We start from the raw sequence: 56090 nt of genomic DNA, 5'->3' as shown, positions 1-56090 counted from the left end.
ACTTGAAGGGCCACTGGCAGGCCTCGCACCGCTCGGCGGGATGTGGCTGGTGTCCTTCACTCTGGCACTGACGGCTGCGCTGTTGTGCAATATTTCAAGGCTGCGGGCGCGCAAGTCGTTCCTGGCTGCGGCGCTGGTTCTTCTGGTCGGGCCATGGATTGTGTCGTTGGCGCTGAAAGGTTACGCCTGGACGTCGCCCGCTGGTGCGCCGCTGAAAGTGGTCGCGATGCAGGGCAACATCGAACAACAGATGAAATGGGACCCCGAACAGCTCAACGCGCAACTGGCGCTGTATCGCGACATGACTTTCCGCTCGCAACAGGCCGACCTGATCATCTGGCCGGAAACCGCCGTACCGGTGCTCAAAAGCTCCGCTGAAGGCTATCTGAAAATGATGGGGCAGTTCGCGACGGAGCGAGGCTCAGCACTTATTACCGGCGTCCCGCTGCGTGAATCCAATGATCGCGGCAGCTACAACTACTACAACGCCATCACCGTAGTGGGTCAGGGCGAAGGCACTTACCTGAAGCAAAAGCTGGTGCCGTTTGGCGAGTACGTCCCTTTGCAGGACCTTCTGCGCGGCCTGATCGCATTTTTTGACCTGCCTATGTCCGACTTCGCTCGCGGTCCGAGCGATCAGGCAATGCTGCAAGCCAAAGGCTACCGGATCGCGCCATTCATTTGCTATGAAGTGGTTTACCCCGAGTTTGCTGCCGGGCTTTCAGCGCAAAGCGAATTGCTGCTGACGGTGAGTAATGACACGTGGTTCGGCACCTCCATCGGCCCGCTTCAACACTTGCAAATGGCGCAGATGCGCGCGCTGGAGGCTGGCCGCTGGATGATCCGCGCGACCAACAACGGCGTTACCGCGCTGATTGACCCGTTTGGAAAAATCACCACCAGCATCCCTCAATTCGAACGCGGCGTGATGTACGGCGAAGTTGTGCCGATGCAGCAACTGACGCCGTACCTGCGCTGGCGCTCCTGGCCATTGGCGATTGTTTGCGTACTACTGATTGGCTGGGCACTGGTAGCGAGCCGGATTTCCAAGACGGTGTAACTAGCCTCTGTAGGAGCTGCCGAAGGCTGCGATAGCGTTCTCCCTGATGCACCGCTATCGCAGCCTTCGGCAGCTCCTACAGGGCTCGTCTTATGGATAAACCCACGGATAAACCAGCAACCCCGCCGCCTCATTGAGCAACTGCCCGCTCTGCCAGATTGCCCGGCTTTCCGGCAGCCAGCCACCAAACACGCGGGCGTTGTCGGCACTCAAAAAACCGACGGGGGCGGCAACCACCGTAAATCCAGCCTTTTCGAAGCTCCATTTCGAGCGCGGCATGTGCCAGCCCTGGGTTACAAGCACCACCCGCTTGATACCCAACGGCTGCAAGATGGCCGCCGTCATCGTTGCGTTTTCCCAGGTCGTGCGGCTCAACCCTTCCTGCCAGCGCACTGGCACACCAAAGTCGTTTTCCAAAGACTCAGCCATGATGGCCGCCTCACTCGGCGGCTCGCCGTAATGCAAGCCACCGGTCGTCAGAATCGGCAGGCCTGAAGCCTTGGCCAGCCTTGCTGCGTAGCGCATACGCTCAAGGGCCACGCCTGTCGGGATGTCAGCCCCCCAACTCGGGTCATTACGCTCGCGGCCCGAGCCGAGAATCACAATCGCGTCCGCCTGCTGCGCAAGGGCTGCCCACTCGCTGCGTGGCATCGGCGGTACTTGTTCGATACTGCGCGCAGCGGTCTCTACGACCACAGGCAAGCTCATCAACCACAGCCCTCCAAGGCCCGTCGCAAAACATATTGCAGCCAGACGCGGCCGGGCACGACGCACATAAAAAGCCAGCAGCAACAGGACGAAGAAAATACCGGGAGGGAGAAAAAGCGCTTTGAAAAAATAGCGGACAGGCATCGGGCATCTCCAGAAGATGCCCGAAGCCTAGAAGGATTGACGCTAAGCAACAATGCTTATGATGCAGGCCCGCAGCCTGCGAAGGTTAACGCCTGAAAAAATTGCTTGAGTTGTGACGGCTCAACTTCGCCAGGGTCATGGCGCGCTTTTTATCCTTCAGCCAGATGACCTTGGCTGAATACGACGGCATCGATACCGTCCCCACGGGCTCTCGTGAAACGATGAAACTGCTTTTTACATCAGGATTCACCTCACCACCTGCCGCAACGGCACCGTTGTTTAAGTAGGCTTCAATCAAATCGAACTCGGCACGACTCAAGCCACGGAGTTCCAGCTCCTCAGGCCACTCGTCACGCAGTCGCACTGCAATGTCTGCCGTTTCCAGAGCAAGGCCCAGCCGATTAATCAAACGTTCGTACAGCTCGGGGGTTGTTGCTGTGTGCTGCAGCTCTGTCATCCGCTCACCTCATCGAAGATAAAACATACCCTCGTCATTGAGCTTAGCGCCGCTGTCAAAACCGGTGCATTGCTGCGACAAACGGCGGCTGGGTGCTGCGCAACAGGTCCCTGGGAGCAATGAGCCACGCAATCAGGGTTTCCCTCGATAGTCGGCGCTCATGTATGCTACGGCGCTTCCTGTAATTCCACTTCCGCTCGCGTGAGCACGAAAGCACCGCACAGGCAGTTTCCATTGTCCGGCAAGCGGTGCCGACCTGACTCGGCGATGCAACGAAGAGGTCAAGGGTCACCAATCTTTAGTAAAAAGTAGCCATGCACGAACTCTATCAGCCCCGTGAAATCGAAGCCGCCGCCCAAACCTTCTGGGACGAGCAAAAGTCTTTTGAAGTCAGTGAACAGCCAGGCAAGGAGACGTTCTATTGCCTGTCGATGTTTCCTTACCCTAGCGGCAAGCTGCATATGGGTCACGTGCGCAACTACACCATCGGTGACGTGATCGCCCGCTACCAGCGCATGCAAGGCAAAAATGTCCTGCAGCCAATGGGCTGGGACGCATTTGGCATGCCGGCGGAAAACGCCGCGATGAAAAACAATGTCGCGCCCGCCAAGTGGACCTACGAAAACATCGCCTATATGAAGACCCAGTTGAAAAGCCTGGGCCTGGCGATCGATTGGTCCCGGGAAGTCACCACCTGCAAGCCTGATTACTATCGCTGGGAACAGTGGCTGTTCACGCGCCTCTTCGAAAAAGGCGTGATCTACCGCAAAAACGGTACCGTGAACTGGGACCCGGTTGACCAGACCGTACTGGCCAACGAACAGGTCATCGACGGTCGCGGCTGGCGTTCGGGCGCGATCATCGAGAAGCGCGAAATCCCGATGTACTACTTCAAGATCACCGCTTACGCGGATGAACTGTTGCAGAGCCTTGACGAACTGCCGGGCTGGCCCGAGCAGGTCAAAACCATGCAACGCAACTGGATTGGCAAATCCCGTGGCATGGAAGTGCAGTTCCCGTACGACCAGGCGTCCATTGGTGAAGCCGGTGCACTGAAAGTCTTCACTACCCGTCCGGACACCCTGATGGGCGCGACGTATGTCGCCGTCGCTGCCGAACACCCGCTGGCTACCCTGGCCGCGCAGAACGATCCGCAGCTGCAGGCGTTCATCAACGAATGCAAAAGCGGCAGCGTCGCCGAAGCCGACGTTGCCACCCAGGAAAAGAAAGGCCTGCCGACCTCGCTGTTCGTCGAGCACCCACTGACCGGTGAAAAGCTGCCAGTGTGGGTCGCCAACTACGTGCTGATGCATTATGGCGACGGCGCTGTAATGGCAGTCCCTGCACACGACGAGCGTGACTTCGAGTTCGCCTCGAAATACGACCTGCCAATCAAGGCCGTAGTCCGCACCAGCGCAGGCGATGAAACACCCGCGCCATGGCAGGCGGCTTACGGCGAGCACGGCACGCTGATCAACTCTGGCGAGTTCGATGGCCTGGATTTCGCTGGCGCATTCGACGCCATGGAAGCTGCACTGACCAAGAAGAGCCTCGGTCAATCACGCACTCAATTCCGCCTGCGCGACTGGGGCATCAGCCGTCAGCGTTACTGGGGCTGCCCGATCCCGATCGTGCATTGCGACACCTGCGGCGATGTACCGGTTCCTGAAGATCAACTGCCAGTCGTACTGCCTGAAGACGTTGTACCCGACGGCGCTGGCTCGCCCTTGGCGCGCATGCCTGAGTTCTACGAGTGCAGTTGCCCGAAATGCGGCGCACCAGCCAAGCGCGAAACCGACACCATGGACACCTTCGTGGAGTCGTCCTGGTACTTTGCCCGTTACGCCTCGCCACACTATGAAGGCGGAATGGTTGATCCTGTTGCAGCCAACCACTGGCTGCCGGTTGATCAATATATTGGCGGTATCGAACACGCAATCCTTCACCTTCTGTATGCGCGCTTCTTCCACAAGCTGATGCGCGACGAAGGCCTGGTGACCTCGAACGAGCCGTTCAAGAACCTGCTGACTCAAGGCATGGTTATCGCCGAAACCTACTATCGTCTCGAAGCCAACGGCAGCAAGACGTGGTTCAACCCGGCCGATGTCGAACTTGAGCGCGACAGCAAAGCCAAGATCATTGGCGCCAAACTGATCAGCGACGGCTTGCCGGTCGAGATTGGTGGCACCGAGAAGATGGCCAAGTCGAAGAACAATGGCGTTGACCCTCAGTCGATGATCGATCAGTACGGCGCAGACACCTGCCGCCTGTTCATGATGTTCGCATCGCCGCCTGACATGAGCCTGGAGTGGTCTGACTCCGGCGTTGAAGGCTCGCATCGCTTCCTGCGTCGCGTCTGGCGTCTGGCGCAAAGCCATGTGACGCAAGGGCTACCAGCCGCGCTGGATATCGCTTCGCTGAACGACGATCAGAAAGCCATTCGCCGTGCCATCCATCAGGCAATCAAGCAAGCCAGCCAGGATGTGGGTCAGCACCACAAATTCAACACGGCCATCGCGCAGGTAATGACGCTGATGAACGTGCTGGAAAAAGCACCACATGCCTCAGTTCAGGATCGCGCGCTGCTGCAGGAAGGTCTGGAAACAGTTGCATTGTTGCTGGCTCCGATCACGCCGCACATCAGCCACGAACTCTGGAGTGAATTGGGTCATAACACGCCGATCATCGACGCTGGCTGGCCGGTTCTGGACCAGACCGCGTTGGTTCAAGACAGCTTGCAGTTGGTCATCCAGGTTAACGGTAAACTGCGCGGCCAGATCGAAATGCCTGCCAGTGCTACCCGCGAAGAAGTAGAAGCCGCTGCCCGGACCAACGAAAACGTACTGCGTTTCATCGATGGCCTGACGATCCGTAAAGTGATCGTGGTGCCCGGCAAACTGGTCAATATCGTCGCAAGCTGATGGGATCAGGCGCCCGACCATGCGCGGGCGCTGAACATATTTCCTGGGTTCGCAGAGTCGACCCAAACGGTTTCAAGGGGAGCATCAAGATGATCAAACGCAATTTGCTGGTTATGGGCCTCGCCGTATTGTTGAGCGCCTGTGGTTTCCAGCTGCGTGGTACCGGTGAAAACCAGCTGTCCATCAAGGAACTGGACCTCAGCGCGCGTGATGCCTACGGTAAAACCGTTGTGCAACTGCGCCAGGTTCTGGAAGGCAATGGCGTAAAGATCTACACCGGTGCTCCGTACAAGCTGGCTATTCTCGATGAACAGGAGACTCAGCGTAAAGCGAGCTCAGGAGGCGCTGGGCGTGCAGCCGAGTACACGCTGAACACCACGCTCAACTACGAAATAAAGGGCAGTCAGAATCGTCAGCTGTTGCAACGCAAAATCCAGATCGAAAAGATCTACGTGCATGATGGCAATAACCTGACTGGCTCTGACCTGCAGGCTGTGCAGGTTCGCAACGAAATGCGCAGCGACCTGATACAGAACCTGATGGCCCAACTGCAGCAATTGACGCCAGCACAACTGGATGAACTGCAGGCCAAGGCCGACGCAGTCGCCAAGGCTGAAGCCGATGCACTGGAAGCCGCACAACGTATTCGCGACGAAACTCCACAACAGTCGCCGATCGAAATCCCTTCTCGTTAAAAATGCCCGGGGCCAGCTCCTTGCTGGCCTCCCTTTTTTATTTTCTTGAAGTGCATTCTCCTGCAGGAGCCAACGTGTTGGCGAAGGGAATGCCAGACACGCCGCCTCGCCAACACGTTGGCTCCTACAGGTCTTTGGTTTGCTGCCAGCCAACGCGGCGTCAGGGACACCGAGGAATCTCATATGAAACTCGCACCGGCCCAACTCGGCAAACACCTGCAAGGCAACCTGTCGCCTGTTTACGTGATCAGCGGCGACGACCCGTTGCTGTGCCAAGAGGCCGCCGACGCTATTCGAGCCGCCGCAAGACAGCAAGGGTTTGATGAACGTCAGGTCTTTAGTGCCGACTCCAGTTTCGACTGGGGCACGCTGCTGCAAGCCGGTGCGAGCATGTCGCTTTTCGCCGAACGTCGCCTGCTGGAGTTGCGCCTGCCTTCCGGCAAGCCTGGCGACAAAGGGGCTGCAGCGCTGATGGAGTACTGTTCACGCCCGGCGGAAGACACATTGCTGCTGATCAGCTTGCCAAAGCTCGATGGCAGCGCGCAGAAAACCAAATGGGGCAAAGCGTTGGTCGAGGGCGCCCAGACTCAGTTCGTGCAAATCTGGCCAGTGGATGCTGGGCAGTTGCCACAGTGGATTCGCCAGCGCCTGTCTCAGTCCGGTCTGAGCGCAACTCAGGATGCCGTTGAGCTTATAGCCGCTCGAGTGGAAGGCAATCTGCTGGCAGCAGCGCAGGAAATCGAAAAGCTCAAGCTGATGGCCGAAGAAGGTCAGATCACTGTCGAGACCGTGCAAGCGGCAGTCGCTGATAGCGCGCGATTTGATGTTTTCGGCCTTACCGACGCGATCCTGAACGGCGAAGCCTCTCACGCCTTGCGGATGCTTGAGGGACTGCGCGGCGAAGGTGTCGAGCCGCCGGTCATTCTGTGGGCGCTGTCTCGTGAACTGCGGGTTCTGGCCAACCTGGCGCTGCAATTCAGCCAGGGCGTGCCACTGGACAAAGCTTTCAGCTCAGCACGACCGCCCATTTGGGATAAACGAAAACCACTGATGAGCAAGGCATTGCAGCGCTACTCCGCCAAGCGCTGGGGTGAATTGCTGATGGACGCGCAACGCATCGATGCGCAGATCAAAGGCCAGGCGGTCGGCTCGCCATGGAGCAGCTTGAGTCGGTTATCGTTGCTGATGGCCGGACAGCGGCTGGCGTTACCAGCGGAGTAACGCCTGCTCGGACTATTCCTGCTGAGATATCTGTGCCTGTGGAAGGTACATCCGCAGCCTATGTATCGCCTGAGATGTCTTCATCGCGAATGAATTCGCTCCCACAAGGACCGGACTTTCAGGCCAATGAATAATCTTCACACCTAAATTTGCCAACGATAGCGCAGATCAATTAGACACAGCTCTGTCTTGAGCCGATCATCTGCGCCGCTTACCTATCCGCCGAGAGAGCACCTTCCATGAAAAAGCCAAAGCGGCCCAACAAGGCCAAATCCATCATCGCCCAGCCATTGTTCCGCAGCCGCCAGGAACAACCCGGCAAAGGCAAAGGCAGCTACCGCCGCGAAGCCTTCCAGTCTAAAAGCTGGGAGGCTTCTTGCTTTCTGGCGGCTTGAAACATCACGACTGTTCCCTGAGGTCCTTTCCGGCCTGCAGGCATGTTAAGGTCTGCACCTAACGGTAATACCTTGGACCCAAGCATGCCCTCTTGTTTTTTCCGACGTTGGCAAATGCGCCAAATGATCGCTGCCTCCAGCCTTGTCCTGTTAGTTGCCTGCGCGGAAAAGCCGACAGCAGCCGACGCCACACCGCTTCCCCGCGTCAACACAACCCCGGTGGCCTCCCCTGCCCCGGCGATTGCCGTAGATGCCAATCTCGATATCCTCCCGACCATGAGCTTTGCCGACTGGCAGGCTGGCTTCCGCACGCAAGCCCTCAAGGCAGGTATCAGACCGGACATTTTTGATCGCGCTTTTACTGGCGTCACGCCAGACATGAAAGTGGTCAAGGCTGATCGCAGCCAGCCAGAATTTACCCGCCCGGTGTGGGAATATCTGGACGGCGCAATTTCGGATGCGCGGGTTCGCAAGGGGCAGGCATTACTCAACCAGTACGCTGGGGTCCTGCAAACCATCGAACAACGTTACGGCGTTGATCGCAATGCGTTGGTTGCGGTGTGGGGTATGGAAAGCAACTTCGGACAATTCCAGGGTTCGCAATCCGTCATTCGCTCGCTGGCGACACTGGCCTACGAAGGTCGACGTCGCAGTTTCGCTCAAGACCAACTGCTGGCTGCGCTGCAAATTCTGCAACAGGGCGATATATCGCCAGAACAAATGATCGGCTCTTGGGGCGGCGCCATGGGCCAGACGCAGTTCATCCCGACGACCTACAACACTCATGCCGTTGACTTTGACGGTGACGGTCGCCGTGATATCTGGAACAGCGCGCCTGATGCGCTCGCATCGACGGCTCATTACCTGCAAAGCTCTGGCTGGCAGACCGGTCAGCCCTGGGGCTACGAAGTCAAACTGGCGCCTGGTTTTGACTATGCGCTGGCTGATGCGTCGACCCGCAAGACTCTGGCTGAATGGCAACAACTGGGGCTGACGCTGCCCAACGGCAGCGCCTTGCCACCCACGGCGGCCCAGCAACAGGCCGCCCTGCTGTTACCGGCAGGCTATAAAGGCCCGGCCTTTCTGGTGATGGATAACTTCCGCGCCATCCTGCGCTACAACAACTCCTCCTCGTATGCGCTGGCTATCGGGCTGTTGTCGGGACGATTCCAGGGTGGTGGCTACGTCGAAGGCAGTTGGCCCCGTGGAGACGTCCCTCTAGGACGCTCTGAGCGCATGGAACTGCAAACCCTGCTCTCGGCCAAAGGCTACGACGCAGGCAACCCAGACGGCATTATCGGCGCCAATACGCGCAAAGCCATTCGCAGTGCGCAGCAGGCGCTCGGCTGGCCAGCAGATGGGTATCCGACACAGGAGTTGCTGCAGAATCTGCGCAAGCCATAGAATCAGGCAAATTTGCGCGGACACTTGTGGGAGCGAATTCATTCGCGAAGAGGGCAGTCCATTCAACACATTTTCATTGGCTGGAATACCGCTTTCGCGAATGAATTCGCTCCCACGGGAGTTGGGTTTGCAGGCCAGGATAGAGTCTTTAACACTCTGAACATTCGCAAACAAAAAAAGGGCCGGATAGTGATATCCGGCCCTTTTTTGCTTTCAGCTGCAATTTGAACGTCAGACCATCGCTTTGACGGCGATCTTGGCCTGCTCGTCAGCGTGGTACGAAGAGCGCACCAGCGGGCCAGACGCCACGTTTTTGAAGCCCATCTTGTAACCTTCCTCGGCGAACCAGGCGAAAGTGTCCGGGTGCACGAAGCGCTGAACAGGCAAGTGGCTGCGCGAAGGCTGCAGGTACTGACCAAGGGTCAGCATGTCGATGTCGTGCTCGCGCATGCGCTGCATCACTTCGATGACTTCTTCATCGGTTTCGCCCAGACCCAGCATCAAGCCGGACTTGGTCGGTACGTGCGGGACCATTTGCTTGAAACGCTGCAGCAGGGTCAGCGACCACTGGTAATCAGAGCCCGGACGCGCAGCCTTGTACAGACGCGGCACCGTTTCCAGGTTGTGGTTGAACACATCCGGTGGCTCGGCTGCGGTGATTTCCAACGCGACATCCATACGGCCACGGTAGTCCGGGACCAGCGTTTCGAGTTGCACGTTCGGCGACAGCTTGCGGATCTCGCGGATGCAGTCGGCGAAGTGCTGGGCACCGCCGTCACGCAGGTCGTCGCGGTCAACCGAGGTGATTACCACGTACTTGAGACGCAGGTCGGCGATGGCAACAGCCAGGTTGGTCGGCTCGTTGACGTCCAGCGCCTTCGGACGACCATGGCCCACGTCGCAGAACGGGCAGCGACGGGTGCAGATATCACCCATGATCATGAAGGTTGCGGTGCCACCGGAGAAGCATTCACCCAGGTTCGGGCAGGAAGCCTCTTCGCAAACGCTGTGCAGTTTGTGCTTGCGCAGCAGTTGTTTAACGCGATCAACCTCAGGGGAAACCGGAATACGAACGCGGATCCAGTCAGGCTTTTTCGGCAGATCGACAGTCGGAATGATCTTCACCGGGATACGCGCAACTTTCTCCGCGCCACGCAACTTTACGCCTGCCTCGACTTTCGGACGGGGCGCACGCTCGGAAACATCAACGGTAGGGATCAAGGTTTGTACGGCGTTATCCGCAATATCAGTCGCAGTAGTCATAATCAGTCGATTCCGCCCGTTAGGGTCGTCTGCTCAGCATAGTCGAGGTGTTTGACGAGCTGCGCGCGCAGCCGGGCACTTACCTCGGCAAATTCAATCGGGCCTGCATGATCGCACAGCTGGGTCATTGCCAGCCCTGCGTATCCACAGGGGTTAATCCGTCGAAAGGGCTCAAGATCCATGTCGACGTTAAGCGCCAGACCGTGGAATGAACAACCTTGGCGAATTCGCAATCCCAGGGATGCGATCTTCGCTCCTTCGACATAAACACCCGGTGCGTCAGCCTTTGCCGCAGCTGTTACACCGTAACTGGCCAACAGGTCGATCAGGCTATTTTCGATCCGGGTCACCAGATCACGCACACCGAAACCAAGGCGTCTGACATCGAGCATCAGATAGACCACCAGTTGGCCGGGCCCATGATAGGTCACTTGGCCGCCACGATCGACCTGTACCACCGGAATATTACCCGGCAGCAGCAAATGTTCGGGCTTTCCGGACTGTCCCTGGGTGAAAACCGGCGCGTGCTGCACCAACCAGATCTCGTCCTGAGTCTCTTTGCCGCGTTGATCGGTAAAGCGCTGCATCGCATGCCAGGCCTGCTCGTAATCGACCTGACCCAGCTCGCGAACGCCCAGCATTGCGGCCATCAAAGCACCATGTGCACGCGACCCGTAGCACGCAGGGCGCTATTGATGTCACGCAATTGGTCTTCGCCTGTCGCAACGATGTGCAACTGGATAGTCGTGTACTTGCCGTTGCTGCTTTGGCGCTCGGCGAGCGTGGATATCTCGATCTTGGCGTATTTGGCCAGAATCTCGATCACGCTGTCTTTGAACCCCACACCTGTGTCACCGATCACTTTGATCGGATAGTCATCGCAGGGGAATTCGATTTTGTGCGACTTGACGTCGGAATCTGTCATGGCAGTAAAGGTCTCACAAGCCGTGAAGACGGAAACGCGCCCACTCAGGGTATGAGCGGGCGCGTCATGGTCAGCGTTGTACTGTTATCAGTTGAACAAGCCGTAGAAGAACAGACGAATGCTATCCCACACGCGGCGGAAGATGCCACCTTCCTCAACAGCGTCGAGGGCAATCAGGTTGGCAGTGTGGACGACTTTGTCTTCCATTTTCACTTCTACCTTGCCGATCACATCGCCCTTGGCGATTGGCGCAACCAGTTGCGGGTTCATGGTCATGCTGGCGGTCAGCTTCTTCATCTCGCCTTTTGGCATGGTCATGCTCAGGTCTTCAGCCAGGCCGGCTTTGACCTGGCGCTCGGTACCTTTCCAGACAGTGGCCTGAGCCAGTTCGGTGCCCTTCTGGTAGAAGTTCTGGGTTTCGAAGAAACGGAAACCGTAAGTCAGCAACTTCTGGGTTTCAGCAGCACGGGCCTGCTCGCTCGCGGTACCGAATACCACTGCGATCAGACGCATGCCGTCGCGCACGGCAGACGAAACCATGCAGTAACCCGCTTCGTCGGTGTGACCGGTTTTCAGGCCATCGACCGTCTTGTCGCGCCACAGCAGCAGGTTACGGTTTGGCTGCTTGATGTTGTTCCAGAAGAACTCTTTCTGCGAGTAGATAGCATAGTGAGCCGGATCTTCATGAATGATCGCGCGGGCCAGAATCGCCATGTCGTGAGCAGAAGAGTAATGCTCAGGATTTGGCAGGCCTGTCGGGTTCATGAAGTGACTGTTAGTCATGCCCAGATCAGCAGCAGTCTTGTTCATCATGTCGGCGAACGCATCTTCGCTGCCTGCGATGTGCTCGGAGAGCGCTACGCTGGCGTCGTTACCCGACTGGATGATGATCCCGTGCAGCAGGTCACTGACGGTCACCTGGCTGCCGACTTTGATGAACATCCGCGAGCCACCGGTGCGCCAGGCGTTTTCGCTGACGGTCACAGGGTCATTCTCACCGATCTGACCACGACGGATTTCCAGAGTCGCGATGTAGGCGGTCATCAGTTTGGTCAGGCTTGCAGGCGCCAGGCGCTGGTCGCCATTGTTCTCGACCAGAACGTTACCGCTGCTGGCGTCCATCAGCACGTAGGCCTTGGCAGCCAGTTGCGGTGCGGAAGGCGTCATCTGCTCGGCAGCCCAGGCAGCCGGAGTGATGATCAGCGGTACAAGCAGGCACAAGCGTTTTGCAAAGGTGGTGATGTTCATCCGTCTCTCGAAATTGCTAATGGGCAAACATGCCCTCGCGGGCAAAGCTTAACGGGCCGATGGAAGCGGTGCCGCTGCCAACGACCGGCGGTGCCAGGCTCTAATCCTGGCCCATGAGCCGCCTGTTCGACAAACAGGCTCATGGACAGTTGCCTGCGCGACTTGCTCTGATGGCAATGAGTCTGGCAGGCAACTGCAAACCGACCCGTCCCGACATCGCTGCCGGACGTGAACGGCTATTAATCCAGTGTCACGACGCTAGGCTGGCCCAGATTGGCTGACCTTACGCTGTTTTGCATTTGCTGGGCTTCACCCTGCGTCTCGATCGGCCCCATTCGAACTCGATAGAGTGTCTGCTGGTTGCGGGCTATCGAACTCACGAATACCGGCGCCCGAACCATCCCGCTCAATTTCGACCTCAGGAGTTCTGCAGCGTCCGGGTTGGCGAACGCGCCCACCTGGAGATACAGCCCAGAGACTGGTACGGAAGCGTTTTTTTTTGCGTCAAACGGCACCGCTGGCGCAGCATGCTGTTGCGGCGGTGGCGTGTACTGCTCGATGGTCCCGGCAGATGCGACCAAAGCCGGTGCTGCAGGTTGCGGAATCGCCTGTGGCTGATTCGGCAGCAGCGGCGCAGGACGCCCATTCTGGGCTAGCCATACCTGCGGGTCGATCCCTTCAACCTTGACCCGTGCGGTGCCGCTTTCGGCATAGCCGAGCTTCTTGGCGGCGGCATAAGACAAGTCAATGATCCGGTCCGAATAGAACGGTCCGCGGTCATTGACTCGCAAAATCACCGTACGGTTGTTGTCCAGGTTGGTCACTTTGACATAGCTGGGCAGCGGCAATGTCTTGTGCGCCGCGCTCATCCCATACAGGTCATAAACCTCGCCATTGGCGGTGTTCTGGCCATGGAACTTGGTCCCGTACCAGGACGCAGTGCCCGACGCGACATAGTTTCTGGAGTCCTGAATAGGGAAATAAGTCTTGCCCAGCACGGTGTACGGGTTGGCCTTGTACGGACCGGTGTGCAGGCTTGGCGTCGCATCAGGGATACGCGAAATATCCACGTCCCACCAAGGTGCGCCGTCTTTATGGGCACGGTTGATGTCCAGGCCCGGTGGCGAAGAGATACCCGCCGTGCCCTTCTGCACAGGACGACTTGGGGACGAACAGCTGACCACCAGCAATGACAGCGAAGCCAACGCCATCAACTTCAAAGATGTAACCATCGGCAATGCCCGCATTACTTGACGCCCCGAGCTTGAACCAATAATTCAGACAGCTGATGCACACTCATGGCGTACATCACACTGCGGTTATAGCGAGTGATTGCATAAAAATTCTTCAAACCCATCCAGTATTCAGGCCCATTTTCGCCTTCCAGCTTGAATGCGGTCACTGGCAGGTCATCGCGCAGCGCATCATGACTCGACCACCCCAAGGCTCGCAACTCCCCGACGGTCTTTACCGGATCAATGCCCGGTGTCAGGCCTTCATCAACGCGATCACCGCGCACGCTTGCAAGGCTGACCACCTGCTCGCCAGCGACCCAGCCATGCTGCTTGAAGTAACTGGCCACACTGCCGATGGCGTCATCCGGATCGGTCCAGATATTGATGTGCCCATCACCGTCGAAATCCACTGCATAGGCGCGGAAGCTGCTCGGCATAAACTGCGGCAAGCCCATCGCACCGGCATAAGAGCCCTTGAGCGTCAGCGGATCAACCTGTTCTTCACGGGCCAGTAACAGAAACTCACGCAGCTCCTTGCGGAAGAATTCAGCGCGAGGCGGATAGTCAAAGCCAAGCGTCGACAGGGCGTCAATCACACGGTAATTACCGGTGTTGCGCCCAAAGAAAGTCTCGACGCCGATAATCGATACGATCACCTGAGCCGGTACGCCATATTCCTGCTCGGCACGCGCCAATGCCGCTTCGTGCTGACGCCAGAAGTCCACGCCCCGCGCAATCCGCGCATCGGTGATGAACATCGGGCGATAGTCTTTCCACTGTTTGACCCGCTCGGCCGGACGGGAAATCGCATCCAGAATGGCTTGCTTGCGCTCGACGTCACGGAACACGTCGATCAGTTGCTCACCAGCAAAGCCATAATCGCGGGTCATCTGGCCGACGAACTCAGCCACTTGCGGCGAACCTTCGTAGTCGCCAGCGAATGCTTCTTGAACAGATCCAAGAATGCCAACCAGGCCGACCACCGGAGCATATCGAGCCCAGCTACGCACTACTTGCATTGAATTCTTCACCTTAATCAAACCTGTGCGATCCATTTACGGTGTGTATGGATCGACATCAAAACCCCAAAGGCTGACAGCAGCGTCACGAGCGAAGTTCCTCCATAGCTAATGAAGGGCAACGGCACACCCACTACCGGCAACAGGCCACTGACCATACCGATGTTGACGAAAACGTAAACAAAAAATGTCATCGTCAACGCGCCAGCCAGCAACTTGCCGAACAATGTCTGGGCTTGAGCCGTGATCACCAGACCGCGTCCGATGAGCAGCATATAGATAAGCAACAGCGCGCAGATCCCCACCAGACCGAACTCTTCGCCCAGTACAGCGATGATGAAGTCGGTGTGGCTTTCCGGCAGGAAGTCCAGGTGTGACTGGGTACCCAGCAGCCACCCCTTACCGAATACACCACCGGAACCAATCGCGGCTTTGGACTGAATGATGTTCCAGCCTGTGCCGAGCGGATCACTCTCCGGATCGAGAAAGGTCAGCACGCGCTGCTTCTGGTAGTCGTGCATGATGAAAAACCACATTGCCACCGACACCGGCACCGCAGCGGCAATCACGCTGATAATCCAGCGCCAGCGCAGACCCGCCATAAACATCACAAACGCGCCCGACGCGAGGATCAGCAGCGATGTCCCCAGGTCAGGCTGACGAACGATCAAGGCAAACGGCACACCGATCAACGCCAGACTGACCGCCACATGCTTGAGATGCGGCGGCAGGGATCGCTTGGACAGGTACCAGGCAATCGTTGCGGGCATGATGATCTTGAGAAACTCGGAAGGCTGAAAGCGGATCACGCCGGGGATATTGATCCAGCGGGTCGCGCCCATGGCGTTGTGACCCATGACATCCACGACGACCAGCAACAGCACACCCACCACATACAGCACGGGCACCCAGCGAGCCATGAAGCGCGGCTCGAACTGGGCAATGATCACCATGGCGACCAGACCGATACCGAACGAACTCGCCTGCTTGATCAGCAGGTCCCAGTTCTTGCCGCTCGCCGAGTAGAGAACGAACAGGCTGCCTGCCGCCAGGGTCAGCAGCAAGACCAGCAAAGGACCGTCGATGTGAATGCGCTGCAAGAACGTCGCCCGACGACGCATCACGTCTTCGCTGGACAAAATGCGGTCGAAATTACTCTTCACTGGCACCGGCTGCGGCCTCCACGGCTTGAGCGCCGCCATATTCAGGTTTGAGTGTTCCGTTGGGGTTGAGCAGCCAGGCATCCATTACCTGACGGACCACAGGAGCCGCGACCCCCGAGCCCGACTCGCCGTTTTCCACCATGACCGAAACAACAATTTTCGGATCGTTGGCCGGCGCAAAGCCTACGAACAGTGCGTGGTCAAGGTGACGTTCCTGAACCTTGGAGCGATCGTATTTCTCACCCTGCTTGATCGCCACGACCTGCGCGGTGCCGCTTTTGCCCGCGATCAGGTATTGAGCGCCAATGGCAGCCTTGCGCGCAGTTCCCCGAGCGCCATGCATAACCTGCTGCATGCCGTGGTTGACCTTGTCCCAGTCGGAGGGGTTGCGCAGCACGATGTTAGGCATCGGATTGTCATCGACCGGCTTCTCGCCCTCAATGGTCTTGGCCAGATGCGGCCGGTTCCACACGCCTCTGTTGGCAACCAGAGCAGTCGCCTGGGCCAACTGCAGAGGTGTTGCCTGCATGTAGCCCTGGCCAATGCCGAGAATCAAGGTTTCACCCGGGAACCAGGCCTGACGTCGGGTCGCACGTTTCCAGTCGCGGGACGGCATCAAGCCAGGGGATTCTTCGAACATATCCAGAGACACTTTTTGTCCGATGCCGAATTTGTTCATGTAGGCAGAAAGCCGATCAATACCCAGCTTATGGGCCAGATCGTAGAAGTACGTGTCATTGGAGCGCATGATCGCGGTATCCAGATCCACATAGCCATCGCCAGTGCGATTCCAGTTACGGTATTTATGATCGTAATTGGGCAATTGGTAGTAACCCGGATCGAATACGCGACTTGAAGCAGTCACGACCCCGGCATCCAGCCCGGCAATTGCCACGGCCGGTTTAATCGTCGAACCCGGCGGGTACAAGCCCCGCAGGATCCTGTTGAAGAGCGGTCGATCGATGGAATCGCGCAACTCGGCGTAAGCCTTGAAACTGATACCGGTTACAAACGGATTAGGGTCGAAGCTCGGCGCACTGACCATCGCCAGCACCTCGCCGTTTCTCGGGTCCATGGCCACAACCGCGCCACGCCGTCCTGCGAGCGCGGCCTCAGCCGCCTCCTGAAGTTTGATATCCAGGCTGAGCACGATGTCCTTGCCTGGCACCGGATCAGTTCGCTTGAGCACGCGCAATACGCGACCACGGGCGTTGGTTTCGACTTCTTCGTAGCCCACCTGGCCATGCAACTGGTCTTCGTAGAAACGCTCGATCCCGGTCTTGCCGATGTGGTGGGTACCGCTGTAGTTAACCGGATCAAGGTTCTTCAGCTCTTTCTCGTTGATCCGCCCCATGTAGCCTACCGAGTGCGCAAAGTGCGCACCCTGAGGATAATGCCGAACCAACTGCGCCACGACTTCCACACCCGGCAGGCGGAACTGGTTCACCGCAACGCGAGCTATTTGCTCTTCGGTCAGTTCGAACAGGATCGGCACCGGCTCAAAAGGCCGTCGCCCCTGCTTCATACGCTTTTCGAAGATAAGCCGGTCATCCGGCGTCAGCTCCAGCACCTCGACGATGGTGTCCAGCACCTGCGCCCAGTCACCGGAACGCTCGCGAGTCATGCTCAGGCTGAAGCTCGGCCGGTTGTCAGCGATCACCACGCCATTGCGGTCGAAGATCAAGCCACGGCTGGGCGGAATCGGCTGTACATGGACGCGGTTGTTTTCCGACAGTGTCGAGTGATAGTCGTACTGGATGACCTGCAGGAAATACAGTCGGGCAATCAACACACACACCAGCACCACAACGGCCACAGCGCCGACCACGACGCGACCACGCACAAGGCGTGCGTCTTTCTCGTGGTCTTTTAGGCGGATGGGCTGAGACATGAGGGCGCGATGCTATTTGTGATAAGGATGCCCGGACAAAACTGTCCAGGCACGATAGATCTGTTCGCCAATGAGGATGCGCACCAAGGGGTGCGGCAACGTCAGAGGTGACAACGACCAGCGTTGCTCGCTACGCGCACAGACTTCCGGTGCCAGCCCTTCCGGGCCGCCAACCATCAGATTCACCGTGCGCGAATCAAGGCGCCAGCGGTCCAGTTCCACCGCGAGTTGCTCGGTGCTCCATGGCTTGCCGTGCACTTCCAGGGTCACGATTCGCTCGCCCGGTTGCACCTTTGCCAGCATGGCCTCGCCTTCCTGACGGATCAGACGGGCCACATCGGCGTTTTTGCCACGGGTATTGAGCGGAATCTCCACGAGCTCGAGTGCCAGTTCGGATGGCAGACGTTTGGCATATTCATGCCAGCCCTCTTCCACCCACTTCGGCATGCGCGAACCAACGGCAATCAGACGCAGACGCACAATGAGACCTTATTCGATTTCGTTACCCGGAGTGTGGTGTGCAGCGCTTGCAGCACGGCTTTGCTCGGCACCCTGCCAGAGACGTTCCAGGTCATAGAACTGACGAGCAGCAGCGGTCATCATGTGCACGATGACATCACCCAGGTCGAGCAGAACCCAATCGCTTTCGCCTTTACCTTCTTCGCCCAGAGGCTGTGCGCCCTTGGCTTTGACGTTCTCGCGAACCTTGTCGAGCATCGCGTTGATCTGACGGTTGGAAGTACCGGTAGCGATAACCATGTAGTCAGTCAGGCTGTGCTTGTCTTTCACGTCGATGACCAGGATGTCCTGGGCTTTAACGTCTTCCAGAGCAGCTTTGGTCAGTTCAACCAGCTCTTCGCCGGAAATATTGTGTTTTTGCTTGGTCATATAAAACTCATTCAGTTCAATTGGGAGCACGGTACAGCCCGTGCTCCTCGATGTAGGCCAGTACGGCGTCTGGCACCAGAAAACGTACCGACTTACCGCTGGCCAGCAGTTGGCGGATCTGGGTGGCAGACACCGATAAAGGCGTCTGCCAGACGAATGTAATGTGTCCGCCCGGCCCCTTCAGGGCCTTCGGATCGCTGACCGCACGGGCCGCCAGCAGGTTGCGCATGGCATCCGGCGACTCGCTGTCTGCGTCCGGGCGCTGTAGCACCACTATATGGCAGTGCTCCAGCAACTCCTCCCAACGATGCCAGGTGGGTAGCCCGCAAAAAGCATCCCAACCCAGCAACAGGAACAACTGATCCTCTGCGGCCAGTTCGGCGCGCATCGATACCAGGGTGTCGATGGTGTACGACGGTTTGTCCCGCTTCAGTTCACGGTCATCCACCGTCAAGGGCGTCACGCCGGCCACTGCACACTCGACCATCGCTAGACGGTCTTTTGCGCTGACACTCGGCATGTCGCGATGAGGAGGCCTGGCGCTGGGCGTCAGGCGCAACTCATCGAGTTCAAGCAGCGCAGCAACCTCAAGGGCGCCGCGCAAGTGACCAATGTGTACCGGGTCGAACGTGCCGCCCAGAATACCGATACGTTTTGGCAAGGCCGTCTCGGCCTTGACTACAGCATCCGCAGGCGTTGCCGCGTGCTGCACAGGTTCGCTCAAGTCAGGCTGGCTCCTGTCCGCGCAACTGGCCATCGCCGATCACGATGTACTTCTCGCACGTCAGACCTTCCAGCCCTACCGGGCCACGGGCGTGCAGCTTATCAGTAGAAATACCGATCTCCGCACCCAATCCGTATTCAAAGCCATCGGCAAAGCTGGTTGGCGCATTGACCATTACCGAACTGGAGTCAACTTCAGCCATGAATCGGCGAACCTGCCCCTGATGGTCGGAAACGATCGCGTCACTGTGATGCGAACCATAATGGTTGATGTGTTCGATGGCCTGATCCAGGCCGCTCACGATACGGATCGACAGAATCGCGGCCAGATACTCGGTGTGCCAGTCTTCCTCGGTCGCAGGAATAGCATCGATCAAATCACGGGTACGCTCACAACCGCGCAACTCGACGCCCTTCTCACGGAACTGGGCCGCCATCAATGGCAGGAAATCCGCAGCGACGGTCTGATCGACCAGCAGCGTTTCCATGGCACCGCAAATCCCGTAACGGTAAGTCTTGGCATTGAACGCGATGCGCTGGGCCTTGGGCAGGTCGGCATGGGCGCTGACATACACATGACAGATACCGTCCAGATGCTTGATCACCGGAACCCGCGCATCACGGCTGACGCGCTCGATCAGGCCCTTGCCTCCACGAGGCACAATGACGTCCACGTATTCAGGCATGGTGATCAACGCGCCAACCGCCGCACGGTCAGTCGTTTCCACCACTTGCACCACGGCAGCAGGCAGCTCGGCCTCGGCCAGACCACGTTGCACGCAGGCAGCGATCGCCCGGTTAGAGTTAATCGCCTCGGAGCCGCCACGCAAAATAGTGGCGTTACCTGACTTCAGACACAGACTGGCGGCATCGATAGTCACGTTCGGACGCGACTCATAGATGATGCCCACAACGCCAAGCGGCACACGCATTTTGCCGACTTGAATACCTGACGGCCGAAAGCTCATGTCGCGGATCGCGCCAACCGGGTCGGGCAGGTTCGCCACCTGACGCAACCCGACGATCATGCTGTCGATACGTGCGGGGGTCAGGGCCAGACGCTCAAGCATGGCCGGTTCCAGACCATTGGCGCGACCTGCGGCCAGGTCCAGATCATTGGCGGCGGACAACTCGGCGCGGGCCTCATCAAGAGCGGCAGCGGTGGCAAGCAGGGCGCGGTTTTTCTGCGCGGTGCTGGCACGACCGATCACTCGCGAAGCTTCGCGGGCGGCGCGACCCAGGCGGGTCATGTAGTCAAGAACGGACTCAGTCATGGTCTCAGAGGTCTTGGCAGTGAAGAAAGCGGCCGATTATAGCTGTCGGGCGACGCTAACGACAGCGGTGACAGGCGGATGGTCGATAACAGGGCGAAATAGGACGAAGGTTTTATCTGCGGGAGATCGCCTTGTGTCCCTGACTCAGCGCTGCTGCTCAACAATCAGAGTACCTTCAGGATCTGTCGAAGGCTGCGATGGTGGTGTGTCAGGCTACATGCTTCGCAGCCTTCGGCAGCTCCTACAGATGCAAGCACAAGTTTTGAACCATCACATTCAGCTGCAATTAAGGCGGGCATTGATATCATCAATGCCCGCCTCTTTTGTGTAACCAGACATGCCAACCGCCCTGCCCGACAGCTTTTTCAACCGTGACGCACAGGTTCTGGCGCAGGCGCTGCTGGGCAAAGTTATTCGGCACAAGGTCGGCGACTTGTGGCTGGCGGCCCGGATTATCGAGACCGAAGCCTATTACTTTGCCGAAAAGGGCAGCCACGCGTCGCTTGGCTATACCGAAAAGCGCAGGGCCCTGTTTCTCGATGGTGGGCATATCTATATGTACTACGCGCGCGGCGGAGATTCGCTTAACTTCAGCGCCGAAGGGCCGGGCAACGCGGTGCTGATTAAATCAGCGCACCCTTGGGTCGATGCCGTATCGGATGCCAACAGCCTTGCCCGAATGCAATTGAACAACCCTGACGCCAGCGGCGCGCTAAGGGCGCCCGAGCGCTTGTGCGCAGGTCAGACACTGCTGTGCAAGGCGCTGGGCTTGAAAGTGCCGATGTGGGACGCGAAACGTTTCGATGCAAATTTGTTACTCGTGGAAGATGTCGGTCAAACGCCATCTCGTATCATCCAGACCACTCGCCTGGGTATACCTGCGGGCCGTGATGAACACCTGATGTACCGCTTCGTTGACGCTGACTACGCCCGCTTCTGCACGCGGAACCCGCTGCGTCGCGGTCAGGTCGAAGGGCGCGACTACTTTTATCTCGATCAAGGAAACTGAACCATGGGCCAATGGCTCGACAGCATCACCGGCTGGTTGGCGGTCAATCCGTCGTGGCTGAGCGTGGCTATTTTTTTGATCGCGTTCGTCGAATGCGTGGCGATTGTCGGGATTATCGTACCGGGTACGGTTGTGTTGTTTGCCGTGGCGGCGCTGGCGGGCAGCGGGATTCTGCCGCTGGGCGAGGTTCTCCTGCTGGGTTTCGTCGGAGGCCTGCTCGGCGATGCGGTTTCTTATTTCATCGGGCGCCACTTTCACCAGAACATACGGCGCCTTCCGGGTCTTCGTACCCACCCGGAATGGATCGGCGGCGCAGAAACCTATTTCCAGCGCTACGGCATCGCAAGCCTTCTGGTCGGGCGCTTTATTGGTCCGCTGCGTCCAATGCTCCCTATGGTCGCGGGCATGTTCGACATGCCCTTCCCACGGTTCGCCGCAGTCAGCGTGGTTGCGGCCGCAGGCTGGTCGATTGCTTACCTGTTGCCGGGCTGGGCTGCGGGTGCAGCTGTGCGCCTGCCATTGCCTGACGGTTTCTGGCCTCAGGCGGGCATCGTCGGGGGCGGCTTGGCCGTGCTGATCGGGGTGGCTATCCAGACCAGCCTGCGCAGCAAAAAACACGCGACCGAGGTCATCGCTGCAACCAGCGCGGTTCTACTCGCTGCCATCTTTTTCGGCTGGCCGCACCTGATCCAGCTTGATAACGGCATCATGACCCTGATCCAGGAGCACCGCAGCACGGTGGTTGATCAGTTCGTCATCGTGGTCACTGGCCTTGGTGATTTCCGTACCCAGTTCTATGCCGCCGCCTTGCTGCTGATCCTGCTGATTGCTACGCGGCAATGGCGTCACGCCTTGTTTGCGGGCATCACAACACTGGGCACCGCCTGCGCCAACGGGGGAATGAAATGGGTGTTCGCCCGCCAGCGGCCGGAAGTCTTGCTGGAGCCGCTGACGACTTACAGCATGCCGAGTGGGCACAGCTCTGCAGCGTTTGCGTTTTTCATGACCCTGGCCGTATTGGCCGGCCGCGGTCAACCGGTGCGGTTGCGCCTGACATGGCTGATGCTGGGCGGGCTTCCGGCGATTTCGATTGCAATGTCGCGGGTCTATCTGGGTGTGCACTGGCCGACTGACGTACTGGCCGGGATGCTGCTGGCGTTCACCTTCTGCGCGATCAGCCTGAGCCTGGTGCAAAGACAATCGTCGCTGCCTGCCCTGCCGGTGAGAATCTGGTGGCTGGTACTGCCTTCACTGGTGGCGCTGTTCGGCGGGTTCGCGCTGTATTCGCTGCCGCATGCGGTGCTGCGTTATCAGTACTAACCCTGAAAAAGCATTCCATGCTGGCCTGTTAGATCAAATTCCCTGTGGGAGCGAATTTATTCGCGAAGGGGCCGATACATCCGCAGCCTTTGTATAGACCGAAACACCGCCTTCCCGAATGAATTCGGTCCCACAGGTCCATCATGACCCAAGATCCACGGCCAAGCTGTGGGAGCTCCTACAGGTCCGATGCTACTTCAAGCCTGAAGATCGCCCTGCATTTCGTCGAGCAGGTCCTGAATGGCATCGAGACGATCCTCGGGATCATCGATTTCCAGCAGCTCGATCTTGTCCTCTTCTGTAAACGGCAGCAGATAGGCCAACTGATTAGCCAGTGACCACTGACCGCTGGCTTTGAGCCCCATGTTCAACGCTTCCACCATCGGGTGTTCAGCCAGGGCCGCCAGCAGCGCCACCAGGTCGGCGTCTTCCTCCTGAAGCGGCCGCTCCTGTGGTTCATCCAGCCATTGCACCTGAGCGACCAGCAACTGATCGCGCTGGGTTTCAGTGCTGAGTACCCGGAACCGTCGTCCGCCTTCAACGCGGATCCCAAGCAAGCCGTTGTCCTGGCTCTGGAAATCACGCACCAGCGCCTCACAACCGATCAACGAATAACCGCTGGGGACATCGCCGACTTCGCTGCCCTCAGTGATGCACACGATGCCGAAACCTTCGCCCTGCTTCATACAGCGCCCGATCATGTCCAGGTAGCGCGCCTCGAACAGTTGCAGATCGAGAATGCAGCCCGGAAACAGCACAGCGTTAAGTGGAAACAACGGCAATGTCATACACATGCACCTTTAAACGACCAGAGACACCGCCAGCGGCAAAAACAAAGCCGTAGCGACACCCATCAAACTCATCCCCAGTGCAGCGAAAGCACCGCACTCCTCGCCTTCCTGCAATGCGATCGAAGTGCCGACTGCATGCGCGGCCAGCCCCAGCGCCATGCCCCGCGCAGCAGGATTATCGACCCGCGCGAGCGTCAGCAAACCGGGCCCGAAGATCGCGCCCAGTACACCGGTAATCAGCACAAAAACCGCAGCCAGTGCTGCAACACCACCGATCTGCTCTGCAACCAGCATGGCAATCGGTGAGGTCACCGACTTCGGCGCCATGGTCATCAGAATCATGTGATCAGCACCGAACCACCAACCCAGCAGCAGGCACAGACCGGTAGCGAAAACGCCACCCACTACCAGCGTAGTTAAGGTCGGCCATAACAACTGACGAATTCGACGCAGATTCAGATAAAGGGGGACGGCCAGCGCCACGGTGGCCGGGCCGAGCAGGATGCTTAGAATCTCGGTGCTCTTGCGGTACTCGGCATAGTTCACACCACAGCTGATCAGTACGCCAATCAGCACAAGCATGGAGATCAATACCGGTTGCAGGAACACCAGTCGGGTCTTCTCGTAAGCAGCCAGCGCGAGCTGATAAACACCCAGAGTGATAGCGATACCGAACAACGGATGATGGATCACCGACATTCCGGCGCCTTGCCAATCAAGCGTCATGATGGCTCCTGGCACGAGCCTGACGCTCGATCAACTTCTGCATGAGCCAACCAGCAAAGGTCAGCGCAATCATCAGCGACAGCACCAGCGCACCGACAATTGCCCAGAAATCTTCGGCGATGGCGGCGGCGTAGACCATCACCCCGACCGCCGGTGGCACCAGCAGCAACGGCAGGTAACGCAGCAGACTGCTGGCGGCCTGACTGATCGGCTCGCTGACTTCGCCGCGCACCATCAGGAATGCCAAAAGCAGAACCAGACCGATGATTGGCCCCGGCAAAATGGACAAGAACAAATGATTCAGCGCAGTGCCGAGTAATTGAAACAGCACCAGCCAGGTCAGGCCCCTTAGCAACATAGAACGCTCCAGCAAATTCGCGGGGCCATTATAAGCACCTTGTACGGCTATGGGCGGGCATTCGCAACGCTGCGCCTCCTTGACCAATCCCACACTCTCTGCTGATCTTGGTGTCGCATGCGCAGGCAAAATCCTACGCAATAAAAAGTAAAAAGCGACAACAACATCGAAGACAAGGAGAGTGAAAATGCCTTTTGTACCTGTTGCAGAACTCAAGGACTACATTGGCAAGGAGTTGGGACACTCCGATTGGCTGACCATCGACCAGGAACGTATTAACTTATTCGCCGAAGCCACCGGCGATTTTCAGTTCATTCATGTCGACCCGGTCAAAGCTGCCCAGACGCCATTTGGCGGGACCATCGCCCACGGATTCCTGTCGCTGTCATTGATCCCCAAACTGATGGAGGATCTGCTGGTGCTCCCCGAAGGCTTGAAAATGGTGGTGAACTACGGCCTGGACAGCGTTCGCTTTATCCAGCCGGTCAAAGTCGACTCACGCGTTCGTCTAAAAGTCGCGCTGACCGAAGTGACCGAGAAAAAGCCCGGCCAATGGCTGCTCAAAGCCACGGCCACACTGGAAATAGAAGGCCAGGAAAAACCGGCTTTCATCGCCGAACCTTTGTCGATGTGCTTTGTGTAACGCTGCCAAAACACGAAACAGTCATTACTGACTGTTTCGTCGCCAATACTCGCTGCGGCATACTCCCTGCGGCTGTGCATACAACGCCCTGATCGTCGCCTGCACGCCTGAAATCATATTGTTCGGGATTGACCATGCGCGCGCTTGTTCCTTTGGCTCTGACTATTCTTCTCGCTGGCTGTGGCGACGGCGAACCGCTGTCACCTCCCGACGCTCGCCTGCCAGACGGCGGGCGCTATCGTGGCGACGTGGTCAACGGCTTGCTGCAGGGCCAGGGTCGCATCGACTACCCCAATGGCAGCTGGTACGCAGGCGACTTCCAGAACGGCCTGTGGCAAGGCCATGGGGAATGGCATGCCAGTAACGGCGACACCTATAAAGGTGGTTTCGCCAACGGACTTTTCGATGGCCAAGGCACACTGGTCACCAGCGGCGGCGTTTACGTCGGCGGCTTCAAGCAAGGACGGCGCGACGGCGAAGGCACACTCAAAGAGAAGGGCCTGACGTATCGCGGCGCCTTCAAAGCCGATCAATACGATGGGCTGGGCCGAATCGAACTCGATGACGGCAGCCAGTATCAAGGCATGTTCTCTCGTGGCAAACCCAACGGCGAAGGCCTGCGCAGTGATGCCAGCGGGAACCAGTTCAGTGGCAAGTTCGTCAACGGCAAACTGGAAGGCAACGGCAGCTTTACCAGCGCCGAAGGCGACCAATACGTCGGCGGCTTTCGCAACAATCAACTGGATGGTCGCGGCCGTTACGAAAACAGCGACGGTGATGTCTGGGTAGGCCAGTTCAGGGCCGGCGCACTGAACGGTAAAGGCGAACTGATCGGAGCCGACGGCAGCCGTTATCAGGGCGAGTTTACCAATTGGCGATTCACCGGACAGGGCCGCTTGAAGCTTGCAGACGGCAGCACCTACGTCGGGCAATTCGCCGATGACGCCTATCAGGGCCAAGGCGTCCTCACCCCGACTCAAGGCAGCGTTCAAAGCGGAGTCTGGGCCAACGGCCAACTGATACGCGACGCCAAGGGCAAATTGCTGCCAGACACACTGGAGGCGGGTTTGCTGGCCCAAGGCTCGCTGCTGGAGAAATCACTGGCAGCAGTCCCCAGCTCAACACCCGCACTGGAGCTGTTCAGTCTGGTCGTCGGCGGTGACGGTAAACAAAGCGTGTTCCTGCGGGAGGCCGATTACGTAAATAACCTGCTGGCTTCGCGTTTCGGGGCTTTAGGGCAAATCACACTGGTCAATCATCGCGATCACATGATCGACCGCCCACTCGCTACGCGGGAAAGCATCACCCGCGCAGTGAAAACCCTGGCACAACGCAGCGGCCCGGAAGATCTGGTGTTCATTTACCTGACCAGCCACGGTACTTCCGAGCATGAACTGGTACTCGATCAGCCACGCCTGGAACTGGCGGACCTGCCGGCCGATGAACTGGCAGAAGCGCTGGCACCGCTGAAGAATCGCGACAAAGTCATCGTCATTTCAGCGTGCTATTCAGGCGGCTTCATTCCTAGGCTCAAAGATGACCGCACGCTGATCATGACCGCCTCCCGTGCTGATCGGGTTTCCTTTGGCTGCTCGGAAGAAGCTGACTTCACTTATTTTGGCGATGCACTATTTGCCAAGGCGCTGGTCGAAACCGATGACCTGCAACAAGCCTTCAGCGACGCCAAAGCATTCGTCGCAGAGCGTGAAGTTGCAGATAACTATGAAGCGTCTGAGCCGCAGATCTGGGCACCCAAGGGCGTCATTGCGCGCTGGCAATTGCTACGCAAGAATCAGGCGGAACGGGCCCTGAACACCGCGATGATCCGCAAGGAAGCGAAGACTGCTGCAAGCCACTAAGCTGTCGGTATCAAGGGAGAATTTTATGTACTTGACGCCTCAACATATCCTGCTTGCGGGAGCTACCGGCCTCACTGGCGAACACTTGCTGGATCGCCTGCTCAACGAACCTACCATCACTCGGGTACTGGCACCGACCCGTCGCCCAGTACCCGAACACTCTCATCTGGAAAATCCGGTCGGTGAACTGAGCGGTTTGCTGCCTGGCCTGAGTGGTCAGGTCGATATCGCGTTCTGCTGCCTGGGTACAACCATCAAACAGGCTGGCTCACAGGACGCGTTCAAGGCGGTTGATCTGGACCTGGTCGTGGCATTTGCCAAGCGCGCACGAGAGCTGGGTGCCCGGCATCTGGTGGTCATCAGCGCTATCAATGCCGATCCTTCATCCAGCGTGTTCTACACCCGCATCAAAGGCGAGATGGAACAGGCGCTCATCGCTCAGGACTGGCCGCAACTGACCATCGCACGCCCTTCATTGCTGGTGGGCAACCGCAGCGAACAACGTCTGGCCGAACAACTCGCAGCGCCGCTGGCCAAATTGATCCCCGGAAAATACGGCGCGATTGAGGCATGCACGCTAGGCCGGGCGTTATGGCGGCTGGCGCTTGAAGAGCAGCCAGGGGTGCGGATTGTGGAGTCGGATGAATTGCGGCGGCTGGGGAAGTGATTTCCTGGAACCAGTGAGTTTTCTGTAGGAGCTGCCGAAGGCTGCGAATGCAATCTACCTGACACATCGCTTCGCAGCCTTCGGCAGCTCCTACAGAGAAACAATCGCCAAGATAAGGCGATTTACAACCCACCACTCGCCTGAAACCCCACCCCTGCAGCAGTCAGCAACGACAACGGCAGCAATAGGGTATCGAGCAGCGCACTGCCGGGCAGGTCCAGCCCCGGATAGCTCGGGGCTTGCGCACCAAACCGGTCCATCGCACAGCACCCGCCCTGCATCGCATACAAATCCAGCCGAGTGCCGGCATACACCACCGGTGCACCGGGCTGCGCGGCGTTGAGCGTGCGGGCGGTGGCGCAGCCCGTCAGGCTCAAGGTCAACACAACCAGCAGCAGCTTACTCATCGCCGCCCATGTGATGCTCACCCCAGCGCGGCAGCATGTCTTGAGGGATGTTGAGCAGATTGAGAATCCGCGCAACAACAAAGTCTACGAGATCATCAATGGTCTGCGGCTGGTGATAAAAGCCCGGCGACGCAGGCAGAATCACCGCGCCCATGTTCGACAACTTGAGCATGTTCTCCAGATGAATACTGGAAAACGGCGCCTCACGCGGGACCAGAATCAACTGCCGACGCTCCTTGAGGGTCACGTCGGCGGCGCGCTCGATCAGGTTGTTGCACGCGCCGGTCGCGATGGCTGACAAGGTACCTGTCGAGCAAGGCACCACCACCATTGCAGCAGGCGAACCGGAGCCCGAGGCGACCGGTGACATCCAGTCCTCTTTGCCATACACCCGAATCTGCCCGGCAGCCGCGCCGGTGTATTCGGTGAGGAAGGCCTGCATCATGGCCGACTTGGGCGGCAGCGAAACGTCGGTCTCCGTCGCCATCACCAACTGCGCAGCCTTGGAGATCAGAAAGTGCACTTCGCGATCTTCACGCACCAGACAATCCAGCAAGCGTAAGCCGTACTGCGCGCCAGACGCGCCGGTCATCGCCAGCGTGATACGTTCCGGGCCGCTCACTGCAACGCCTCGGCAAGTTTGCCGTGCAGGCCGCCGAAGCCGCCGTTGCTCATGATCACCACATGGGTACCGGGCTGAGCCTGGCTTTTCACGCGAGCAATAATGCCTTCAAGAGAATCACAGACGACAGCCGGTACCGAACACTGCGCGGCGGTAGCCGCCAGGTCCCAGCCGAGATTGGCAGGTGAGTACCACACCACCTGATCAGCCTGTTGCACGCTTTCCGGCAAGCCGTCACGGTGAGCGCCCAGCTTCATGGAGTTGGAGCGCGGCTCGATGATCGCGATCAAGGGTGCATCACCGACTTTCTTGCGCAAGCCGTCCAAAGTGGTGGCGATTGCGGTCGGATGGTGAGCGAAGTCGTCGTAAATGGTGATGCCGCGCACTTCCGCAACCTTCTCCATACGCCGTTTGACGCTTTTGAAAGCGCTCAAGGCTTCGACGCCCAGCGCGGGCACTACGCCAACATGGCGTGCGGCTGCCAGGGTAGCCAAGGCGTTGGCGACGTTGTGTTGACCGGTCATGTCCCAGTCCACAGTACCCTGTACTTCGCCTTCGAAGATCACTTCGAACTGCGAACCGTCCTCGCGCAACAAACGTGCTTGCCACTGACCGCCTTGGCCGGTGGTCTGCACGGGCGTCCAGCAGCCCATCTGAATCACGCGAGTCAGCGCAGGCTCAGTGGTCGGATGAATCACCAGACCTTCACTCGGGATGGTGCGCACCAAATGGTGGAACTGGCGCTCGATAGCAGGCAGATCGGGAAAGATGTCAGCGTGATCGAACTCAAGATTATTGAGGATCGCGGTACGCGGACGATAGTGAACAAACTTGGAGCGCTTGTCGAAGAAGGCACTGTCGTACTCGTCAGCCTCGACCACAAAAAACGGCGTACCGCCCAAACGAGCGGAAACGGCGAAGTTCTGCGGTACGCCGCCGATCAGGAAGCCCGGGCTCATACCTGCGTGCTCCAGCACCCAGGCAAGCATGCTGCTGGTGGTGGTTTTGCCGTGGGTGCCCGCGACCGCCAGCACCCAACGACCTTGCAGCACGTGGTCTGCCAGCCATTGCGGGCCAGACACATACGGCAAACCTTTATTGAGCACATATTCCACGGCCGGATTACCACGCGACAGCGCGTTGCCAATCACCACCACGTCAGGAGCGGGGTCCAGTTGCGCCGGGTCATACCCCTGCGTCAGCTCGATGCCCTGAGCCTGCAACTGCGTGCTCATTGGCGGATAGACGTTGGCGTCGGAGCCGGTCACCCGATGCCCCAACTCTTTAGCGAGCACCGCCAGAGACCCCATGAACGTGCCGCAAATACCAAGGATATGAATATGCATGACCACCTCTTAAAACATCCGCGCAGGTTAGCGCAGGGACGGTGAAATGGCACTTAGTATCAACATCCGGTAGGAGCGCGCTTGCCCGCGATGGCGGAGTGTCAGCCTACACACATGTCGAAGTCGAAATTGCATCGCGGGCAAGCGCGCTCCTACAAAGGCGTATTTACACCCTTTGCTCTACGCTTGAACAAGCGCACTATTCCGGAGCTACTGTCATGTCAGCTCTCCCACAACAAAAAATCAGGAGAAATCACCATGCGTTACGCACATCCCGGTACCGAAGGCGCTCTGGTCAACTTCAAGGAACGCTACGGTAACTATATTGGCGGCGAGTTCGTTGCGCCGGTCAAAGGTCAATATTTCACCAACACCTCGCCGATTACCGGCAAGCCCATCGCCGATTTCCCGCGCTCCACTGCCGAAGACATCGACAAGGCACTGGACGCCGCTCATGCCGCCGCCGACGCCTGGGGCTCGACTTCAGTGCAGGCCCGCTCGCTGACCCTGTTGAAAATTGCTGATCGTATCGAGCAGAACCTCGAAATCCTGGCGATCACTGAAACCTGGGACAACGGCAAGGCCGTCCGCGAAACCCTGAACGCCGACATTCCGCTGGCAGTCGATCACTTCCGTTATTTCGCTGGCGTATTACGCGCTCAGGAAGGCACAGCAGCGGAGATCGACGGCAATACCGTCGCTTATCACATTCACGAACCGCTTGGCGTGGTCGGGCAGATCATCCCCTGGAACTTCCCGATTCTGATGGCCGCCTGGAAACTCGCCCCGGCCCTGGCAGCCGGTAACTGCGTCGTGCTCAAGCCTGCCGAACAGACTCCGCTGGGCATCAGCGTGCTGGTTGAACTGATCGGCGATCTGCTGCCGCCCGGTGTACTCAACATCGTGCAGGGTTATGGCCGTGAAGCGGGCGAAGCCCTGGCCAGCAGCAAGCGCATTGCCAAGATCGCTTTCACCGGCTCGACGCCGGTGGGTTCGCACATCATGAAACTGGCGGCGGAGAACATCATCCCGTCCACCGTCGAGCTGGGCGGCAAGTCGCCGAACATCTTCTTCGAAGACATCATGAGCGCTGAACCCGAGTTCATCGAAAAAGCCGCTGAAGGCGTGGTACTGGCGTTCTTCAATCAGGGCGAAGTCTGCACCTGCCCTTCCCGTGCACTGGTTCAGGAGTCGATCTATCCGCAATTCATGGAAGCGGTGATGAAGAAGGTCCTGAAGATCAAACGTGGCGATCCGCTGGACACCGACACCATGGTTGGCGCACAAGCGTCGCAGCAGCAGTTCGACAAGATACTTTCGTACCTTGAAATCGCTCAAGGTGAAGGCGCCGAGCTGTTGACCGGTGGCAAGGTGGAAAAGCTGGAGGGCGATCTGGCGACTGGTTACTACATCCAGCCGACGCTGCTCAAAGGCAACAACAAGATGCGCGTTTTCCAGGAGGAAATCTTCGGCCCGGTGGTCAGCGTGACCACCTTCAAGGATGAGGCCGAAGCAGTGGCTATCGCCAACGACACTGAGTTCGGTTTGGGAGCAGGCTTGTGGACCCGGGACATCAACCGCGCGTACCGCGTGGGTCGGGCAATCAAGGCGGGCCGCGTGTGGACCAACTGCTATCACCTTTACCCGGCGCACGCTGCGTTCGGCGGCTACAAGAAATCCGGCGTTGGCCGCGAAACCCACAAAGTCGCGCTTGAGCATTACCAACAGACCAAAAACCTGCTGGTAAGCTACGACACAAATCCGCTGGGCTTTTTCTAAGACTGGTTGTATGACTGCCAATGGCCTCTTCGGAGGCCATTGGTATTCTTGAAGGCAACACACGAGTTTCCTGTGGACTCGGTGCTTTTTTGTGGGAGCGGTGCTTGCCCGCGATAAGGCTGGACACTGTTCACTTTAGATCGCGGTGTCCTTATCGCGGGCAAGCACCGCTCCCACAGGGAAAGCATTCCAACTCACAGGGAGCTTAACGCCCCAAAACAGTTCACAAAACGCCGCCACCCACTGCATTCACGACACGCCCACCCCGGCAATTGGCGCCTTGGGCCGTGATGGAGTATTAATTGCTTACTTTGCTGCCTTCGCCCCGTACTTGAACCGGGGCGTCATGGAGATTCTGTATGGCAAGCTTTTCCCACTCCGTCGGCGCACAGACGTATCGCTTCGATAGCCTAAAGGACGTCATGGCCAAGGCCAGTCCTGCGCGCTCGGGGGATTTTCTGGCGGGCGTAGCGGCGCTCAATGATGGCGAGCGGGTTGCCGCGCAAATGGCGCTGGCAGATATCCCCCTCAAGCACTTCCTCGAAGAAGCGCTGATTCCCTATGAGCAAGACGAAGTCACCCGACTGATCATCGACACCCACGACAAGCAGGCTTTTGCCCCTGTAAGCCATTTGACCGTGGGCGGCTTTCGCGACTGGTTGCTCAGCGACAAGGCAGACGAAACCAGCCTGCGCGCACTTGCCCCCGGCCTGACACCGGAAATGGCAGCAGCCGTGTCGAAGATCATGCGCGTTCAGGACCTGGTACTGGTGGCGCAGAAGATTCGCGTAGTCACCAAATTTCGCGGCACCCTTGGCCTGCGCGGTCGCTTATCGACGCGCCTGCAACCCAACCACCCGACGGACGAACCTTCCGGCATCGCTGCAAGCATTCTCGACGGCCTGCTGTACGGCAACGGCGACGCCATGATTGGCATCAACCCGGCCACCGACAGCACCTCATCTATCGTCGCGCTGCTGGAAATGCTCGACGCGATCATCCAGCGCTACGAAATCCCGACTCAGGCCTGCGTGCTGACCCACGTCACCACCTCGATCGAAGTCATCAACCGTGGCGTCCCCGTGGACCTGGTGTTCCAGTCGATTACAGGCACCGAAGCGGCCAACTCCAGCTTCGGCATCAACCTCAATCTGTTGCAGGAAGGTTATGAAGCAGGCTTGAGCCTGAATCGCGGCACGCTGGGCCAGAACCTGATGTATTTCGAGACAGGCCAGGGCAGCGCGCTGTCGGCCAACGCCCATCACGGGCTTGATCAGCAAACTTGCGAAACCCGCGCCTACGCCGTGGCGCGGCATTTCAAGCCGTTTCTGGTCAACACTGTGGTCGGCTTCATCGGCCCGGAATACCTGTACAACGGCAAGCAGATCATCCGCGCCGGGCTCGAAGACCACTTCTGCGGCAAGCTGCTGGGCGTGCCCATGGGCTGTGACATTTGCTACACCAACCACGCCGAAGCCGATCAGGACGACATGGATACCCTGCTGACGCTGCTGGGCGTGGCGGGCATCAACTTCATCATGGGCATCCCGGGTTCGGACGACATCATGCTCAACTACCAGACCACCTCGTTCCATGACGCACTTTACGCCCGGCAGACTCTGGGCCTGCGGGCAGCACCGGAATACGAAGCATGGCTGGAAAAAATGGGCATATTCACTCAGGCCGACGGCCATGTGCGCTTTGGTGACAGCCTGCCACCTGCCTTCCGGCACGCATTGGCGCATCTGGGATGAGTGACGAATCCATGAGCGAATTGAACGACGTTTCCGATAACGCCCTCGACAACAGCCCGAACCCTTGGCTGGAACTGCGCACCCTGACTCCCGCGCGCATTGCCTTGGGTCGTACCGGCACCAGCCTGCCGACCCGTGCACAACTGGACTTCCAGTTTGCCCATGCGCAGGCACGGGATGCTGTGCACTTGCCGTTCGATCACGCGGCACTAAGCGAACAACTGGCGGCCAAAAACCGCGAAACCTTGCATCTACACAGCGCCGCAGCGGACCGGGACAGTTATCTGCAACGTCCGGATAAGGGCCGACGCCTGGACGAAGCCTCCGCACAAACCCTGCGTGACTATGCATCGGCTCATCCTGGTGGAATGGATATAGCCGTGGTGGTTGCCGACGGCCTGTCTTCACTGGCGGTGCATCGTCACACCGTGCCATTTCTGGCGCGCATGGAGGAGCTGGCCAGCGCCGAAGGATGGACACTCTCTCCGGTTATTCTGGTTGAACAAGGTCGTGTGGCCATTGCCGACGAGATCGGCGAACTGCTCGGCGCAAAAATGTCAGTCATCCTGATTGGCGAACGCCCAGGCCTGAGCTCGCCCGACAGCCTTGGCCTGTATTTCACCTACGCGCCCAAGGTTGGCCTCAACGATGCACACCGCAACTGCATCTCGAATGTGAGACTTGAAGGACTGAGTTACGGGCTTGCCGCGCACCGTCTGCTTTACTTGATGCGAGAAGCCTGCAAACGGGGGTTGTCCGGGGTCAATCTCAAGGATGACGCGCAACTCAATAGCCTGGAATCCGACGAGCCACTCAACACGAAAGGTAACTTTCTCCTCGCGGGGCCATCGGACTGAGCATTAGATTGCGCTTTCTAAACTCATTCGCCAGCATCGGGCAAGCAGCCTGATTGAACATTCGTCATCGAGAAGTTGAGGCCCAACCATGCGGATCATCAAAGCCACACTGGAACACCTGGACCTGCTAACCCCGCTATTCGTCAGATACCGGGAGTTCTATGGCGAACTGCCATTCCCCGACTCTTCCCGCGCCTTCCTCGAAAAACGCCTGAGCCGTGATGAGTCGGTGATTTACCTCGCGCTGGCTGCCGATGATGACAAAAAGCTGCTGGGCTTTTGTCAGCTGTATCCAAGCTACTCGTCGCTTTCGCTGAAACGCGTGTGGATCCTCAACGATATCTATGTGGCCGAAGACGCCCGTCGCCAACTCGTGGCCGACCATCTGATGCGGACTGCAAAGAAAATGGCCAAAGACACTCAGGCAGTCCGCATGCGCGTCTCGACCAGCAGCAACAACGAAGTGGCACACAAAGTCTACGAATCCATCGGATTCCGCGAAGACACTCAGTTCAAGAACTACGTGCTGCCGATCAGCGAGGACTGAAAAAAACGGTTATAGGAATCTCCGTGGTGGGAGCGAATTCATTCGCGAAGGCGGTAGCGCAGGCGACACAAATGCATTGAATGTACCGCCCTCTTCGCGCATGAATGCGCTCCCACGACTGCGGTGTCCAGGCTCAAGATGAGCTTTGCCACATGACAACAGGGACCGAATTCTTCCGTTACTTCTTGTGAGAGCAGAGCTTGCTCGCGATTCAGGCGCGGAGTTACGTCAGACAGACCGCGTAATCGTTCATCGCGGGCAAGCCTCGCTCCCACAGCAACCGCACGACCTACGGTAAACAGGTCAGTTTCCCCTTCCCACCCATTCTGCTTCTATAATCCCGCCGCAACCTCCTCAGTAGTTACTTCCGCACGTGACCCGGTTTGGGTCTCCGCTATTGGTGCCATACATGGATTTCAACCCGCTCGACCTGATTCTGCACTTGGATGTGTACCTCGACCTGCTCGTGACCAACTACGGTACTTGGGTCTACGCGATCCTGTTTCTGGTGATTTTTTGCGAAACCGGTCTGGTGGTGATGCCGTTCCTGCCGGGCGATTCCTTGCTGTTTATTGCTGGCGCGGTAGCGGCCGGTGGTGGCATGGACCCGGTCCTGCTAGCTGGCTTGCTGATGTCGGCAGCGATCATTGGTGACAGCACCAACTACATCATTGGCCGCACCGCAGGCGAGAAACTCTTCCAGAACCCCAACTCGAAGATTTTCCGCCGCGACTACCTGGCCCGCACCCACGAGTTCTACGACCGCCACGGCGGCAAGACCGTCACCCTCGCCCGCTTCCTGCCGATCATTCGCACCTTCGCACCCTTCGTCGCTGGCGTTGGCAAAATGCATTACCCGCGCTTCCTCGGCTTCAGTGTGCTGGGCTCGGTGCTGTGGGTCGGCAGCCTGGTCACCCTCGGCTACTTCTTTGGCAACGTGCCGTTCATCAAGAAAAACCTGTCGGTCCTGGTGCTGGCAATCATCCTGATCTCGCTGCTGCCAATGATCATCAGCCTCGTACGCAGCCGGTTGAGTCGCACGGCGGACGCCCGCTAAGGCATGTGGTCTTTCAACCAATGGCGTCGGCAACGCAGGCTGGCCAGAAGCCCGGTCGGCCCGGAGCTCTGGCAACGGGTGCGACTGGGTTTGCCGATCCTTGATGGCCTGAGCGCCGAGCAAAGCGCTTTGCTATTGGAAAACAGCGTGCTGTTTCTGCAGGACAAACACATCACCTGCCTGCCGGGCGTTGAGCTCAATGACGAGCAACGCCTGCATCTCGCCGCTCAAGCCCAACTGCCATTGCTCAATCTCGGCGACCTGAACTGGTATCAGGGTTTTCACGAGTTGGTGATTTATCCCGACGACTTCGTCAGCCCACAGCGCCATCGCGACCCTAGCGGCATCGAACACGAATGGGACGGCGAGCACAGCGGCGAGGCCTGGCAGCAAGGCCCGGTCATCCTCGCGCTGCCCGGTGTACTGTCCAGCGGCAACTGGGAGCCGTACAACCTGGTGATCCACGAGTTGGCGCACAAGCTCGACATGCTCAACGGCGACGCCAACGGCCTGCCGCCGCTGCATGGCGACATGCAGGTCAGCCAGTGGGCCAGCGTCATGCAGCATGCCTATGACGACATGAACCACCAGCTCGATGCGCATCCAGACGTTGAGACCGTCATTGATCCGTACGCTGCCGAAGACCCCGCCGAGTTTTTTGCCGTGACCAGCGAGTACTTCTTCTGCGCACCGGATCTATTGGCCGAGGTCTACCCGGCGGTGTATCAGCAGCTCAAAGCCTTCTATCGTCAGGACCCGCTCAGCCGCCTGCAAACCCTCCAGCGTGATGAACCTTCCTACCAGAATCAGGACTAACGCCTGCAGGCTCGCCAGGCCGATGGCCACGCGTGGCAACACCAACAGAATATGCCTATAATCCGGCCCACTTTTTGGCTTAACCAGCCAAAGCCGTCTGGTCAATCAAGGGGGGCAATGCCCAATGAGCTACAGCAAGATTCCGGCCGGTAAAGACCTGCCGAACGACATCTACGTCGCGATCGAAATTCCGGCCAACCACGCGCCGATCAAATACGAAATCGACAAAGATTCCGATTGCCTGTTCGTTGACCGCTTCATGGCTACGCCGATGTTCTACCCGGCCAACTACGGCTTCATCCCTAACACCCTGGCTGACGACGGTGACCCCCTCGACGTGCTGGTTGTAACCCCTTACCCGGTTACTCCAGGCTCGGTTATCCGCGCCCGTCCAGTCGGCATCCTGCACATGACCGACGACGGCGGCGGCGATGCCAAAGTCATCGCAGTCCCACACGACAAGCTGTCCCAGCTGTACGTCGACGTGAAGGAATACACAGACCTGCCTCCACTGCTGCTGGAGCAGATCAAGCACTTCTTCGAGAACTACAAAGATCTCGAAAAAGGCAAATGGGTGAAAATCGAAGGTTGGGGCAACGCAGACGCCGCCCGTGCCGAGATCACCAAATCGGTTGCTGCCTACAAAGGCTGATCGATTGCTGCATCATCAACGGAGCATCTGTCAGCAGATGCTCCGTTAACATCTCTCGCAAAACCTTCTCTTCTTTAAAACGCTCCCGGCAAACATTCATGCCGATTGATCGTTCTGCGAAAACAATCAGTTTTTTCAGTAAACACCCGCCAAACAAACAACTCCCGCCGTTAAACCCGATAAACAGACCTCCACGCCTGTCAGCGCGCGCCGAGCAAAACCTGCACTGTTTACCTGCCGCCAACCAATGACAGAAGCCCCCTACAAAACCCGTCAAACCCTGTAATCCCGGGGCTCGCAGGACAATTAGACACACCGCTCATTTGAACACCTCGTTTATTTAAACCCTTAACCTAGCGCCGTAAACTCGGGGCCATGAATACATCAGGTGATCGACTACGCGCCCTCCTGCGGGAGTGCCACCTCTCAGCCACGGACTTCGCCGCCAACCGGAAGGTCACGCCTCAGCATGTGAATAACTGGTTCAAGCGTGGCATTCCCATGGCCCGGCTGGATGAGGTGGCTGAACTATTAACCGTCAACGCGCGGTGGCTGCGTACGGGCGACGGTCCCAAGCACCCCTGCGACTCTGCCAATGAAAACAACGGCGGCGACTCCGACGCGCGCCCTCACTCCGGCCGCAGCTCACTGCGCAGCGATGTGGAAGTACCGGTTTACAAGGAAACCGAATCGGACACTGGCGACACCCTCATCGCCGAAGCACCCGGCAAGAAAATCCGCCTGCCGCTGCATGTGCTGCAGAGCATGAACATCAACATCGAGAGCGCCATTTGCATCGCCATGGTCGGCAACAGCATGGCCGACAAGATCCAGGACGGCTCTCTGCTCGGCATCGACCGCGGCCTGACCCGCGTCATTGATGGTGAAATGTACGCCCTCGAACACGGCGGCATGCTGCGCGTGAAATACCTCTACCGCCTACCCGGCAGTGGCCTGCGCCTGCGCAGCCACAACAGCGCCGAATACCCCGACGAACTGTTCACAGCAGAACAGATCGAGCAACAAGGCATCCGCGTGCTGGGATGGGTGTTCTGGTGGTCGACGTTGAATACGCGACGGCTCACCCTACCGTTTCGGTGAGGTGATCCATCGTATTGTGGACACCTCTCTGTAGGAGGTTACCCAATCTCCCTGATACACCGCTGTCACCCAGGAAACGGGGACTGTAGAAGCGCGCTTGCCCGCGATGCGGTACGTCAGCAACAAATGCGTTGCCTGAGCTGATGCCATCGCGGGCAAGCGCGCTCCTACAGAGAATCGTGACGCGTCAGATAGACTTTCATTTCTCCGACAGCCATAACGACAGATCTTCCAACAAAGTGTTTCAAGACTGGGCAAGCGCAGCGAACATCAGTATCCTCTGCGCCATCCCGGCCCGAAGCACACAACGCCTCGACGCCGACGGTTACGCCCAGACTAAAACCTGGTCAGCGTCACCATCCTAATTAGCGCCACTCGCTGAGCGCACCTGTTAAAGGCGAGCACGGTTTGCCAAAAACAAACCAAGCTCGTCCTTGAGAAGCCGGCCACAAGCCGGCTTTTTAGTGGGCCATCGAAAATAATCTCGCCTATCTCAAGCTGTTCCCATTAAACAGCCTGCAAATCCCTTAGCGCCTCAGGATGCTGACTCGCAACCCGAAGTAACGTCTGCGCCGCACCAGTAGGTTGCCGACGCCCCTGCTCCCAGTCTTGCAGAGTGCGCAAGCTAACCCCCAAAAGCTGGGCAAACGCATTCTGAGAAACACCGACCTTGGCTCTGGCCTCAGCCGCAGCGGACAGCTTTACTTCAGTCACACGAGCAGCCTTACCAGCTTTCATCTGACGTACCGAAGTCAGCATGTCCTTCTGAAATTGCTCCATTTCATTGTCCATCACTGATTTCCTCTTTCATTTGTTTCAGAAAGGCGGTGGGAAGGTTGTCGAACTTCGCCTTGGTGTAGGCGATCAGCAACCAGATGTAACCCTCAGAGAGCGCGTTGTAGTAAATGACCCTTGTACCGCCGCGTTTGCCCATTCCGCTACGAGACCAACGTACCTTCCTTAGCCCACCACTGCCGGGAATGACATCTCCCGCCAACGGGTTAGCCGCTAGCCAAGCGATGAACTCCTGGCGCTCTCCGTCAAGCCATATGGACTCGGCGTAGCGTTTGAAAATTTCGGTTTCGATGATCGTATACATGGCGGAAATATACGGCAATGCCGTACCGATGAACAAGTGTTATTCTCGCCACAATGCCGGCTCAGAGACCGGAATAGCTTCAGCTGTGACACAGCACCAAGCAATACCAATCCTTCGGTCCACTTTCCACCACCCAATAAAAAACCCGCCGAAGCGGGTTTTTTGTCCAGTACCATTCCAACTCCCTGTCGGCAGTATCCTTTCATGGTCGATCATCCTTGATCCTGACGGGCTTCCTGCTCGTCAGTGGTTGGATCCAAGACTATGCCTGCCGGGCAGGTCTGCAAATGGCAGTTTTCTCTACTGCGTGTAAGCCTTTGGCTATGTGTGGATTGAGACTTTTCAAACGGCCTCAAGGATCATGGGTCAACACGCGGTCAGGGGTGACTAGATTCACTAGAAGCTTCAGTGCGGCTGACCGAAGCAAGTCATTCAGCGGATAAAAAACCTTCCGGAACATCGAGGCCAAGCCTTCTGCGCCTTGCGACTAAAGCCCGCCGAAACGACAAATCCGCATACTCCATGAACAGCCGGGCCAAATGGTTCAGCGCGGCTTCCTCTCCTTCGCTGCCCACGACAAAGTCGAAACCCAAGGCGCATTTTTTTTGATCAGGGAGCTCTTCCCAGCTCGTCATCAGGTAGGCGTACATTGCGCTGACGACTTGGAGTCTGGTCAGATTTTCAGGAGTTGAAGCGGATACAGTACAGTTCATGAATGGCTCGAGTCTTTAAGTAATTACGAGCCATTTTTCAATGCTGACGCCTTGATGACCACACGCTATAACGTGCATTGGCCTGGTTTGTAGTGCGCTAAGTGATCAACAGTCTTCCAGCTATTGCGCCCCCTTCACCACCCGCCCCCGCTGACAATCCTCCAGCCCAAGAAGTCGCCCTTCTCCGGACCGAACCTCCAACGCAACCACCGGCTGCTCACGCGCTTTGTCCAGCAGCACCGAATGCACTTCGCCAGCCTGGAACAGGCGCTGCTCTCCCCACTGGCGCATGGCAACCACGATGGGAAAGACCGCACGGCCGCTCTCAGCGAGGACGTATTCCTTGTAGGCGCTGCTGTCGGCTGTCGCGCTGGTGGTGGTCGGGGTGGTCATTCTGGACTTCGCCGTGCAGGCCGTGCATGTGACTAATCAAAGTCTGATATTTGCGGCCAGGCCTGATGCGCAAAGTCGCTTGGTCGGCGCTTACATGTGCTTTTACTCGCTTGGTAGTGCGCTGGGGGCCGTTGCGGCCACTCAGGTTTATGCACTTTGGGGGTGGGTGGCGGTGTGTTTGTTGGGGGCTTCGATTAGTGTTGTGGCGTTGGGGTTTTGGTTGTGGACGCGGGTTGTGGAGCGTTCGTGACGCAGTGGTTGGTTTTCCCGCGAACAAGACGACGTGACTCGGCATACACCGAGCTATCTCAACTGTAGGAGCCGAGCTTGCTCGCGATACAGGCGACGCGGTCTCACCACCGTACCGCGTTATCGTTCATCGCGAGCAAGCTCGGCTCCTACAGGATTAACGCGAATCCGTGGGACCGGCTTTAGCCGGGAAGAGGCCGGGGCATTCAATACATCTGTATCGTCTGAAATACTGCCTTCCCGGCTAAAGCCAGTCCCACGTTATCAGGCTCCTTCCATCTCCGCCGAAGCCTCAATCTCTGCTGCCTGGTACTGAAGCAGCGGGATATCCACCAAAGCTACTTGCAGCGGAGAAAAGTGGTTTTCTTCTTCCGAGTCGCTGGTGCTCAAGCTGATGCCCAGCGGCATGCCTGCGTACGCATCCAGCGTCAGGTTGTAGATGTCGGCGTTGGCGGCACGCACGCTCGTGGTTGAGCCACCTGCGAGATGGACGTGGGTATGGCTGATCAAGTCCATGACGGCCGCGCTGTCCAGGTTGTATTTGCCTACCAGCATATGGACACCCTGCTGGGCAACAGCTGAGTTGTTGGTATCGAACGCAAGTTCGTCTGTGAAGTATTCGTCCAGTGCCCGGTAGAGCTCCGGAGTCATGCCTTCTTCACTGTCCCAGCCCAGTTGCCAGGCATCGTCATGCGGACGATCTGATGCTTCGTCGAGCAGACGGATGCGATGAATCAGAGCCGGGTTGATCAGAAGCTGTCGGTTGTTCAGGGTGCTGACCACCAGCCATTGCGGTTCTGCATGCTCGACGCTCAGTACATCAGAGGCCTGAGAATATTGCGCGAACGTGATGGGGTACCAACGGCAATTCGTCTCGCCAGGAAGCATTAAACCTAAGTGCCCCCAGAAGCCGTCGAAGATGGCATCTTCACCTGGAACCCAATGGTTGGAGGTCATTCTTCGGCCATTAGTGGCGAAATCCATGATGTCATCGACATTGCTGCCCAGAAGCGTGGCGATGTCCCTCAGGACCGGAATACCAGGGTCTGCTTCGCCGCTGTCCCACTGCCCGATGAGTTGCTCGGACACACGCAATGCCTTGGCAAAATCCGCCATCGGCATGCCCAGCGCGGCGCGTAATTTTTGTATGTATTGCATGACTCTCTCCAGCCGTTAGTGCTTCAAGAAGCAGATGCTGATCCAGCAGGTGACCGGTACGTCAGCATCTTTCGGAGGAGAAAACTATCTGGAGTCAGCGAATGCGTTCGTGGTGAGGGGCTATGAGGGTTGTAGTGGATAACGTAAATGGCTGACAGAAGATTCTTACGAAGAGAAGCGAAAGGCCGTGCTGGCCTGCCAAGCAGCCGACCAATCACTGAATGGAATGCGATCCCCCTGTGGGAGCAGAGCTTGCTCGCGATGAACGATGACAGGGTCCGCCTGAAACAATGAGGTGTTGGCATCGCGGGCAAGCCCTGCTCCCACAAAGGACCCTGTTTCAGCGCGACAGCATGGTGTAAGTCACACCGAAGTGGCTCTACAGACTAAATCCCCGCCTTACCCTCTTTCACCGCCTCGCCATTCATCACCACTGTCAGCCAAGGCAGTTGATAGATGCGCACGGGCTGGGTTTGGGACAGAACATTGAGCATGCCGGGTATGTCGTCGAGGTTGAATACGCCGCTGACGGCGGTATCGGGCAGGTTGCCAGCAACGACCAGTGAGCCGGGCATGTAGCGCTCGATGTCGGCGAGCACTTCGGACAATGGGCGGCGGTTGAAGATGAGTTTGCCGCGCTGCCAGGCCGAGGCGGTGGTGACGTCCAGCGGGCTGGTAGTTGAAGGCGCAGAGCCGTTTTCGAACTCGAGTTGCTGGGCGACTTTCAGCGGTACGGCTTCGCCGCCCGAAGAAACCTTCACTTCGCCCTCGGTGACGCCGACGCGGACTCGCTGGCTCTGGCGGTCTACATCGAATCGCGTCCCAACAGCCTGCACGCTACCGCCAGACGCCTGAACGACAAAAGGCCGGTTGGCGTCTTTGCTGACTTGAAACAGCGCCTCGCCTTTAAGCAGGCTGATATCGCGACGGTTGGCCGAGTAATGCACAGACAACGCTGTGGCGCTGTTCATCCAGACCTGGCTACCGTCTTCGAGGGTGAGCATTTTGCGCTCGCCGACCGCCGTGGTGTGGTCGGCGAAGTAGACTTGAACAGGCTCTGTAAAACTGGTCAGCGCCAGCGCGCCCAACCCGGCAGCCAGTGCGACCCAACGTAAAGGGCGGCGCTGGGGCGTGGCCGGGGGCTCGAAGACTTCAGCGGCCCGGGTCTTCGGAATGGCCTGCCACATCTGTTCGGCAAGCCCGGCTGCGGCTTCATGCGCAGGGCTTTGCTGACGCCAGCGGGCGAACGCGGCGTGCTCCGATTCACTGGCGCTGCCCGAGGTCAGCCGCACCCATTGTTCAATGGCCTGATCTTCCAGCTCAACGTTGGGCATTGCGTGGTTCATAGGCTCGGTCATGGTGATGGGCTCGAAGAAGCCGCCAGTGGAGAGTGCATCGTGCTCATTCTAAATGCACTCCGACTGGCGTAGCCAATCCCGACAGTGACGCATGGCCTGCACGATGTATTTGCCCACCGAACTTTCCGATACCCCAAGACGCGTGGCGATTTGCGCGTGAGTCAAACCTTCGAGGCGATTGAGCAGCAACGCCAGCCGCGCGTTGCTCGGCAATAGATGCAACGCCTTATCGAGTTGTTCGATCGCTTCAGCCGCCAGAAACGAGCGCTCCGGCGATGCCATCGAGTCGCAGAAATCCTCGTCGAGCGCGTCGTCGTCCTGTAATGCCGAGCGCCGTTGCTCCTGACGCAGACGGTCGATTGCCAGATTGCCCGCCACCCGAAAGACAAAAGCTCGCGGCTCCATAATCTGAGCCGTGTCGGACAACCCGGCCAAGCGTAGATAGGTGTCCTGAGCCACATCTGCCGCCTTTTCCACATTGCCCAAACGACGCGCGAGAAAGGCCAACAGGTCGGCGTAATGCTCCTGAAAGACTGTCAGCAAGTGATTTGAGTTGGGTGAAACAGACATTCGGACTGCCCCGACGGGTGAGGCGTGCATCCTATCTCAACTGAGAACAGTTATCATCACTATCTCCTCGCCAATGCGCTTTTGATCTAGCCACATCACGCCGATGAAAAATATTTCAACAATCGACGGCAAGGTTGGGGGAGATGATTCGTCGTTGGGGTAGGCGCGAATAATTCTCATGTCGTGTCACCACCTACATTCAAGACGGACGATTTAAATGCAGGCACCTTCCAAGTTATTTGCTCCGGTCAATGGACGCACATTGACCCTGACGCTGATGTTGACCATGGCTGGCAGCCTGCCATTGATGCCGCTTTCAGCGCTGGCCGCTGACACCTCGACCAGCATTGACCTGAAGTTACCGGAGCAATCGCTGGATCAGGCACTCACCCAACTGGCTGATCAGGCCAACGTCCGTCTTATCTTCAACTCCAGCGATGTAGGCGCGCTGCGCACACCCGCACTGCAAGGCAAATACACATTGGGCCAGGCCATGGACCGGCTGCTGAAGGGCAGCGGCTTCACTTGGCGCTTGCTGGACGATCGCACAGTGGTGCTGGAGAAACTGCCGGTTTCCGGTGATTCCGCGATGGTATTGGGCGCCACCAATGTCAACGCTGTGGGCCAGCTAGGGACTACCACTGACGGGACGGGTTCTTACACCACCGGTGGCAGCAGCACCGCGTCCAAGCTGAACCTGAGCCTGCGCGAAACACCGCAGACGGTGAGCGTCGTGACGCGTCAGTTAATGGACGACAAGAAACTCACCAGCCTCGATAAGGTGCTGGAGCAGACACCCGGTATCACCTTTCAGTACCGTAACTTCGGTGGTCACGTTTACACGTCGCGGGGTTTCTCGCTGCTGGCTGAAAGCTTTCTGATTGATGGCGTGCCAGGTCAGGGCTACCAGATCACCGGCTGGATGAAACCTGATACCGCCATTTACGATCGCGTCGAAGTATTGCGCGGCGCTTCCGGCCTGCTAGTGGGTGCAGGCGAGCCTGGAGGAGCAGTCAATCTGGTGCGCAAGCGCCCAACCGCGGAGAACAAGCTGACGGTGCAGGCCAGCGCAGGCTCCTGGGATCGCTACCGCATGGATCTGGACGCCAGCGGCAAGCTCAATGACTCCGGCAGCGTGCGCGGCCGTATGGTCACCGCTTACGAAGACAACGGTTCTTACATCGACGAGCGCAACACCCGCACGCCGTTGATGTACGGGATTGTCGAAGCCGACGTGAATGATGACACCACGCTGACCCTGAGCCTGCGTCATCAGCAAAACGTCATCAACGGCTATTCGATTTACGGCCTGCCGCGTTACAGCAACGGTAACTCGCTGGATATCTCCCGCTCGACATCGCTGGTGCAGGACTGGAACCGGCACGAGAGCGACATGAGCGAGGTGTTTGCCGAAGTTGAGCACCGCTTCAATGATCGCTGGAGCAGCACCACCTCAATGACGTATTCCGAGGGCGGGTTTGATCAGCAGATTGCTTATGCTCGCCGGGCTATCAATCCTGCAACCAACACAGGCTCAGTTTTTCAGAACACGCTATTCCGACGCGATGAAGTCGCCAGTACAGGATTGGATAGCCATGTGAATGGCAACTTCGAAGCGTTTGGCCTGAACCATGAAGTGACAGTGGGCGCCACATGGTCCAGACAGGAAGCAAATACCAAGCAAGTACAGGTGTCAGCTCGAAACCTGCCGGTGGACGTGTTCAACGTCAATCACCATGCGTTCGCCAAACCAGCAAGGCCGGCATGGGCAACCGATATCGACATGACCGAAGAGCGCTCGGGTGTTTATGCCAACTCGCGGTTGCGCCTGACGGAACAACTGAGTCTGGTACTCGGCGGTCGCGCCAGTTGGTATGACTACACCTACGACGTCGATAAAGGTGCCGCCCTCTCTTACGAATCCAAAGTTACCCGTGAGGTGACTCCTTATACGGGCCTGATCTACGACATCAACGACAACTGGTCGTGGTACGCCAGCTATGCGGAGATCTTCAACGCACAAGGCAACTACATTGATGCCAGCGGCTCGCCATTGTCTCCCTCGACAGGTGACAACTATGAGACCGGCATCAAAGGCGAGCTTTTCGATAAGCGTCTGAATTTGTCCATGGCTCTGTTCTACATCAAGCAGGAAAATGTAGCCGTCGCGACCACAAACTTTAATTGCACGACCACAGACCTGGACGGCGTTTGCTACGAAAACGGCGTCACCAAACGCAGCAAAGGCATCGACATAGAAGCCAGCGGTGAAGTGCTCCCGGGCTGGCAGGTCTTTGGCGGTTACACCTTCAACCTGCTGCGCAACGACAGTGAAGCGGTTGAAGTCGCCTACGAAACACCCAAGCACATGCTGCGCCTGCAAACCAGCTACAACCTGCCGGGTGTATGGGACCGTCTGACTATCGGCGGCGGTGTTTCAGCGCAATCCGGTTACAAGGCCGCGGTCGAAGGGCTGGATTTCGGCAGTCAGGGCTACGCCATCTGGGATGCCCGCGCCAGCTGGAAGCTGGACGAACACTGGAAGGTTTCGCTGAACGCTGAAAACCTGTTTGACCGTCGCTACTACACCACAGCAGTCGCCACTGACCGTTCGAACCTGTTTGGTGACCCGCGCAGCTACATGCTGACGCTACGTGGCGACTTCTGATTAAAGCCCAGGCAAAGCAAAACCGAGCGGCGAACACTTCCCCTGTAGGAGTGAGCTTGCTCGCGATACGTTCTTTCAGTTGGCAAATCACGGCCAGCCAGGACGCTATCGCGAGCAAGCTCACTCCTACCGAATTTGCTTCAAATCAGCGAGCCAGATCGTGAAAGGTAAATTTCGCCAGTCCATGTCATGGCTGCACACCTGGTGTGGGCTGGCCTGCGGCTGGCTGCTGTGCGCGATTTTTCTGACCGGTACGTTGAGCGTTTTCCGGGAACCCATCACGCGCTGGATGGAAGCTGAGCCACTGGTTGCAGTCGATCAAAGTGCCGCCGCCAGCGACGATACAGCGATGGCACGCTCCGCCGAACGTTACCTGCTTGAGCACGCTACAGGCGCCCGATTCTGGCGGGTCGAGTTCCCCCAGCACCCCGGGCAGGCCCTGCAACTGGCCTGGCGTGCAGGCTCCACTCTCCAGCAGGTTTCGCTGTCCGCCGAGACGGGGGACGTACTGCCCGGCGGCGGAGTGCGAAAAACCGAAGGCGGCCGGCACTTCATGTCGTTTCATTACATGCTGCACTTACCGGTATTGGGTTTCTGGCTGGTGGGCTGGCTGACCGTGGGCATGCTGGTGGCGCTGGTCTCTGGCGTGATAATCCACCGCCGAATCTTTCAAGACTTCTTCACCTTTCGGCCCAAAAAAGGTTTGCGCTCCTGGCTGGACGCGCACAACGCCACGGCGGTCATGACCCTGCCCTTTCTGCTGATGATCGCCTACACCGGGCTGGCGATTTTCTATACCAGCTACATGCCTTGGCCACTGCAGGCGGCCTATGGTGCGAGCCCGAATGCCTACAGTCAGTTTCAATCGCAATTGTCGGGGCCAGCGACATTGGCCAGTCCGGGCAGTCACACGTCGATAACCCCGAATGACTGGCCTTCTTTGTTGCGACAGGCACAAGCGCTGACCGGCCAGAACGCACGCATGTTGCTGGTACAGAACCCGGAACGGCCTAACGCGACCATCCGGATTATGGGCCGCCCCGATACAGCACATCCTTCGCAAACACTGTTTACCCCACAAGCCAGTGTGCTGTTCAACGGTGTGACAGGCGAGACATTACACGTCCAGAAACCGCTGTCAGAAACGGTGTCGCCCGGTGACCGGATCTATGGAGTATTGCGCTCGCTGCACTTCGCCGAATTCGGCGGATGGGGCATTAAATGGCTGTATTTCGGTAGCGGTTTGCTGGGCATGGCGATGATGGCTACCGGCACGCTGCTGTTCACCATCAAGCGCCGTAACAAGAGCCAAAAAGAATTTGGTGCCGCGACGGCCAGAATCTATCGCTGTATTGAGGCATTTAACGTGACGAGCATTGCAGGCATTGGCGTGGCTTGCATCGGTTATTTCTACGCCAACCGATTCATACCGTTGGACGTGCCAGAACGCGCCACGTGGGAGATTCGCAGTTTCCTGCTGATCTGGCTGGCGACGTTGATTCACGCATTAATCAGGCCCACAGCCCGAGCCTGGACTGAGCAGTTTGCTACCGCCGCTGTACTGTGCCTGTGCCTGCCACTGCTCAATTTTTATACAACCGGCCAGCATATTGGCGGCTACCTCAGTACCGGAGATTGGCAACGCGGGAGCGTCGAGGCCGTAGCGCTGGGGGTTGGCGTCACGCTGGTGATTGCTTTGTTGAAGCATCGAATGGCTAACCAGACAACCCGCAGCTCGATTTGAAACGCCGTTTATTGTGGGAGCTGAGCTTGCTCGCGATAAGGGCACTGCGATTCTAAAGTGAACCGTGTCCAGCCTTATCGCGAGCAAGCTCAGCTCCCACATAAAATGCGCATTCCAATTCGCAAATTATTTGTGGCATCTACAGGTGATGTGCAATGAAAAAAGCCACCAACACACACCTCTACCGATGGATGATTTTCAGCCGGGTGCTGGCCGCCACGGTGGGCGGTTATGTTTTGTCTGCATTGGTGATGGCGATGCTTGCGCTGTTGCTACCGCGCCTCTCGGACATCGATCCCGCGAGCGTCGTGCAGATCACGACGCTGCTGAGTTTTGTGTTGTACACCGCTGTCGTCATCTGGGTATTCAGCGCTGCCAGCGTCTGGCGAGTGTGGTTCGGCCTTGGGTTGGCGGCGTTGCTGACGGGCGCGGTAATCGTCGGGCTGACGATTACCGCGTAATCGTTAAACCTTGAAGTGCCCGACCATCGTCTGCAACTGCCCGCCCAATCGGGCAAGCTCGACACTCGACGCAGCGGTCTCTTCACTGGCCTCTGCAGTCTGCTCGCACACGTCGCGAACATTGACGATGCTGCGGCTGATTTCATCGGCAACCGAGCTTTGTTGCTCAGCCGCTGCGGCGATTTGCTGGTTCATCGCCTGGATGCTGGAAACCGTCTGGGTGATGCTTTCCAGCGAGGTGCCCGCCTTGCGAGTCAGCGCAACGCTGCTATCGGTCAGCGAGCGGCTACCCAGCATGATTTGCGAGACCTGACGGGTACCGTTTTGCAGGCCGGCAATCAGGCTTTCGATCTCCTCGGTGGATTGCTGGGTACGCTGGGCAAGACCCCGTACTTCGTCGGCAACTACTGCGAAACCACGCCCGGCTTCACCGGCCCGGGCGGCTTCGATGGCAGCGTTAAGGGCCAGCAGGTTGGTCTGCTCAGCCACGGCTTTGATCACGTCCATGACTTTGCCGATCTTGTCACTTTCCTGCTCCAGCAGCGTCATGGCGTCGCTTGAGCGCAGCACTTCACCCGCCAGTTTTTCGATCTGCGTAATCGCCTCACCCACTACCTTGTCACCGTCCCGGGCCTGCGCGTCAGCGTTGGCAGCGGCAACCGAAGCCTGCTCTGCGTTGCGAGCGACTTCGTGCACGGTTGCGGACATTTCCTGCATGGCCGTCGCGACCTGGTCGGTCTCGATTTTTTGATTATTAACCCCGGCGCTGGTTTGCTCGGTAACGGCAGACAACTCCTCGGCAGCACTGGCGATCTGCGTCACGCCATCGCGAATCCCGCTGATCAGATCACGCAACGTGGCGCCCATGCGCTGGATACCTTGTTGCAGTACGCCCAGTTCGTCGCGACGGGTAACAGTAATGGTGTGAGTCAAATCGCCAGAGGCGATGCGATCAACGACGTCAAGAGTTTGCTGCAGCGGACGGGTGATCTGCCGGGTGATGATAAAGGCAGCAAAAATACCTAACAGAAGGGCCAAAACAGTGCCGCCGATCTGCAGGCTGCGGGCCGTGGTGGTGTCTTCAGCGGCGAGTTGCAGCTGGATTTTGGAGAGTTCCTCACCCAGATTGACGATTTCGTAACCTTGGGCGGTCATGTCCTTGCGCGCCGTCACGATAGAGTCGTTCGCGGTTTTATAAGCCTGAACCAACGTCAGGTAAGTACGCAGGGACGCCTCCAGTTGAGCGACTTCGCTGCTGCGGGTAGCGTTGAAAGCGGCCTTGAGCTTATCCACGTTTTTAATGGCTGTTTCCAGCTGACTGAACGCCGCCTGCTCAGTTTTTTCGTTGGAGTTGCCGGTATAACCGCGCACCTCATAACGGACCAGCTGAAAGTCCATTTTGGCGTCGGCCAGCAACTGCAACTGGTCTGAGCGCTCTGGGCTGGTCGGGTCCAGCTTAAGCACGTCGTCATTGATAGTGGCAATCAACCGGGCGCCTTGGGTCGCCTGTACGCCCATATCGGCCCGGACTTTGGTGCTGGTCTGATAACCACTGCGCATCTGGCTCAGCGACATCTCATAGTTTTTGATGATGTCGGCAAGTTGCGTGAGCGCTTTGGTGTTGAGGGGATTGGTTAAGGTCGACAGCAGAAACTGCTGTTGCTTCTTGAAGTCATCCAGGGAGGTCTGCACTTTTTGTGCGGCAGCGTCATCACCGTTTGCGATCATGTATTGCAAACGCGCGACACGTAATACGGTCAGGCGATCAGTGAGCTCACTGATATCGCCAATTTTCTCGGTCCGGAAGATCAGCTTATCCAGGCTAGTCCATCCCAGGAGCGACAGCAGCGCCGTGAATAAAAGCACAACCCCGAACCCCAGGGCTAACTTCATGGTGACGCTGATATTGGCCAAGCTGCTATTCATAAAATCTCCGTGATATGCCTGTGTTCCCCCATTGCACGCTGTGGTTATTTTTATTGAGAGCAGCCTGTGCACAGGGCGTATCGGCCCGCCAACCCGATAACTTGACTGTTTGTTGATTTTTTTTGAGGTGCAGCTCTGGTTTCACGCCTCGTATAAACCGTCGATCCAGAGCCCTCACCTGCCTTGAAATAACCAATAAACAGGCTCGATTTCGGCGTTTCACTAGCTGTAACACTCAGTAAATATCCTCAGCTCGTCAGTGAAATGGCGTCGCTTGGCGAGAACCGCTGCAGATGCCTGCCCCGATCTCCGAAAATACGTTCCAAGGGTTATCACTCATGAAGATCAGCGTTTTCGGATCAGGCTATGTCGGCCTGGTGGCCAGTGCCTGCCTTGCCGATGTCGGTCATGACGTCATGTGCATGGATGTTGATCCGCGCCCGTATAGAGCAACTGGATGCAGGCGAAACGCCCATCCATGAACCTGGTCTGGACATGCTCATTCGCAGCAATGTCCATGCACAACGTCTGTTGTTCTCAACCGATGCGGCGCAAGCGGTGAATTTTGCCGATCTGCTGTTCATCGCAATCGGCACGCCGTCCGATGAGGATGGCAGCGCTGACTTGCAACAGGTACTCGCCGTCGCGCAAAGCATCGGTCAGCACATGCAGGTTACCAACGCAACAAAAAGGGGCCGACAAAAGCGCCCAGAACGGTGGGCAGCGACATTCCAAGGACATACCAAACCGCCCAGAAAGGTATTTCCACTTCAGGACAGTGCAGGCAGTAAGCCAGACATCCCAAAGCGCCGGCCAGCAAACCGCAACAGGCGCCTGCCATCCTCAAGCGGGTCGGGGCAAAACTGCGCAATGCCCAAAATGCAACGATGAACCCGGGAATCGAAAGCGAGGCGATGCCAATCGCACAGGTGCGCCAGCTAATCCCGAAAACAAGCATGGAGCGGTGACCAGGCTCCGCGTTGGCCATCACGCCAAAGGCTGCTGTCCACACGACAACCAGCATGACAATAATCCACGCACCGCCAGCGCCACTGCTCATACCCGGCCGAGCCAGCCGGTTGAGCATGAGCATGGCCCCCAGCATTACGCACAGCGGCGTAAATGCTTTCGCCCAGAACGTCAGGGTTAAGACGGCCTGAGCGATATCAGCCCTGACACCGAAGAACAGCACGACACACAGCAGCGCCGTAAAAAGGCCAAGCAGCACCACTAACGCAAATCGCTTTGCAGGCAATCGACGATCGACAGGCTGCACCCCGCTGGCCAGCATGGAAATCAGCTCATCCGTTTTCATCGCTTACCTCTGATCAATGCCGCCAACTTTTTTAGCCCCCTATGCACACCAATTTTTACTGCTGACTCTGACAAGCCCGTTATCTGAGCGGTCTGGATAACTGAAAGGCCTTCGAGCTTTACAAGCTGTATTGGCAAACGCTGGCGATCCGGGAGTTCATTCAAAAGCTTTTCAAGATCGCGACTTGCCTGAGCAGGCTCCAGATGCGGCTCAGCCAAAAGCTCGCCCGCGTCCTCCAGCGAATCGTGGAACACTTCTCTGCGTGATCGGGCGCGGAACCGATCGCTGAGCTTATAACGGGCAATCGCAAAAACCCACGCGGTCAATGGCTGCTCCGAGCGATAGGTTTGTCGGCTGTTGTGCACCGCCAATAGAACTTCCTGCAAAAGATCCTCGATGTCCTCAGGTTGACCTTTAAGTTTCCCGCGCAAAAAACCGCGTAAATGCGTACTGAGCCCAGCGAGGAAATTACGATAAGCCGACTCGTCGCCCTCCAGTCCGCGAAGAAACAGCGCCTGTAGATCCTTCTCTCTGCGGCGCAATAACTCGCTGTGTGTATTTCGGTCCATTCCACACCTTGGTTACAGGTATACAAAAATATTTCCCAGCCACGTGGGGAGCCCGACGTCCCTGGCGCTCCCGATCACGCGCTGAGTATGGATAGTTCATGCAACGCAGCGAGTCTGCCGAATCCATCCAGCACCAGCATCCGGCAAAGAATTTCCAAAAATATTTATGCGTAGCTGTAACCCGATTCCGGAAACGGGCGAATTACCTGTTGGCCCGCATTTCAGCGCTCTTCGGCGTTGGTGAGTGCCCCAACAATCATTCTCGGAGAAAACAATATGAACAACATAAAAACCGCCGCTCTCGCCATCGCCCTTTCGTCTTTTGCTGCCACCGCCATGGCGGCAGAAACCCCGGCCGCAAAAGAGGGAGCCAAAGAACGTTGCTACGGCATTTCGCTGGCAGGCAAAAATGATTGCAAGGCAGGCGCAGGCACCTCTTGCGCAGGCTCGTCCAAAACCGACTATCAGGCTGATGCGTGGAAATAAGTTCCGGCAGGGACATGTACATCGATCACCACCCCGAAGGGCATGGGCACCCTTAAAGCAATGTAAAGGCGTCATTACGGAGAACTGCCGGTCATGAACAAAAATCCAGTGATGGGCGCCGGACTCGGCCTTAAAGCGGAGCATTTTGCAGAGGCGCTCGAAAGCAGGAGTCATGGGCTCTGGTTCGAAGTCCATCCGGAAAACTACATGATCGGCGGCGGTCCGCGTATTGATTGGCTGGAGGCTATTGGTGATCAGCACTCGCTATCGCTGCATGGTGTTTCCTTGTCGCTGGCGGCCGACTGCCCACCGGATGTGGAACACCTGCGACGCCTGAAGGCTCTTGCTGATCGTCTGCAGCCTGTGCTCATTTCGGAGCATCTTGCCTGGTCAACATGGCGAGGTCGGTACTACCCCGACCTGCTTCCCTTCCCTCGCAGTAACGCTGCGCTCATCCGCATCATCGACAATATTCAACGAGCGCAGGATACGCTCGGGCGCAAGATCTCGGTTGAAAACCCCACCCACTACTTGAAGCTTGAAGGTCATGACTGGAGTGAGGTCGACTTTCTGAAAGAGCTTGCCGGCCGAACCGGCTGCGGCTTACTGCTGGACGTCAATAACGTTCATATCAGTGCCCATAATCTGGGCTTCGATGCCAAACACTACATTGATCAGTTCCCTGTCCAAGCCATAACAGAGATACATCTGGCCGGTCATGCTCTGGATGCAGGGGCCTCATCGCTACTGATCGATAGCCATGACTCACCGGTTTCAAAAAGTGTCTGGTCGCTTTACCGTCATCTGATAACCCACGCTGGGCCTCGACCGACGCTGATCGAACGCGATGACCAGTTACCTGCATTCGACTGCCTGCTCGCTGAGCGCAATATCGCCCAATCGATACTGCACAACGAACCGGAACTTAGCCCATGAACCTTTCATTGAGCGAATTTCAGGACGAGTTCATCAGCCAACTGTATGGAGACGGGCAAGGGACGTTGCTCAACATCAGCCAGCAAACCGGCTTTGAGGTTTACCGCAATACGGTCGTAAAGGCAGCTGTTGATGCGTTAATGGCCAATTTCCCGACCATTGAACGGCTGGTAGGCCATCAGTGGTTTCAAGCGGCAGCCATTCGGTACGCGAAGCAATCACCGCCTTCAGACCCTCGACTACTTTTTTACGGTGCGGAATTTCCGGACTTTCTCGATACCTTCGAACAGGCCAACACACTGCCTTACCTGAGCGATGTCGCTAGGCTGGATCTGCTGTGGATTGCGGTGCATAGCGCGACCGAAGAGCCAGGCTTTGATATCCAGACTTTCGCAACCCCGGATGAGCAAACGCTATTGAGTACGCGCCTCAAGCCAAAACAGGCCGCGCGCTGGATATGGTTTGCGAGTCATCCCGCTTACACGCTCTGGCATCTAAACCGGGCTCAGCTGGAAGTACCAACAAACCTGAACTGGCAAGGTGAGGGCGCACTTTTGACCAGAAATGCCGGCCAGGTCATATGGCACCCACTCAGTGTCGGCGGCTGCGCCTTTCTTGACGGTTGCGCCATGGAGCTCTCCTTAGAGCGCGCCGCTGAACTCGCACTAGATAAAGAACCTGACCTCGATCTGAACACCCTGCTTGTTCACCTGATAGCTGCCAATACCTTCGCGGCAGCTGAATCCAACCAATAATAATTCTGGAAACATTTATGGACATGCCAAAAACCAAACCGGTCACCCCCTCGCAGCATATGCGCGCTTATTGGAATGATCTGACCGAACGCTTGCAGCGACAGATAAGCGACAGCCTGCTGTCGCTGATTGCCCGAGTCTCGATTGCCGCCATATTTCTGATGTCTGGACGCACCAAGGTTGAGGGCCTTATCTCTATTAATCCGAATACCTATGAGCTGTTTCGCATGGAATACGACCTGCCGTTGATTTCACCGATTCTGGCCGCTCATATAGCCACCTACGCAGAGCATTTATTCCCGTTGCTGTTGATCATTGGGCTGTTCACCCGTCTATCTGCGCTGGCTCTGCTGATCATGACCTTGGTGATTCAGGTATTCGTTTACCCGGATGCCTGGGCGACGCATCTTGCCTGGGCGGGCCTGCTACTGATCGTTATAGGTCGCGGCGCAGGACGAATATCGCTGGATAGCAAAATGGCTATTAAATAAAGGTTTTTGCGGCAGGAATCGAGTCGCTTCCTGCCCCTGCCATTTGCTCCTCAGCCCTCGCTCTGCTAGTGTCGCGCCGGTTTAACCTCTACCGGAATAGCCCCCATGGCCCGCAAGAAAGCTGCACTGGATTTCGAACAATCCCTCGCTGATCTGCAAACGCTGGTAGAGCGTCTGGAGAATGGCGAGTTGTCGTTGGAAGACTCGCTGACCGCCTTCGAGCAGGGTATTCGCCTGACCCGCGATTGCCAGGG

Annotated in this window: 56 protein-coding genes and 4 pseudogenes (2 of these 60 only partly in view); 29 read left to right on the top strand and 31 right to left on the bottom strand. The window is 57.7% G+C overall.

Annotation, left to right across the window (positions count from 1 at the left end; translation table 11 throughout):
- Positions 1 to 1060: the 3' portion of an apolipoprotein N-acyltransferase gene (gene lnt, locus EE949_RS02315; RefSeq protein WP_122662485.1), read on the top strand. Its footprint begins 461 nt before the window's first position; only the last 1060 of its 1521 coding nucleotides appear in the window; the start codon falls outside the window, past its left edge; its stop codon occupies positions 1058 to 1060.
- Between the two features lie 90 nt (positions 1061 to 1150).
- On the opposite strand, the gene EE949_RS02310 is transcribed toward lnt, so the two are convergent.
- Together EE949_RS02310 and EE949_RS02305 are read right to left on the bottom strand one after the other, a co-directional pair.
- Positions 1151 to 1912, bottom strand: a complete 762-nt coding sequence (locus EE949_RS02310) for a YdcF family protein (protein ID WP_122662483.1) — start codon at positions 1910 to 1912, stop codon at positions 1151 to 1153.
- Between the two features lie 85 nt (positions 1913 to 1997).
- Positions 1998 to 2369, bottom strand: a complete 372-nt coding sequence (locus tag EE949_RS02305) for a hypothetical protein (protein WP_122662481.1) — start codon at positions 2367 to 2369, stop codon at positions 1998 to 2000.
- A gap of 314 nt (positions 2370 to 2683) precedes the next feature.
- On the opposite strand from EE949_RS02305, the gene leuS reads away from it, so the two are divergent.
- From leuS to EE949_RS02280, 5 genes are all read left to right on the top strand, one after another.
- A complete protein-coding gene (gene leuS, locus EE949_RS02300) occupies positions 2684 to 5290 on the top strand; it encodes a leucine--tRNA ligase (RefSeq protein ID WP_122662479.1) in 2607 nt (868 codons plus the stop codon).
- An 89-nt stretch (positions 5291 to 5379) separates the two neighbouring features.
- Positions 5380 to 5985 carry an LPS assembly lipoprotein LptE gene (lptE, locus tag EE949_RS02295; RefSeq protein WP_122662476.1) on the top strand — a complete coding sequence of 202 codons (606 nt, stop codon included), beginning with the start codon at positions 5380 to 5382 and terminating at the stop codon, positions 5983 to 5985.
- Positions 5986 to 6168: 183 nt separating this feature from the next.
- Entirely contained in the window at positions 6169 to 7206 is a 1038-nt protein-coding gene (holA, locus tag EE949_RS02290) for a DNA polymerase III subunit delta (protein WP_122662474.1), read from the top strand.
- A gap of 239 nt (positions 7207 to 7445) precedes the next feature.
- Positions 7446 to 7601, top strand: a complete 156-nt coding sequence (gene arfA, locus EE949_RS02285; protein WP_122662472.1) for an alternative ribosome rescue factor ArfA — start codon at positions 7446 to 7448, stop codon at positions 7599 to 7601.
- Positions 7602 to 7685: 84 nt separating this feature from the next.
- Positions 7686 to 9005 carry a lytic murein transglycosylase gene (locus EE949_RS02280; protein ID WP_122662469.1) on the top strand — a complete coding sequence of 440 codons (1320 nt, stop codon included), beginning with the start codon at positions 7686 to 7688 and terminating at the stop codon, positions 9003 to 9005.
- Positions 9006 to 9236: 231 nt separating this feature from the next.
- On the opposite strand, the gene lipA is transcribed toward EE949_RS02280, so the two are convergent.
- From lipA to EE949_RS02220, 12 genes are all read right to left on the bottom strand, one after another.
- Positions 9237 to 10268, bottom strand: a complete 1032-nt coding sequence (gene lipA / locus EE949_RS02275) for a lipoyl synthase (protein ID WP_095100443.1) — start codon at positions 10266 to 10268, stop codon at positions 9237 to 9239.
- A gap of 2 nt (positions 10269 to 10270) precedes the next feature.
- Positions 10271 to 10918, bottom strand: coding sequence for a lipoyl(octanoyl) transferase LipB (gene lipB / locus EE949_RS02270; protein ID WP_122662467.1), 648 nt, complete (start codon positions 10916 to 10918; stop codon positions 10271 to 10273).
- Positions 10918 to 11193 carry a DUF493 domain-containing protein gene (locus tag EE949_RS02265; protein WP_027902321.1) on the bottom strand — a complete coding sequence of 92 codons (276 nt, stop codon included), beginning with the start codon at positions 11191 to 11193 and terminating at the stop codon, positions 10918 to 10920. The genes lipB and EE949_RS02265 overlap by 1 nt, the downstream gene beginning before the upstream one ends.
- A gap of 87 nt (positions 11194 to 11280) precedes the next feature.
- Positions 11281 to 12441 carry a D-alanyl-D-alanine carboxypeptidase family protein gene (locus tag EE949_RS02260; protein WP_122662465.1) on the bottom strand — a complete coding sequence of 387 codons (1161 nt, stop codon included), beginning with the start codon at positions 12439 to 12441 and terminating at the stop codon, positions 11281 to 11283.
- A 239-nt stretch (positions 12442 to 12680) separates the two neighbouring features.
- Positions 12681 to 13688 carry a septal ring lytic transglycosylase RlpA family protein gene (locus EE949_RS02255; protein WP_122662463.1) on the bottom strand — a complete coding sequence of 336 codons (1008 nt, stop codon included), beginning with the start codon at positions 13686 to 13688 and terminating at the stop codon, positions 12681 to 12683.
- The gene (gene mltB / locus EE949_RS02250) at positions 13688 to 14695 is read right to left on the bottom strand and encodes a lytic murein transglycosylase B (RefSeq protein ID WP_122662461.1); all 1008 of its coding nucleotides are present in this window, start codon (positions 14693 to 14695) and stop codon (positions 13688 to 13690) included. The genes EE949_RS02255 and mltB overlap by 1 nt, the downstream gene beginning before the upstream one ends.
- 17 nt (positions 14696 to 14712) lie before the next feature.
- On the bottom strand, positions 14713 to 15816 hold the full coding sequence (rodA, locus tag EE949_RS02245) for a rod shape-determining protein RodA (protein ID WP_162874186.1): 1104 nt from the start codon (positions 15814 to 15816) through the stop codon (positions 14713 to 14715).
- A gap of 31 nt (positions 15817 to 15847) precedes the next feature.
- Entirely contained in the window at positions 15848 to 17749 is a 1902-nt protein-coding gene (mrdA, locus tag EE949_RS02240) for a penicillin-binding protein 2 (protein ID WP_122662459.1), read from the bottom strand.
- A gap of 12 nt (positions 17750 to 17761) precedes the next feature.
- On the bottom strand, positions 17762 to 18229 hold the full coding sequence (gene rlmH / locus EE949_RS02235; RefSeq protein WP_122662457.1) for a 23S rRNA (pseudouridine(1915)-N(3))-methyltransferase RlmH: 468 nt from the start codon (positions 18227 to 18229) through the stop codon (positions 17762 to 17764).
- A 9-nt stretch (positions 18230 to 18238) separates the two neighbouring features.
- Positions 18239 to 18637 (bottom strand): ribosome silencing factor, encoded by a 399-nt coding sequence (gene rsfS / locus EE949_RS02230; RefSeq protein ID WP_122662455.1) that lies wholly within the window; start codon positions 18635 to 18637, stop codon positions 18239 to 18241.
- A 16-nt stretch (positions 18638 to 18653) separates the two neighbouring features.
- Positions 18654 to 19298: a nicotinate-nucleotide adenylyltransferase gene (nadD, locus tag EE949_RS02225; protein WP_122662614.1), complete on the bottom strand. Its 645-nt coding sequence runs from the start codon at positions 19296 to 19298 to the stop codon at positions 18654 to 18656.
- A 64-nt stretch (positions 19299 to 19362) separates the two neighbouring features.
- Positions 19363 to 20634: a glutamate-5-semialdehyde dehydrogenase gene (locus tag EE949_RS02220; RefSeq protein WP_122662453.1), complete on the bottom strand. Its 1272-nt coding sequence runs from the start codon at positions 20632 to 20634 to the stop codon at positions 19363 to 19365.
- A gap of 337 nt (positions 20635 to 20971) precedes the next feature.
- Here EE949_RS02220 and EE949_RS02215 point away from each other — a divergent pair, with 337 nt between their 5' ends.
- Positions 20972 to 21643 carry a DNA-3-methyladenine glycosylase gene (locus tag EE949_RS02215; protein WP_122662451.1) on the top strand — a complete coding sequence of 224 codons (672 nt, stop codon included), beginning with the start codon at positions 20972 to 20974 and terminating at the stop codon, positions 21641 to 21643.
- Positions 21644 to 21646: 3 nt separating this feature from the next.
- Complete coding sequence (locus EE949_RS02210) at positions 21647 to 22963, top strand: bifunctional DedA family/phosphatase PAP2 family protein (RefSeq protein ID WP_122662449.1); 1317 nt, start codon at positions 21647 to 21649, stop codon at positions 22961 to 22963.
- 197 nt (positions 22964 to 23160) lie between these two features.
- On the opposite strand, the gene EE949_RS02205 is transcribed toward EE949_RS02210, so the two are convergent.
- The 3 genes from EE949_RS02205 to EE949_RS02195 are packed head-to-tail and all read right to left on the bottom strand — an operon-like array spanning position 23161 to position 24838.
- Positions 23161 to 23751 carry an LON peptidase substrate-binding domain-containing protein gene (locus EE949_RS02205; protein WP_122662447.1) on the bottom strand — a complete coding sequence of 197 codons (591 nt, stop codon included), beginning with the start codon at positions 23749 to 23751 and terminating at the stop codon, positions 23161 to 23163.
- A gap of 12 nt (positions 23752 to 23763) precedes the next feature.
- The gene (locus tag EE949_RS02200) at positions 23764 to 24480 is read right to left on the bottom strand and encodes an LrgB family protein (RefSeq protein WP_122662445.1); all 717 of its coding nucleotides are present in this window, start codon (positions 24478 to 24480) and stop codon (positions 23764 to 23766) included.
- Positions 24470 to 24838: a CidA/LrgA family protein gene (locus tag EE949_RS02195; RefSeq protein WP_122662442.1), complete on the bottom strand. Its 369-nt coding sequence runs from the start codon at positions 24836 to 24838 to the stop codon at positions 24470 to 24472. The genes EE949_RS02200 and EE949_RS02195 overlap by 11 nt, the downstream gene beginning before the upstream one ends.
- A gap of 187 nt (positions 24839 to 25025) precedes the next feature.
- Between EE949_RS02195 and EE949_RS02190 the strand changes: the two genes are divergently transcribed.
- The 3 genes from EE949_RS02190 (at position 25026) to EE949_RS02180 (ending at position 28007) form a co-directional block, all read left to right on the top strand.
- The gene (locus tag EE949_RS02190) at positions 25026 to 25481 is read left to right on the top strand and encodes a MaoC family dehydratase (RefSeq protein WP_122662440.1); all 456 of its coding nucleotides are present in this window, start codon (positions 25026 to 25028) and stop codon (positions 25479 to 25481) included.
- Between the two features lie 134 nt (positions 25482 to 25615).
- Complete coding sequence (locus EE949_RS02185; protein ID WP_122662438.1) at positions 25616 to 27340, top strand: C13 family peptidase; 1725 nt, start codon at positions 25616 to 25618, stop codon at positions 27338 to 27340.
- Between the two features lie 25 nt (positions 27341 to 27365).
- A complete protein-coding gene (locus tag EE949_RS02180; RefSeq protein ID WP_122662436.1) occupies positions 27366 to 28007 on the top strand; it encodes an oxidoreductase in 642 nt (213 codons plus the stop codon).
- 122 nt (positions 28008 to 28129) lie between these two features.
- Here the strand turns inward: EE949_RS02180 and EE949_RS02175 are convergent, their stop codons facing one another.
- From EE949_RS02175 to mpl, 3 genes are read right to left on the bottom strand one after another with little or no spacing between them, the layout of a single operon-like run.
- Positions 28130 to 28414 (bottom strand): YceK/YidQ family lipoprotein, encoded by a 285-nt coding sequence (locus EE949_RS02175; RefSeq protein WP_122662434.1) that lies wholly within the window; start codon positions 28412 to 28414, stop codon positions 28130 to 28132.
- Positions 28407 to 29036, bottom strand: a complete 630-nt coding sequence (ubiX, locus tag EE949_RS02170; protein WP_122662432.1) for a flavin prenyltransferase UbiX — start codon at positions 29034 to 29036, stop codon at positions 28407 to 28409. The genes EE949_RS02175 and ubiX overlap by 8 nt, the downstream gene beginning before the upstream one ends.
- Positions 29033 to 30382: a UDP-N-acetylmuramate:L-alanyl-gamma-D-glutamyl-meso-diaminopimelate ligase gene (mpl, locus tag EE949_RS02165; protein WP_122662430.1), complete on the bottom strand. Its 1350-nt coding sequence runs from the start codon at positions 30380 to 30382 to the stop codon at positions 29033 to 29035. Before mpl ends, ubiX begins: the two co-directional genes overlap by 4 nt.
- A 258-nt stretch (positions 30383 to 30640) precedes the next feature.
- On the opposite strand from mpl, the gene exaC reads away from it, so the two are divergent.
- From exaC to EE949_RS02125, 8 genes are all read left to right on the top strand, one after another.
- Positions 30641 to 32161 carry an acetaldehyde dehydrogenase ExaC gene (exaC, locus tag EE949_RS02160; protein WP_122662428.1) on the top strand — a complete coding sequence of 507 codons (1521 nt, stop codon included), beginning with the start codon at positions 30641 to 30643 and terminating at the stop codon, positions 32159 to 32161.
- Positions 32162 to 32520: 359 nt separating this feature from the next.
- Positions 32521 to 33915, top strand: coding sequence for an ethanolamine ammonia-lyase subunit EutB (locus tag EE949_RS02155; RefSeq protein WP_122662426.1), 1395 nt, complete (start codon positions 32521 to 32523; stop codon positions 33913 to 33915).
- Complete coding sequence (gene eutC / locus EE949_RS02150; protein WP_122662424.1) at positions 33912 to 34772, top strand: ethanolamine ammonia-lyase subunit EutC; 861 nt, start codon at positions 33912 to 33914, stop codon at positions 34770 to 34772. Before EE949_RS02155 ends, eutC begins: the two co-directional genes overlap by 4 nt.
- An 88-nt stretch (positions 34773 to 34860) precedes the next feature.
- Positions 34861 to 35319 carry a GNAT family N-acetyltransferase gene (locus tag EE949_RS02145; protein ID WP_122662422.1) on the top strand — a complete coding sequence of 153 codons (459 nt, stop codon included), beginning with the start codon at positions 34861 to 34863 and terminating at the stop codon, positions 35317 to 35319.
- Positions 35320 to 35728: 409 nt separating this feature from the next.
- Positions 35729 to 36376, top strand: a complete 648-nt coding sequence (locus EE949_RS02140; RefSeq protein ID WP_122662421.1) for a DedA family protein — start codon at positions 35729 to 35731, stop codon at positions 36374 to 36376.
- Positions 36377 to 36379: 3 nt separating this feature from the next.
- Complete coding sequence (locus tag EE949_RS02135) at positions 36380 to 37192, top strand: zinc-dependent peptidase (protein WP_122662419.1); 813 nt, start codon at positions 36380 to 36382, stop codon at positions 37190 to 37192.
- 124 nt (positions 37193 to 37316) lie between these two features.
- A complete protein-coding gene (gene ppa / locus EE949_RS02130) occupies positions 37317 to 37844 on the top strand; it encodes an inorganic diphosphatase (protein WP_003317259.1) in 528 nt (175 codons plus the stop codon).
- Between the two features lie 375 nt (positions 37845 to 38219).
- The gene (locus EE949_RS02125; RefSeq protein ID WP_122662417.1) at positions 38220 to 38945 is read left to right on the top strand and encodes a LexA family transcriptional regulator; all 726 of its coding nucleotides are present in this window, start codon (positions 38220 to 38222) and stop codon (positions 38943 to 38945) included.
- 507 nt (positions 38946 to 39452) lie between these two features.
- Here the strand turns inward: EE949_RS02125 and EE949_RS02120 are convergent.
- The 4 genes from EE949_RS02120 to EE949_RS02105 all read right to left on the bottom strand — a co-directional run bounded on the left by EE949_RS02120 (position 39453) and on the right by EE949_RS02105 (position 41150).
- Positions 39453 to 39737 (bottom strand): helix-turn-helix domain-containing protein, encoded by a 285-nt coding sequence (locus tag EE949_RS02120; RefSeq protein ID WP_162874173.1) that lies wholly within the window; start codon positions 39735 to 39737, stop codon positions 39453 to 39455.
- Positions 39727 to 40044 carry a transcriptional regulator gene (locus EE949_RS29365; RefSeq protein WP_162874187.1) on the bottom strand — a complete coding sequence of 106 codons (318 nt, stop codon included), beginning with the start codon at positions 40042 to 40044 and terminating at the stop codon, positions 39727 to 39729. The genes EE949_RS02120 and EE949_RS29365 overlap by 11 nt, the downstream gene beginning before the upstream one ends.
- A gap of 428 nt (positions 40045 to 40472) precedes the next feature.
- A complete protein-coding gene (locus EE949_RS02110; protein WP_240350515.1) occupies positions 40473 to 40757 on the bottom strand; it encodes a hypothetical protein in 285 nt (94 codons plus the stop codon).
- A 120-nt stretch (positions 40758 to 40877) separates the two neighbouring features.
- Entirely contained in the window at positions 40878 to 41150 is a 273-nt protein-coding gene (locus EE949_RS02105) for a hypothetical protein (protein ID WP_205504866.1), read from the bottom strand.
- Here EE949_RS02105 and EE949_RS29755 point away from each other — a divergent pair.
- A pseudogene (locus EE949_RS29755) lies at positions 41116 to 41400 on the top strand (MFS transporter); the annotation flags it as partial. The gene EE949_RS02105 and the pseudogene EE949_RS29755 overlap by 35 nt on opposite strands.
- A gap of 263 nt (positions 41401 to 41663) precedes the next feature.
- On the opposite strand, the gene EE949_RS02095 reads toward EE949_RS29755, so the two are convergent.
- The 3 genes from EE949_RS02095 to EE949_RS02085 all read right to left on the bottom strand — a co-directional run bounded on the left by EE949_RS02095 (position 41664) and on the right by EE949_RS02085 (position 44485).
- Positions 41664 to 42557 (bottom strand): helix-turn-helix transcriptional regulator, encoded by an 894-nt coding sequence (locus tag EE949_RS02095; RefSeq protein WP_122662415.1) that lies wholly within the window; start codon positions 42555 to 42557, stop codon positions 41664 to 41666.
- A gap of 386 nt (positions 42558 to 42943) precedes the next feature.
- A complete protein-coding gene (locus EE949_RS02090) occupies positions 42944 to 43915 on the bottom strand; it encodes a FecR family protein (RefSeq protein WP_240350516.1) in 972 nt (323 codons plus the stop codon).
- A 48-nt stretch (positions 43916 to 43963) separates the two neighbouring features.
- Positions 43964 to 44485, bottom strand: a complete 522-nt coding sequence (locus EE949_RS02085; RefSeq protein WP_122662413.1) for a sigma-70 family RNA polymerase sigma factor — start codon at positions 44483 to 44485, stop codon at positions 43964 to 43966.
- 217 nt (positions 44486 to 44702) lie between these two features.
- Here EE949_RS02085 and EE949_RS02080 point away from each other — a divergent pair, with 217 nt between their 5' ends.
- The 3 genes from EE949_RS02080 (at position 44703) to EE949_RS02070 (ending at position 49358) form a co-directional block, all read left to right on the top strand.
- Entirely contained in the window at positions 44703 to 47153 is a 2451-nt protein-coding gene (locus EE949_RS02080; RefSeq protein ID WP_240350517.1) for a TonB-dependent siderophore receptor, read from the top strand.
- Between the two features lie 160 nt (positions 47154 to 47313).
- Positions 47314 to 48897: a PepSY-associated TM helix domain-containing protein gene (locus tag EE949_RS02075; RefSeq protein WP_205504868.1), complete on the top strand. Its 1584-nt coding sequence runs from the start codon at positions 47314 to 47316 to the stop codon at positions 48895 to 48897.
- Positions 48898 to 49052: 155 nt separating this feature from the next.
- Positions 49053 to 49358 carry a DUF3649 domain-containing protein gene (locus tag EE949_RS02070; RefSeq protein WP_122662409.1) on the top strand — a complete coding sequence of 102 codons (306 nt, stop codon included), beginning with the start codon at positions 49053 to 49055 and terminating at the stop codon, positions 49356 to 49358.
- A gap of 3 nt (positions 49359 to 49361) precedes the next feature.
- Here the strand turns inward: EE949_RS02070 and EE949_RS30090 are convergent, their stop codons facing one another.
- Together EE949_RS30090 and EE949_RS30085 are read right to left on the bottom strand one after the other, a co-directional pair.
- Positions 49362 to 50075: a methyl-accepting chemotaxis protein gene (locus EE949_RS30090; RefSeq protein WP_431194209.1), complete on the bottom strand. Its 714-nt coding sequence runs from the start codon at positions 50073 to 50075 to the stop codon at positions 49362 to 49364.
- Between the two features lie 141 nt (positions 50076 to 50216).
- A pseudogene (locus EE949_RS30085) lies at positions 50217 to 51251 on the bottom strand (methyl-accepting chemotaxis protein); the annotation flags it as partial.
- 371 nt (positions 51252 to 51622) lie between these two features.
- Between EE949_RS30085 and EE949_RS02060 the strand changes: the two are divergent.
- Positions 51623 to 51956 (top strand): annotated as a pseudogene (locus tag EE949_RS02060) (UDP-glucose 6-dehydrogenase); the annotation flags it as partial.
- A 1-nt stretch (position 51957) separates the two neighbouring features.
- On the opposite strand, the gene EE949_RS02055 reads toward EE949_RS02060, so the two are convergent.
- Positions 51958 to 52599, bottom strand: a complete 642-nt coding sequence (locus tag EE949_RS02055; protein WP_122662405.1) for a DUF1109 domain-containing protein — start codon at positions 52597 to 52599, stop codon at positions 51958 to 51960.
- Positions 52596 to 53168 carry a sigma-70 family RNA polymerase sigma factor gene (locus EE949_RS02050; protein ID WP_122662403.1) on the bottom strand — a complete coding sequence of 191 codons (573 nt, stop codon included), beginning with the start codon at positions 53166 to 53168 and terminating at the stop codon, positions 52596 to 52598. Before EE949_RS02050 ends, EE949_RS02055 begins: the two co-directional genes overlap by 4 nt.
- A 276-nt stretch (positions 53169 to 53444) precedes the next feature.
- Here EE949_RS02050 and EE949_RS02045 point away from each other — a divergent pair.
- From EE949_RS02045 to EE949_RS02025, 5 genes and pseudogenes are all read left to right on the top strand, one after another.
- Positions 53445 to 53651, top strand: a pseudogene (locus tag EE949_RS02045) (BufA1 family periplasmic bufferin-type metallophore); the annotation flags it as partial.
- A gap of 96 nt (positions 53652 to 53747) precedes the next feature.
- A complete protein-coding gene (gene bufB, locus EE949_RS02040) occupies positions 53748 to 54590 on the top strand; it encodes an MNIO family bufferin maturase (protein WP_205504869.1) in 843 nt (280 codons plus the stop codon).
- A gap of 8 nt (positions 54591 to 54598) precedes the next feature.
- Entirely contained in the window at positions 54599 to 55345 is a 747-nt protein-coding gene (locus tag EE949_RS02035; protein ID WP_240350518.1) for an HvfC/BufC N-terminal domain-containing protein, read from the top strand.
- Positions 55346 to 55362: 17 nt separating this feature from the next.
- The gene (locus tag EE949_RS02030) at positions 55363 to 55836 is read left to right on the top strand and encodes a DoxX family protein (RefSeq protein WP_430735922.1); all 474 of its coding nucleotides are present in this window, start codon (positions 55363 to 55365) and stop codon (positions 55834 to 55836) included.
- A gap of 105 nt (positions 55837 to 55941) precedes the next feature.
- Positions 55942 to 56090: the 5' portion of an exodeoxyribonuclease VII small subunit gene (locus EE949_RS02025; RefSeq protein WP_020289635.1), read on the top strand. It continues 94 nt past the right edge of the window; only the first 149 of its 243 coding nucleotides appear in the window; its start codon is at positions 55942 to 55944; the stop codon falls past the right edge of the window.

The sequence above is a fragment of the Pseudomonas viridiflava genome (genome assembly GCF_900602065.1).
Classification (GTDB): domain Bacteria; phylum Pseudomonadota; class Gammaproteobacteria; order Pseudomonadales; family Pseudomonadaceae; genus Aquipseudomonas.
The sequence above is the reverse complement of the archived record's forward strand: the minus strand, read 5'-3'. Positions and strand labels throughout refer to the sequence as shown.

Excerpts from the sequence above, each read along its gene's own strand:
- lipB (WP_122662467.1), bottom strand. The coding sequence starts at position 10,918 with ATGGCCGCAATGCTGGGCGTTCGCGAGCTGGGTCAGGTCGATTACGAG.
- EE949_RS02280 (WP_122662469.1), top strand. The coding sequence starts at position 7,686 with ATGCCCTCTTGTTTTTTCCGACGTTGGCAAATGCGCCAAATGATCGCT.
- mrdA (WP_122662459.1), bottom strand. The coding sequence starts at position 17,749 with ATGTCTCAGCCCATCCGCCTAAAAGACCACGAGAAAGACGCACGCCTT.
- EE949_RS02215 (WP_122662451.1), top strand. The coding sequence starts at position 20,972 with ATGCCAACCGCCCTGCCCGACAGCTTTTTCAACCGTGACGCACAGGTT.
- rodA (WP_162874186.1), bottom strand. The coding sequence starts at position 15,816 with ATGCGTCGTCGGGCGACGTTCTTGCAGCGCATTCACATCGACGGTCCT.
- EE949_RS02145 (WP_122662422.1), top strand. The coding sequence starts at position 34,861 with ATGCGGATCATCAAAGCCACACTGGAACACCTGGACCTGCTAACCCCG.
- EE949_RS02050 (WP_122662403.1), bottom strand. The coding sequence starts at position 53,168 with ATGGACCGAAATACACACAGCGAGTTATTGCGCCGCAGAGAGAAGGAT.
- EE949_RS02260 (WP_122662465.1), bottom strand. The coding sequence starts at position 12,441 with ATGAACATCACCACCTTTGCAAAACGCTTGTGCCTGCTTGTACCGCTG.
- EE949_RS02220 (WP_122662453.1), bottom strand. The coding sequence starts at position 20,634 with ATGACTGAGTCCGTTCTTGACTACATGACCCGCCTGGGTCGCGCCGCC.
- bufB (WP_205504869.1), top strand. The coding sequence starts at position 53,748 with ATGAACAAAAATCCAGTGATGGGCGCCGGACTCGGCCTTAAAGCGGAG.
- EE949_RS02255 (WP_122662463.1), bottom strand. The coding sequence starts at position 13,688 with ATGCGGGCATTGCCGATGGTTACATCTTTGAAGTTGATGGCGTTGGCT.
- exaC (WP_122662428.1), top strand. The coding sequence starts at position 30,641 with ATGCGTTACGCACATCCCGGTACCGAAGGCGCTCTGGTCAACTTCAAG.
- EE949_RS02135 (WP_122662419.1), top strand. The coding sequence starts at position 36,380 with ATGTGGTCTTTCAACCAATGGCGTCGGCAACGCAGGCTGGCCAGAAGC.
- mltB (WP_122662461.1), bottom strand. The coding sequence starts at position 14,695 with ATGCAAGTAGTGCGTAGCTGGGCTCGATATGCTCCGGTGGTCGGCCTG.
- EE949_RS02090 (WP_240350516.1), bottom strand. The coding sequence starts at position 43,915 with ATGACCGAGCCTATGAACCACGCAATGCCCAACGTTGAGCTGGAAGAT.
- holA (WP_122662474.1), top strand. The coding sequence starts at position 6,169 with ATGAAACTCGCACCGGCCCAACTCGGCAAACACCTGCAAGGCAACCTG.
- lptE (WP_122662476.1), top strand. The coding sequence starts at position 5,380 with ATGATCAAACGCAATTTGCTGGTTATGGGCCTCGCCGTATTGTTGAGC.
- EE949_RS02120 (WP_162874173.1), bottom strand. The coding sequence starts at position 39,737 with ATGGACAATGAAATGGAGCAATTTCAGAAGGACATGCTGACTTCGGTA.
- eutC (WP_122662424.1), top strand. The coding sequence starts at position 33,912 with ATGAGTGACGAATCCATGAGCGAATTGAACGACGTTTCCGATAACGCC.
- arfA (WP_122662472.1), top strand. The coding sequence starts at position 7,446 with ATGAAAAAGCCAAAGCGGCCCAACAAGGCCAAATCCATCATCGCCCAG.
- EE949_RS02265 (WP_027902321.1), bottom strand. The coding sequence starts at position 11,193 with ATGACAGATTCCGACGTCAAGTCGCACAAAATCGAATTCCCCTGCGAT.
- EE949_RS02030 (WP_430735922.1), top strand. The coding sequence starts at position 55,363 with ATGGACATGCCAAAAACCAAACCGGTCACCCCCTCGCAGCATATGCGC.
- EE949_RS02185 (WP_122662438.1), top strand. The coding sequence starts at position 25,616 with ATGCGCGCGCTTGTTCCTTTGGCTCTGACTATTCTTCTCGCTGGCTGT.
- EE949_RS29365 (WP_162874187.1), bottom strand. The coding sequence starts at position 40,044 with ATGTATACGATCATCGAAACCGAAATTTTCAAACGCTACGCCGAGTCC.
- ppa (WP_003317259.1), top strand. The coding sequence starts at position 37,317 with ATGAGCTACAGCAAGATTCCGGCCGGTAAAGACCTGCCGAACGACATC.
- EE949_RS02305 (WP_122662481.1), bottom strand. The coding sequence starts at position 2,369 with ATGACAGAGCTGCAGCACACAGCAACAACCCCCGAGCTGTACGAACGT.
- leuS (WP_122662479.1), top strand. The coding sequence starts at position 2,684 with ATGCACGAACTCTATCAGCCCCGTGAAATCGAAGCCGCCGCCCAAACC.
- lipA (WP_095100443.1), bottom strand. The coding sequence starts at position 10,268 with ATGACTACTGCGACTGATATTGCGGATAACGCCGTACAAACCTTGATC.
- EE949_RS30090 (WP_431194209.1), bottom strand. The coding sequence starts at position 50,075 with ATGCAGGAAATGTCCGCAACCGTGCACGAAGTCGCTCGCAACGCAGAG.
- EE949_RS02110 (WP_240350515.1), bottom strand. The coding sequence starts at position 40,757 with ATGAACTGTACTGTATCCGCTTCAACTCCTGAAAATCTGACCAGACTC.
- EE949_RS02155 (WP_122662426.1), top strand. The coding sequence starts at position 32,521 with ATGGCAAGCTTTTCCCACTCCGTCGGCGCACAGACGTATCGCTTCGAT.
- EE949_RS02085 (WP_122662413.1), bottom strand. The coding sequence starts at position 44,485 with ATGTCTGTTTCACCCAACTCAAATCACTTGCTGACAGTCTTTCAGGAG.
- mpl (WP_122662430.1), bottom strand. The coding sequence starts at position 30,382 with ATGCATATTCATATCCTTGGTATTTGCGGCACGTTCATGGGGTCTCTG.
- EE949_RS02140 (WP_122662421.1), top strand. The coding sequence starts at position 35,729 with ATGGATTTCAACCCGCTCGACCTGATTCTGCACTTGGATGTGTACCTC.
- EE949_RS02080 (WP_240350517.1), top strand. The coding sequence starts at position 44,703 with ATGCAGGCACCTTCCAAGTTATTTGCTCCGGTCAATGGACGCACATTG.
- EE949_RS02180 (WP_122662436.1), top strand. The coding sequence starts at position 27,366 with ATGTACTTGACGCCTCAACATATCCTGCTTGCGGGAGCTACCGGCCTC.
- EE949_RS02055 (WP_122662405.1), bottom strand. The coding sequence starts at position 52,599 with ATGAAAACGGATGAGCTGATTTCCATGCTGGCCAGCGGGGTGCAGCCT.
- EE949_RS02105 (WP_205504866.1), bottom strand. The coding sequence starts at position 41,150 with ATGACCACCCCGACCACCACCAGCGCGACAGCCGACAGCAGCGCCTAC.
- EE949_RS02205 (WP_122662447.1), bottom strand. The coding sequence starts at position 23,751 with ATGACATTGCCGTTGTTTCCACTTAACGCTGTGCTGTTTCCGGGCTGC.
- EE949_RS02190 (WP_122662440.1), top strand. The coding sequence starts at position 25,026 with ATGCCTTTTGTACCTGTTGCAGAACTCAAGGACTACATTGGCAAGGAG.
- EE949_RS02070 (WP_122662409.1), top strand. The coding sequence starts at position 49,053 with ATGAAAAAAGCCACCAACACACACCTCTACCGATGGATGATTTTCAGC.
- rsfS (WP_122662455.1), bottom strand. The coding sequence starts at position 18,637 with ATGACCAAGCAAAAACACAATATTTCCGGCGAAGAGCTGGTTGAACTG.
- EE949_RS02200 (WP_122662445.1), bottom strand. The coding sequence starts at position 24,480 with ATGACGCTTGATTGGCAAGGCGCCGGAATGTCGGTGATCCATCATCCG.
- EE949_RS02095 (WP_122662415.1), bottom strand. The coding sequence starts at position 42,557 with ATGCAATACATACAAAAATTACGCGCCGCGCTGGGCATGCCGATGGCG.
- EE949_RS02125 (WP_122662417.1), top strand. The coding sequence starts at position 38,220 with ATGAATACATCAGGTGATCGACTACGCGCCCTCCTGCGGGAGTGCCAC.
- EE949_RS02175 (WP_122662434.1), bottom strand. The coding sequence starts at position 28,414 with ATGAGTAAGCTGCTGCTGGTTGTGTTGACCTTGAGCCTGACGGGCTGC.
- EE949_RS02310 (WP_122662483.1), bottom strand. The coding sequence starts at position 1,912 with ATGCCTGTCCGCTATTTTTTCAAAGCGCTTTTTCTCCCTCCCGGTATT.
- EE949_RS02210 (WP_122662449.1), top strand. The coding sequence starts at position 21,647 with ATGGGCCAATGGCTCGACAGCATCACCGGCTGGTTGGCGGTCAATCCG.
- EE949_RS02195 (WP_122662442.1), bottom strand. The coding sequence starts at position 24,838 with ATGTTGCTAAGGGGCCTGACCTGGCTGGTGCTGTTTCAATTACTCGGC.